Source organism: Streptomyces inhibens, assembly GCF_022221585.1.
Lineage (GTDB): Bacteria > Actinomycetota > Actinomycetes > Streptomycetales > Streptomycetaceae > Streptomyces > Streptomyces inhibens.
The window spans coordinates 7,864,106-7,920,145 of sequence record NZ_CP084681.1 but is presented as its reverse complement, the minus strand read 5'-3'; the positions used below and the strand labels follow the sequence as shown (position 1 = coordinate 7,920,145).

Annotated in this window: 55 protein-coding genes and 4 pseudogenes (2 of these 59 only partly in view); 19 read left to right on the top strand and 40 right to left on the bottom strand. The window is 70.3% G+C overall.

What is annotated here, in order from left to right; all coding sequences use genetic code 11:
* Positions 1-1,273: the 5' portion of an aminotransferase-like domain-containing protein gene (locus KI385_RS35520; protein ID WP_238576150.1), read on the bottom strand. It extends 56 nt beyond the left edge of the window; the window shows 1,273 of its 1,329 coding nt (coding positions 1-1,273); the start codon lies at positions 1,271-1,273; the stop codon falls past the left edge of the window.
* Between the two features lie 100 nt (positions 1,274-1,373).
* Between KI385_RS35520 and KI385_RS35515 the strand changes: the two genes are divergently transcribed.
* The gene (locus KI385_RS35515; protein ID WP_238576149.1) at positions 1,374-2,237 is read left to right on the top strand and encodes an alpha/beta fold hydrolase; all 864 of its coding nucleotides are present in this window, start codon (positions 1,374-1,376) and stop codon (positions 2,235-2,237) included.
* A gap of 5 nt (positions 2,238-2,242) precedes the next feature.
* Positions 2,243-3,043 carry an SDR family oxidoreductase gene (locus KI385_RS35510; protein ID WP_238576148.1) on the top strand — a complete coding sequence of 267 codons (801 nt, stop codon included), beginning with the start codon at positions 2,243-2,245 and terminating at the stop codon, positions 3,041-3,043.
* Positions 3,044-3,116: 73 nt separating this feature from the next.
* Here the strand turns inward: KI385_RS35510 and KI385_RS35505 are convergent, their stop codons facing one another.
* Positions 3,117-3,944, bottom strand: a complete 828-nt coding sequence (locus KI385_RS35505) for a class I SAM-dependent methyltransferase (protein WP_238576147.1) — start codon at positions 3,942-3,944, stop codon at positions 3,117-3,119.
* Between the two features lie 216 nt (positions 3,945-4,160).
* Here KI385_RS35505 and KI385_RS35500 point away from each other — a divergent pair, with 216 nt between their 5' ends.
* On the top strand, positions 4,161-5,765 hold the full coding sequence (locus KI385_RS35500; protein ID WP_238576146.1) for an alpha/beta fold hydrolase: 1,605 nt from the start codon (positions 4,161-4,163) through the stop codon (positions 5,763-5,765).
* A gap of 58 nt (positions 5,766-5,823) precedes the next feature.
* On the opposite strand, the gene KI385_RS35495 is transcribed toward KI385_RS35500, so the two are convergent.
* Complete coding sequence (locus tag KI385_RS35495; RefSeq protein ID WP_238576145.1) at positions 5,824-6,360, bottom strand: hypothetical protein; 537 nt, start codon at positions 6,358-6,360, stop codon at positions 5,824-5,826.
* A gap of 255 nt (positions 6,361-6,615) precedes the next feature.
* Between KI385_RS35495 and KI385_RS35490 the strand changes: the two genes are divergently transcribed.
* Together KI385_RS35490 and KI385_RS35485 are read left to right on the top strand one after the other, a co-directional pair.
* Positions 6,616-7,071 carry a pyridoxamine 5'-phosphate oxidase family protein gene (locus tag KI385_RS35490; RefSeq protein WP_238576144.1) on the top strand — a complete coding sequence of 152 codons (456 nt, stop codon included), beginning with the start codon at positions 6,616-6,618 and terminating at the stop codon, positions 7,069-7,071.
* Positions 7,068-7,520, top strand: coding sequence for a hypothetical protein (locus KI385_RS35485; protein WP_238576143.1), 453 nt, complete (start codon positions 7,068-7,070; stop codon positions 7,518-7,520). Before KI385_RS35490 ends, KI385_RS35485 begins: the two co-directional genes overlap by 4 nt.
* 30 nt (positions 7,521-7,550) lie before the next feature.
* Here KI385_RS35485 and KI385_RS35480 read toward each other — a convergent pair whose 3' ends face one another.
* The 5 genes from KI385_RS35480 to KI385_RS35460 all read right to left on the bottom strand — a co-directional run bounded on the left by KI385_RS35480 (position 7,551) and on the right by KI385_RS35460 (position 11,395).
* Positions 7,551-8,414, bottom strand: coding sequence for an amino acid ABC transporter permease (locus tag KI385_RS35480; RefSeq protein ID WP_238576142.1), 864 nt, complete (start codon positions 8,412-8,414; stop codon positions 7,551-7,553).
* A complete protein-coding gene (locus KI385_RS35475; RefSeq protein ID WP_238576141.1) occupies positions 8,411-9,055 on the bottom strand; it encodes an amino acid ABC transporter permease in 645 nt (214 codons plus the stop codon). The genes KI385_RS35480 and KI385_RS35475 overlap by 4 nt, the downstream gene beginning before the upstream one ends.
* Positions 9,056-9,074: 19 nt before the next feature.
* A complete protein-coding gene (locus KI385_RS35470; protein ID WP_238576140.1) occupies positions 9,075-10,004 on the bottom strand; it encodes a glutamate ABC transporter substrate-binding protein in 930 nt (309 codons plus the stop codon).
* 14 nt (positions 10,005-10,018) lie between these two features.
* Positions 10,019-10,762, bottom strand: a complete 744-nt coding sequence (locus KI385_RS35465) for an amino acid ABC transporter ATP-binding protein (protein WP_238576139.1) — start codon at positions 10,760-10,762, stop codon at positions 10,019-10,021.
* A 192-nt stretch (positions 10,763-10,954) separates the two neighbouring features.
* Positions 10,955-11,395 carry a DUF6278 family protein gene (locus KI385_RS35460; RefSeq protein ID WP_238576138.1) on the bottom strand — a complete coding sequence of 147 codons (441 nt, stop codon included), beginning with the start codon at positions 11,393-11,395 and terminating at the stop codon, positions 10,955-10,957.
* Positions 11,396-11,610: 215 nt separating this feature from the next.
* Between KI385_RS35460 and KI385_RS35455 the strand changes: the two genes are divergently transcribed.
* Positions 11,611-13,428: an SGNH/GDSL hydrolase family protein gene (locus KI385_RS35455; protein WP_238576137.1), complete on the top strand. Its 1,818-nt coding sequence runs from the start codon at positions 11,611-11,613 to the stop codon at positions 13,426-13,428.
* A gap of 73 nt (positions 13,429-13,501) precedes the next feature.
* On the opposite strand, the gene KI385_RS35450 is transcribed toward KI385_RS35455, so the two are convergent.
* The 8 genes and pseudogenes from KI385_RS35450 to KI385_RS35420 form a co-directional block, all read right to left on the bottom strand.
* A complete protein-coding gene (locus KI385_RS35450) occupies positions 13,502-14,281 on the bottom strand; it encodes an exodeoxyribonuclease III (RefSeq protein WP_238576136.1) in 780 nt (259 codons plus the stop codon).
* 38 nt (positions 14,282-14,319) lie between these two features.
* Entirely contained in the window at positions 14,320-14,961 is a 642-nt protein-coding gene (locus KI385_RS35445) for an MBL fold metallo-hydrolase (protein WP_238576135.1), read from the bottom strand.
* Positions 14,962-15,101: 140 nt separating this feature from the next.
* The gene (gene pcaDC / locus KI385_RS35440; protein WP_238576134.1) at positions 15,102-16,385 is read right to left on the bottom strand and encodes a bifunctional 3-oxoadipate enol-lactonase/4-carboxymuconolactone decarboxylase PcaDC; all 1,284 of its coding nucleotides are present in this window, start codon (positions 16,383-16,385) and stop codon (positions 15,102-15,104) included.
* A gap of 323 nt (positions 16,386-16,708) precedes the next feature.
* On the bottom strand, positions 16,709-17,182 hold the full coding sequence (locus KI385_RS35435; protein WP_238576133.1) for a transposase: 474 nt from the start codon (positions 17,180-17,182) through the stop codon (positions 16,709-16,711).
* A 4-nt stretch (positions 17,183-17,186) separates the two neighbouring features.
* Positions 17,187-17,321, bottom strand: a pseudogene (locus KI385_RS44285) (IS630 family transposase); the annotation flags it as partial.
* 464 nt (positions 17,322-17,785) lie between these two features.
* A complete protein-coding gene (locus KI385_RS35430) occupies positions 17,786-19,654 on the bottom strand; it encodes a virginiamycin B lyase family protein (protein ID WP_238576132.1) in 1,869 nt (622 codons plus the stop codon).
* A gap of 533 nt (positions 19,655-20,187) precedes the next feature.
* A pseudogene (locus tag KI385_RS35425) lies at positions 20,188-20,431 on the bottom strand (IS256 family transposase); the annotation flags it as partial.
* Between the two features lie 489 nt (positions 20,432-20,920).
* Positions 20,921-21,010, bottom strand: a pseudogene (locus KI385_RS35420) (3-oxoadipate enol-lactone hydrolase); the annotation flags it as partial.
* Positions 21,011-21,537: 527 nt separating this feature from the next.
* Here KI385_RS35420 and KI385_RS35415 point away from each other — a divergent pair.
* On the top strand, positions 21,538-22,596 hold the full coding sequence (locus KI385_RS35415) for a PP2C family protein-serine/threonine phosphatase (RefSeq protein ID WP_238576131.1): 1,059 nt from the start codon (positions 21,538-21,540) through the stop codon (positions 22,594-22,596).
* 64 nt (positions 22,597-22,660) lie between these two features.
* On the opposite strand, the pseudogene KI385_RS35410 reads toward KI385_RS35415, so the two are convergent.
* The 8 genes and pseudogenes from KI385_RS35410 to KI385_RS35375 all read right to left on the bottom strand — a co-directional run.
* Positions 22,661-22,750: pseudogene (locus KI385_RS35410) on the bottom strand (3-oxoadipate enol-lactone hydrolase); the annotation flags it as partial.
* Between the two features lie 113 nt (positions 22,751-22,863).
* Complete coding sequence (locus KI385_RS35405) at positions 22,864-23,436, bottom strand: hypothetical protein (RefSeq protein WP_238576130.1); 573 nt, start codon at positions 23,434-23,436, stop codon at positions 22,864-22,866.
* Entirely contained in the window at positions 23,433-24,554 is a 1,122-nt protein-coding gene (locus KI385_RS35400) for an ROK family glucokinase (protein WP_238576129.1), read from the bottom strand. Before KI385_RS35400 ends, KI385_RS35405 begins: the two co-directional genes overlap by 4 nt.
* Before the next feature lie 230 nt (positions 24,555-24,784).
* Complete coding sequence (locus KI385_RS35395; RefSeq protein ID WP_238576128.1) at positions 24,785-25,594, bottom strand: ATP-binding cassette domain-containing protein; 810 nt, start codon at positions 25,592-25,594, stop codon at positions 24,785-24,787.
* Positions 25,591-26,652 carry an ABC transporter permease gene (locus KI385_RS35390; RefSeq protein ID WP_238576127.1) on the bottom strand — a complete coding sequence of 354 codons (1,062 nt, stop codon included), beginning with the start codon at positions 26,650-26,652 and terminating at the stop codon, positions 25,591-25,593. The genes KI385_RS35395 and KI385_RS35390 overlap by 4 nt, the downstream gene beginning before the upstream one ends.
* Complete coding sequence (locus tag KI385_RS35385) at positions 26,649-27,662, bottom strand: sugar ABC transporter substrate-binding protein (protein ID WP_470600517.1); 1,014 nt, start codon at positions 27,660-27,662, stop codon at positions 26,649-26,651. Before KI385_RS35385 ends, KI385_RS35390 begins: the two co-directional genes overlap by 4 nt.
* A gap of 179 nt (positions 27,663-27,841) precedes the next feature.
* Positions 27,842-28,873 (bottom strand): sugar ABC transporter substrate-binding protein, encoded by a 1,032-nt coding sequence (locus KI385_RS35380; RefSeq protein WP_238576126.1) that lies wholly within the window; start codon positions 28,871-28,873, stop codon positions 27,842-27,844.
* Positions 28,874-29,080: 207 nt separating this feature from the next.
* Positions 29,081-29,800 (bottom strand): GntR family transcriptional regulator, encoded by a 720-nt coding sequence (locus KI385_RS35375; protein ID WP_281066993.1) that lies wholly within the window; start codon positions 29,798-29,800, stop codon positions 29,081-29,083.
* 492 nt (positions 29,801-30,292) lie between these two features.
* On the opposite strand from KI385_RS35375, the gene KI385_RS35365 reads away from it, so the two are divergent.
* Entirely contained in the window at positions 30,293-30,676 is a 384-nt protein-coding gene (locus KI385_RS35365; protein WP_238576125.1) for a VOC family protein, read from the top strand.
* Here KI385_RS35365 and KI385_RS35360 read toward each other — a convergent pair.
* The 4 genes from KI385_RS35360 to KI385_RS35345 all read right to left on the bottom strand — a co-directional run bounded on the left by KI385_RS35360 (position 30,668) and on the right by KI385_RS35345 (position 33,770).
* Positions 30,668-31,132 carry a PaaI family thioesterase gene (locus KI385_RS35360; RefSeq protein WP_238576124.1) on the bottom strand — a complete coding sequence of 155 codons (465 nt, stop codon included), beginning with the start codon at positions 31,130-31,132 and terminating at the stop codon, positions 30,668-30,670. The two genes, KI385_RS35365 and KI385_RS35360, sit on opposite strands and share 9 nt — an antisense overlap.
* Positions 31,133-31,223: 91 nt before the next feature.
* On the bottom strand, positions 31,224-32,069 hold the full coding sequence (locus KI385_RS35355; RefSeq protein WP_238576123.1) for a transporter substrate-binding domain-containing protein: 846 nt from the start codon (positions 32,067-32,069) through the stop codon (positions 31,224-31,226).
* Positions 32,070-32,261: 192 nt separating this feature from the next.
* The gene (locus tag KI385_RS35350; RefSeq protein ID WP_238576122.1) at positions 32,262-32,930 is read right to left on the bottom strand and encodes a bifunctional 4-hydroxy-2-oxoglutarate aldolase/2-dehydro-3-deoxy-phosphogluconate aldolase; all 669 of its coding nucleotides are present in this window, start codon (positions 32,928-32,930) and stop codon (positions 32,262-32,264) included.
* A gap of 390 nt (positions 32,931-33,320) precedes the next feature.
* Complete coding sequence (locus tag KI385_RS35345) at positions 33,321-33,770, bottom strand: ribonuclease (RefSeq protein WP_238576121.1); 450 nt, start codon at positions 33,768-33,770, stop codon at positions 33,321-33,323.
* Positions 33,771-33,937: 167 nt separating this feature from the next.
* Here KI385_RS35345 and KI385_RS35340 point away from each other — a divergent pair, with 167 nt between their 5' ends.
* The 5 genes from KI385_RS35340 (at position 33,938) to KI385_RS35320 (ending at position 38,988) form a co-directional block, all read left to right on the top strand.
* Positions 33,938-34,333 (top strand): VOC family protein, encoded by a 396-nt coding sequence (locus KI385_RS35340; RefSeq protein ID WP_128511687.1) that lies wholly within the window; start codon positions 33,938-33,940, stop codon positions 34,331-34,333.
* Positions 34,334-34,440: 107 nt separating this feature from the next.
* A complete protein-coding gene (locus tag KI385_RS35335; protein WP_238576120.1) occupies positions 34,441-35,067 on the top strand; it encodes a helix-turn-helix domain-containing protein in 627 nt (208 codons plus the stop codon).
* Positions 35,068-35,102: 35 nt separating this feature from the next.
* Positions 35,103-35,282, top strand: a complete 180-nt coding sequence (locus KI385_RS35330; protein ID WP_238576119.1) for a DUF6126 family protein — start codon at positions 35,103-35,105, stop codon at positions 35,280-35,282.
* A 140-nt stretch (positions 35,283-35,422) separates the two neighbouring features.
* Positions 35,423-38,113, top strand: coding sequence for a glycoside hydrolase family 84 protein (locus KI385_RS35325; RefSeq protein WP_238576118.1), 2,691 nt, complete (start codon positions 35,423-35,425; stop codon positions 38,111-38,113).
* 194 nt (positions 38,114-38,307) lie between these two features.
* The gene (locus KI385_RS35320) at positions 38,308-38,988 is read left to right on the top strand and encodes a thiaminase II/PqqC family protein (protein WP_238576117.1); all 681 of its coding nucleotides are present in this window, start codon (positions 38,308-38,310) and stop codon (positions 38,986-38,988) included.
* Positions 38,989-39,039: 51 nt separating this feature from the next.
* On the opposite strand, the gene alc is transcribed toward KI385_RS35320, so the two are convergent.
* The 4 genes from alc to KI385_RS35300 form a co-directional block, all read right to left on the bottom strand.
* Positions 39,040-40,170: an allantoicase gene (gene alc / locus KI385_RS35315; protein ID WP_238576116.1), complete on the bottom strand. Its 1,131-nt coding sequence runs from the start codon at positions 40,168-40,170 to the stop codon at positions 39,040-39,042.
* Positions 40,167-41,510, bottom strand: a complete 1,344-nt coding sequence (allB, locus tag KI385_RS35310; RefSeq protein ID WP_238576115.1) for an allantoinase AllB — start codon at positions 41,508-41,510, stop codon at positions 40,167-40,169. The genes alc and allB overlap by 4 nt, the downstream gene beginning before the upstream one ends.
* Before the next feature lie 157 nt (positions 41,511-41,667).
* Positions 41,668-43,215: an NCS1 family nucleobase:cation symporter-1 gene (locus KI385_RS35305; protein WP_238576114.1), complete on the bottom strand. Its 1,548-nt coding sequence runs from the start codon at positions 43,213-43,215 to the stop codon at positions 41,668-41,670.
* Between the two features lie 42 nt (positions 43,216-43,257).
* The gene (locus KI385_RS35300; RefSeq protein ID WP_238576113.1) at positions 43,258-44,046 is read right to left on the bottom strand and encodes an aspartate/glutamate racemase family protein; all 789 of its coding nucleotides are present in this window, start codon (positions 44,044-44,046) and stop codon (positions 43,258-43,260) included.
* 267 nt (positions 44,047-44,313) lie between these two features.
* On the opposite strand from KI385_RS35300, the gene KI385_RS35295 reads away from it, so the two are divergent.
* Positions 44,314-45,117 (top strand): IclR family transcriptional regulator, encoded by an 804-nt coding sequence (locus KI385_RS35295; RefSeq protein ID WP_238576112.1) that lies wholly within the window; start codon positions 44,314-44,316, stop codon positions 45,115-45,117.
* Positions 45,118-45,256: 139 nt separating this feature from the next.
* Here the strand turns inward: KI385_RS35295 and KI385_RS35290 are convergent, their stop codons facing one another.
* Entirely contained in the window at positions 45,257-45,547 is a 291-nt protein-coding gene (locus tag KI385_RS35290; RefSeq protein ID WP_238577987.1) for a DUF5955 family protein, read from the bottom strand.
* Positions 45,548-45,784: 237 nt separating this feature from the next.
* Positions 45,785-47,635 carry a serine/threonine protein kinase gene (locus tag KI385_RS35285; protein ID WP_238576111.1) on the bottom strand — a complete coding sequence of 617 codons (1,851 nt, stop codon included), beginning with the start codon at positions 47,633-47,635 and terminating at the stop codon, positions 45,785-45,787.
* 356 nt (positions 47,636-47,991) lie between these two features.
* Between KI385_RS35285 and KI385_RS35280 the strand changes: the two genes are divergently transcribed.
* The 3 genes from KI385_RS35280 to aceB all read left to right on the top strand — a co-directional run bounded on the left by KI385_RS35280 (position 47,992) and on the right by aceB (position 50,862).
* The gene (locus KI385_RS35280; RefSeq protein WP_238576110.1) at positions 47,992-48,216 is read left to right on the top strand and encodes a hypothetical protein; all 225 of its coding nucleotides are present in this window, start codon (positions 47,992-47,994) and stop codon (positions 48,214-48,216) included.
* Positions 48,217-48,324: 108 nt separating this feature from the next.
* Positions 48,325-48,903 carry a nucleotidyltransferase family protein gene (locus KI385_RS35275; protein WP_238577986.1) on the top strand — a complete coding sequence of 193 codons (579 nt, stop codon included), beginning with the start codon at positions 48,325-48,327 and terminating at the stop codon, positions 48,901-48,903.
* A gap of 318 nt (positions 48,904-49,221) precedes the next feature.
* Positions 49,222-50,862, top strand: coding sequence for a malate synthase A (gene aceB / locus KI385_RS35270; RefSeq protein WP_238576109.1), 1,641 nt, complete (start codon positions 49,222-49,224; stop codon positions 50,860-50,862).
* A 54-nt stretch (positions 50,863-50,916) separates the two neighbouring features.
* Here the strand turns inward: aceB and KI385_RS35265 are convergent, their stop codons facing one another.
* The 5 genes from KI385_RS35265 to KI385_RS35245 all read right to left on the bottom strand — a co-directional run bounded on the left by KI385_RS35265 (position 50,917) and on the right by KI385_RS35245 (position 53,957).
* On the bottom strand, positions 50,917-51,606 hold the full coding sequence (locus tag KI385_RS35265) for an LPXTG cell wall anchor domain-containing protein (protein WP_238576108.1): 690 nt from the start codon (positions 51,604-51,606) through the stop codon (positions 50,917-50,919).
* A 218-nt stretch (positions 51,607-51,824) separates the two neighbouring features.
* Positions 51,825-53,228 carry a M20/M25/M40 family metallo-hydrolase gene (locus KI385_RS35260; RefSeq protein ID WP_425357012.1) on the bottom strand — a complete coding sequence of 468 codons (1,404 nt, stop codon included), beginning with the start codon at positions 53,226-53,228 and terminating at the stop codon, positions 51,825-51,827.
* A 109-nt stretch (positions 53,229-53,337) separates the two neighbouring features.
* Positions 53,338-53,475 carry a hypothetical protein gene (locus KI385_RS35255; protein WP_238576107.1) on the bottom strand — a complete coding sequence of 46 codons (138 nt, stop codon included), beginning with the start codon at positions 53,473-53,475 and terminating at the stop codon, positions 53,338-53,340.
* Positions 53,476-53,502: 27 nt separating this feature from the next.
* Positions 53,503-53,694, bottom strand: a complete 192-nt coding sequence (locus KI385_RS35250) for a hypothetical protein (RefSeq protein ID WP_238576106.1) — start codon at positions 53,692-53,694, stop codon at positions 53,503-53,505.
* The gene (locus KI385_RS35245; protein ID WP_238576105.1) at positions 53,691-53,957 is read right to left on the bottom strand and encodes a hypothetical protein; all 267 of its coding nucleotides are present in this window, start codon (positions 53,955-53,957) and stop codon (positions 53,691-53,693) included. Before KI385_RS35245 ends, KI385_RS35250 begins: the two co-directional genes overlap by 4 nt.
* Before the next feature lie 78 nt (positions 53,958-54,035).
* On the opposite strand from KI385_RS35245, the gene KI385_RS35240 reads away from it, so the two are divergent.
* Complete coding sequence (locus KI385_RS35240; RefSeq protein WP_238576104.1) at positions 54,036-54,590, top strand: TetR/AcrR family transcriptional regulator; 555 nt, start codon at positions 54,036-54,038, stop codon at positions 54,588-54,590.
* Between the two features lie 193 nt (positions 54,591-54,783).
* Positions 54,784-55,656 (top strand): chitosanase, encoded by an 873-nt coding sequence (locus KI385_RS35235; protein ID WP_238576103.1) that lies wholly within the window; start codon positions 54,784-54,786, stop codon positions 55,654-55,656.
* Between the two features lie 92 nt (positions 55,657-55,748).
* Here the strand turns inward: KI385_RS35235 and KI385_RS35230 are convergent, their stop codons facing one another.
* Positions 55,749-56,040, bottom strand: partial view of a nucleobase:cation symporter-2 family protein gene (locus KI385_RS35230; RefSeq protein ID WP_238576102.1) — the 3' end only. The gene runs 1,181 nt beyond the window's last position; the window shows 292 of its 1,473 coding nt (coding positions 1,182-1,473); the start codon falls outside the window, past its right edge; the stop codon is at positions 55,749-55,751.

Genomic DNA, 56,040 nt, shown 5'->3' with positions numbered 1-56,040 from the left:
GCGCATCGGCCAGGGCGTCACGGGGCGGGGACGCGAGTGCCAGCCGTACCGCGTTGGGTGTGTGGCCCGGTCCGACGGCGAACGCTCCCGACGGAGTGACGGCGATCCCGCGGCGGGCGGCGGCGGCGACGAAGGTGTCGGCCCGCCAGGGGTCCGGCAGTTCCCACCAGCAGTGATACGCCTGCGGATCGGCCCGGACGCGGAAGCCGGCGAGCTTTTCGGCGACGATCCGCTGGCGGGCCGCGGCATCGTCGCGCTTCGTCGCTTCGATGGTCGCCGCGGTGCCGTCGGCCATCCAGCGGGTTGCCGCGTCCAGCGCGAAGTGGGGCGCCGTCCAGGTGCCCGATCGCAGGGCCGTCGCGAAGTCGTGTGCGGTGCCTTCGGGAACCGTGAGAAAGCCCAGGGACAAGCCCGGGGCGAGCCGCTTGGAGAGGCTGTCGACGACGACCGTGCGCTCCGGCGCGAGAGCCGCGAACGGCGGCAGGTCGTCGCGGAGGAATCCATAGATGGCGTCCTCGATGGCGGGGATGTCCAACTCCCTCAGCACCGCGGCGAGTTCGGAACGCCGCCGGTCGGGCATCGTGATGCCGAGCGGATTGTGCAGCGCCGGCTGGAGGTAGACGGCGCGCAGTGGTGCGGCCGCGCGCAGCGCCTCGGCCGTCAGACCGTGCTCGTCCATGGCCAGCGGGACGAGGGTGACGCCGAGGCGGGCCGCGATGCCCTTCACGACGGGGTAGGTGAGCGCTTCGACGCCGAGGCGTTCACCGGCGGGGACCAGCGCGGCGATCGCGGCGGCCACCGCCTGGCGGCCGTTGCCCGCGAAGAGCAGTTGCCCGGGGTCCGGCGCCCAGTCGGCACGGGCGAGGTGCGCGGCCGCGGCCTGCCGGGCAGCGGCGGTGCCGACGGCACCCACCGGACGCAGGGCGACTGCCAGGGCATCGGGGCGCAGCAGATGCTGAAGACTCTTGGCGAGGAGGGCAGGGTGCTCCGGCAGCACCGGGAAGTTCATCTCCAGGTCGATCCGGGCCTCACCCGGCTCGGCCAGCGCGGGCTCGGCCGAGGGCGCGGCGGTGCGGACGAAGGTGCCGCGGCCGACCTCTCCCACCGTCAGGCCCCGTCGGCTCAATTCTCGGTACACCCGGGCTGCCGTCGAACTTGCGATGCGCCGGTTACGGGCGAACCGGCGCAGCGGCAGCAGCCGGTCACCGGGGCGGAGCCGGCCGGCAGCGATATCGGCCGCGAGTTCATCGGCAATCACTCGATAGTCGTCCATCGATCACTCCCACATTGCACCGAGCACATTATTTACATTGTGCCGAGAGATTGCCCTCGATAGCATCGAGACGTCAAGTCGCGCAGAGGGGATGCCTTCCATGGGATCGGTGCTTTTCCAGGACATCACTGTCGGGTACGAGGACGAGGGCAGCGGCGATCCGCTGGTACTCGTGCACGGACACCCCTTCGATCGCTCGATGTGGCGCCCGCAGATCGCGCACTTCAGCCGCTCCGGCCGACGGGTGATCGCCCCGGATCTCCGTGGCTACGGACAGAGCACGGTCGTTGCGGGCAAGACTCCGCTGGAGACCTTCGTCCGTGACATCGTCCGCCTGCTCGACCATCTCGGGATCGAGCGTTTCGTCCTCGGTGGACTGTCCATGGGCGGCCAGATCGTCATGGAGTTCTACCGGCTCTTCCCGGACCGCATTCGCGCGCTTCTGCTCGCCGACACCTTCGCCGCGGCGGAGACCGAAGACGGCCGGACCGCGCGATACGAGATGGCGGAGCGTCTCCTCCGTGAGGGGATGGACGGCTATGCGCACGAGGTGCTGTCCAAGATGGTTTCGCCGCACAACATCGCCACACAGCCGGATGTCGCCGAACACGTCCTGGGAATGATGACGGGAACGGCCCCCGAGGGTGCGGCCGCCGCACTCCGCGGCCGCGCCGAGCGCCCGGATTACACGGAACTGCTGTCGCACATCTCGGTACCGGCACTGGTCGTCGTCGGCACGGAGGACGCGTACACACCGGTGAGCGACGCCCGTGACATCTACGAGCGCATTCCCCACGCCGAACTGGCCATCATCGAGCAGGCGGCCCATATGCCGAATCTGGAGCGAGCGAGCGAATTCAACGCCGCGTTGGAGAAGTTCCTCGATTCACTGCCGGAAGTGCCGGAATCGACAGCAACGACGGAAACAACAGAAACGGCGGCGTCGGCCGCCCGGGAAAGCTGAGCACCATGACCACTCCTCAGGACGCCACGACCACCACGACCACCACCCGCCGGAACACGGTGTTCATCACCGGCGCGAGCAGCGGATTCGGTACGGCGATCGCGCGGCGCTTCGCCGAGGACGGCGCACGCGTCATCGTCGCCGCCCGCCGCGCCGACAGACTCGCCGAGCTGGCCGCGGAACTGGGCCCGGCCGCCCTCGCGCTCGAACTCGACGTACGGGACCGGGAAGCGGTGGCACAGACCGTCCGCACCCTGCCCCCGGAGTTCGCCGCCATCGACGTACTGGTCAACAACGCCGGGCTGGCCCTGGGACTCGAACCGGCTCAGGCAGCCGCGCTCGACGACTGGGAGCAGATGCTCGACACCAATTGCAAGGGGCTTCTGCACTGCACCCGGGCCATTCTTCCGGGCATGGTCGCGCGCGGCCATGGCCATGTGATCAACCTGGGCTCCACCGCCGGCAGTTATCCGTACCCCGGCGGCAATGTCTATGGCGCCACCAAGGCCTTTGTCCATCAGTTCAGCCTCAATCTGCGCAGCGATCTGCACGGTACGGGCGTACGCGTGACCTGCATCGAGCCGGGAATGTGCGGCGGAACGGAATTCTCCACGGTGCGTTTCGAGGGCGACGCGAAGAAGGCCGAGGCCGTCTACGCGGGAATGCGGCCGCTGGGCGCCGACGATATCGCCGCCTCGGTGCACTGGGCGGCCTCGCAGCCGGCCCATGTCAACATCAACACGATGGAACTCATGCCGGTCGCGCAGAGCTTCGCCCCCTTCCAGGTGCATCGCTCACCCTCGTGACGGCCGCCGACCCTTCGCCTCACTCGCTCATGCCCGGTGCCGCGCCGATCCGACGTCAGAAAGGCATGGCGGATCACGCGGCCCCGGCCACCCGTCCGGACGCCAGCAGCGCCGCGTGCGGCAGCACCAACGAGCCGTCCCGGTCGGTGAACTCCTCGGCCAGCAGGGCGAATTGCCGTCTGATGCGCTCGGTCACGGCCGGTCCTTGGCTGATCACGATCCGGCCGATCGTCGCCACCCCGGCCGCCGGCCCGCGCCACCACTCCTGCGGTGTCGTGCGGTGGTTCCACGACAGCGGCAGACAGGCCGCGTCCGCCAGGCCCGCGCCCCTCAGCAGACCGAGCAGGCCGTCTTCGGTGCGCGGGAAGTCGTCCTCGGGGGCCAGTGCCGGCAGATCCGGCGGGCGGGTCACACCGGCCGCCTGCACGGCGCGGCCCAGCAGCGCCTGACCCGGCGCCGCGGGGGCTGCCCAGAGGGTCAGCGCGATACGGCCGCCCGGCCGGGTCACCCGGCGCAGCTCGTCGAGGGCCGCTCGTGGCCGCCCCACGTGATTGAGTACGAAGTTCCCCACGACGGCATCGAACTGCCCGTCGGAGAACGGGAGTTGCGGGAGCGCGGCGATGACGGCACAGGCGTCGGGGGCGGCGTGGGCGGCGCGGCGGACCATTCCGGGGTCGGCGTCGACGGCGGTCACCCGTGCGCCGCGGGCACCGGCCGCCACGGCGACCGAGCCCGTACCCGTTCCGACGTCCAGGACCCGGGCGCCCCCGCGCACCCCGGCGGCATCCAGGAGGCGCGGAATCGGGTGGGCACACAGCCTGCCGAAGCTCGCCTCGTACGCGTCGGCGCTGTTCGCCCACGCCCGGCGCTCACTCGCGTCGAACGGCGTCCCGGGCACCATTTCCCCTCCCTCGTTCGGCAACTTGGTACACACTCACCCCATCAGCACCATCCGTGCCGACTCCCCCTGGACCCAACGACGTTACCCACCCGTAACCTACCGACGGGTTACCTCAGGTAAGGGATGGACCTTACTCTCCAGTCAAATCGGGCCGCCGTACGCCCCTCCTGTCCTCGGACAGCGTGCGACGGCTCGCATCGAGATCTGGAGCAGAAGATGACGCCCTCCCGCACGACTCTGCGCGCCGCGATCGGCACCGTTTCGGCGGCGGTGCTCGCCACCACGGTTCTCACCGGCGCACCGGCCCACGCCGAGGCAGCGGCACCGGAATCCGCCCCCGCGACGGCAGCTTCGGCGGCCTCCTCCTCCGTCAGGTTCGTCGACATCGAGGGCGACGGCGGAGTCACCCTCAAGGCGAATGTCTTCACTCCGGCCGGTGCGGACGGAACCCGGCGGTACCCGGTCATCGTGCTGCCCACCAGCTGGGCGATGCCGCAGGTCGAGTACATGGCGCAGGCCAAGAAGCTGTCCGAAGCGGGCTATGTGGTCGTCGGATACAACTCGCGCGGGTTCTGGCAGTCCGGCGGGCAGATCGAGACGGCCGGTCCGCAGGACATCGCCGATGCCTCGAAGGTCATCGACTGGGCGCTGGCCAACACGCCGGCCGATCCGCAGAAGGTCGGCATGGGCGGGGTCTCGTACGGTGCCGGGATCAGCCTGCTGGCGTCCGCTTTCGACAAGCGGATCAAGGCAGTTGCGGCGCTCAGCGGCTGGGGCGACCTCATCGGCTCGATCTACAGCGGACGTACCCAGCATCTGCAGGCGGCGGCGATGCTCGGTGGCGCGGGTGAGCTGACCGGGCGGCCCAGCCCCGAACTCCGGACGGTCCTCAAGGACTTCCTCGCCTCGAACCTCGCCAAGGAAGACGACCTGATCGCGTGGGGGAAGAAGCGCTCCCCCGCCACCTATCTCGACAAGATCAACGCCAATGGCGCCGCGATCATGCTCGGCAACGCATGGGGCGATTCGCTGTTCCCGCCCAACCAGTACGCCGACTTCTACGAGAAGCTCAAGGGCCCCAAGCGGCTGGAATTCCGGCCCGGTGACCATGCGACGGCCGAGGCGCTGGGGCTGTTCGGGCTGCCCGACGACACCTGGACCAACACCAAGCGGTGGTTCGACCACTACCTCAAGGGCGCGGACAACGGCATCGACCGCGAGTCGCCGGTGCTGCTCAAGTCCCGTTCCACCGGCGCCTACGAGGGCTACAAGAGCTGGAAGGACGTACCGTCGGCGCACCGCAGGATCGAGCTGGGCGGCAGCAAGCAGATCAACACCAACTGGGACTCCGGCGCCAACGGCGGGCTGATCTTCCTCTCCAGCATGCTGGACCAGTTCTTCAGGCTGCCGCCGATGGCCTCGATACCGCTGCTGCCGCGCTCCCTGGCCGCCGTCTGGCAGTCCGAGCGCTACGAGACCGGGCAGCGGGTCCGCGGAACCACACATCTGCACACCACGATGACCAGCACCGCCGAGAGCGGCACCGCCATCGCCTACCTCTACGACGTGGGCCCGCTCGGCATCGGCAAGCTGGTCACCCACGCGCCGTTCACCTTCCACGGCAAGACCCCCGGTCAGCCCTTCGGCGTGGACCTGGACCTGTTCTCCACGGCCTACGACGTGCCGGCCGGGCACCGGCTCGCGGTGGTCGTGGACACCGTCGACCCGCTCTACATCGAGCACAACCCGGCCGGCGCCCGGCTGACGTTCTCCTCGCCGGACGGTGATCCGTCGTATGTGTCGGTGCCGGTGCGCGACTGAGGCGTCGTCACGCACCCGCGCGGGGCGGGGCGTCCGGCGACGCCCCGCCCGGTCCGGGTCAGCGCGACGTGGACGTCCGCGCCCGGTAGGAGCGCGCGGCGATGAACAGCCCGATTCCCCACACGAGGAACTGCGGGATCCCGTAGACCACGATCCATGAGCTGAAGATGCCCTCGCCGTCGAACGTGACGACCATCTGCACAGCGGCCCAGACGGTGTACAGGAGCAGGAACGCCGACACCGTGTAGGCCGTGGCCGTCAGGGTCCGCCGCGGGACGCGTCGCCCCCGGGCGAGCGGCACCCAGCCCGGGAACACCAGCCCCCACGGCCGGACCAGGCTCAGCGCCAGGACGCCGGCCATCAGGGCCAGCGCGCTGAGGACGAGGAGATAGGGCCCGCCGCCGACGGCGTACCACGTGCGGAACTTGTCCTCGTCGGCCCAGAGCGGAATGCCCAGTGCCCAGACCGCGTGCAGCGGGATGAATCCGAGGGTCGCGGAGAGCGCGGAGGCATAGGCGGCCCGGACGGCCCGGCGGGACGGCGGCGGGGTCTCGGCGACGGCCACAGGCCGGCAGGGAACGGTGACGGCTGACATGGCGGGGACCTCCTGGCAGGGACATCGGGCAACGTGCCCACCGGCAACGGTTCCACGCGACGGCTACCCCGCACATCGCGCCGTGAGCCGACGCTCACTCATCCCCCCGGGCGGGCCGGCATTGCCTTTCTCCGCCGGACGGGGGAAACGGCGTGGACCCGGCGGGGTACCGGACGGCCCGCGCCCGGTCGTACGACCTGCGACGTACAGCTCGTGGCCGAGGTGGCGGCGGCGCGCGATCGGTAACCTCCGGACATGACCAGCTATCCACCGGCACGCGATGCCGGGCAGCGGAAGCATGATGCGCTCAAGCGTCTGGAGACGGACGAAGATGCATGGGTGTCCTCGGCATCCGGAGAGGGCCCGCCCTGCCTCGTACCGCTGTCGTTCGTGTGGCATGACGAGCAGCTGGTGATGGCCACCAAGGGGACCAATCCCACGGCCCGCAACCTCAGGGCCCAGGCTGCGTGCTGGGTCGCGCTGGGGCCCACCCGGGATGTGGTGCTCATCGAGAGCACGGCGGAGGTCATCGCGTCGGACGCGCTGCCGGACGACGCGGGTGAGGCCTTCGTCAAGAAGCTCGGCTGGGATCCCCGGGGGCGCGGTGCCTGGGTCTTCCTCGCGTTCCGGCCGCGCCGGGTGCTGGTCTGGCGCGAGGAGAACGAGCTGGCGGACCGGGAGTTGATGCGGGACGGGAAGTGGCGGGTGTGAGGCGCCCGCACCTGCCGACGACCGAGTCGGCCGTCACCGCCCTCCGTGAGATCGCGGCGGAGCACCACCTGGAGATCACCGTCACGGACGACATCGGCGCGGATCGGACCTCCCGCCGCACCTCGGCCGGAGCGTTCACCGTCCTGGACGCGGACGGCTCACTGCCGCACGAGGCCTTTGTGGAGCTGGGCGGGGCGCCCGCGGTCACCGTCCAGGTGTTCCCCGAGGACGATGCCAGGATCACCGTGGACGGGGTGGAGTTCGCCGATGTCCCGCGGGATGCGGTGCCGGCGTTCCTGCGGTCGGTGTACGGCGGGCTCGCCCACGTCAAGGAGCGGTTCTTTCCGCCGGGTCAGTGGCTGGTCGTGCCGCTGCCCGGCGACGAGACCTACAAGGAACTGATCCTCCGCGGTGCCCTCAGCCCCTGGCTGGCACGCCGCATCCGCTGAACCGGAGCCGGGCGCCGCGGGGCCCGGCTCTCAGGCCTGCGGCTGGGGTCCCCCCGGCATCAGCGTGCCCGGTTCCGGGGCGGCCACCTCGATGCCCTCGATCTTGATGTTGCGCTTCTGGCGCCGGGAGACCCAGGTCGCCAGCCAGGACAGAAGCATGCACATCCCGATGTAGATCGGCGAGATGATCATGACGACAGGGATGAACGGCAGGTCGTAGTCGAGGTTGGAGGCGATCAGCTTGCCGGCGTGCAGAAACTCCTCGTAGGTGATGAGGTAACCGAGCGAGGTGTCCTTCAGGGTGACCACCAGCTGGCTGATGATCGCCGGGAGCATCGCACGGATCGCCTGCGGCGCCAGAACATGCGTCATGACCTGGGTCTTGCGCATACCCAGTGCGTAGGCGGCCTGCCGCTGACCGGGGTCGACGGAGTTGATGCCGCTGCGGAAGACCTCGGCGAGCACCGAGCCGTTGTAGAGCGTCAGCCCCGCCACCAGCGCGGGGAGCGGCGCCACCTGCAGCGCCACATAGATGAAGAAGATCATGACCAGCACGGGCATCGCGCGGAAGAACTCCACGATCAGCGTGCTCACCCATCGGACCGTCCGGTGTTCGGAGAGTCGGCCGATCGCGAGCGCCCCGCCGAACGCCAGCGACAGCACCGCGGCGAAGCCGAAGGCCCGCAGGGTGTTGCCCAGCCCGGTGAGCAGGAGCTCCTGGATTCCCGTGTAGGTGAAGGGAGTCCACTTCGCGGCGGTGAACTGGCCGGTGTCGAAGAGGAGGTAGATGATCCAGGCGACCAGGGCGAGGATCGCGACCGTCGAGCCGAGGCCGTAGAGCCGGTGCCGCTGCCTGGTCCGCGGTCCCGGGAGGTCGTACAGGGCGGTGGTCATCGGGGGACTCCGAAGCGCTTCTCCAGCACGTTGAAGATCGCGCTGATGGTCAGGGTCACGATCAGATAGCCGACGGCGATCCAGACGAAGGTCCAGATGATGCTGTAGCCCATCTCGTTGAGCGGCTTGTAGACGCCGAGCAGTTCGACGACGCTGAAGGCACCGGCGATCGCGGAGTTCTTGGCGAGCGCGATCAGCGTGGAGCCGATGGGCGGGATGACGGACCGGAAGGCCTGCGGGAGGACGATGTCGCCGAGGGTCTGCGGAAAGGTCATGCCCAGGCTGCGGGCCGCCTCGCCCTGTCCGACCGGCACGGTGTTGATGCCGGAGCGCACCGCCTCGCAGATGAAGGCGGAGGTGTAGCAGCCCAGCGCGAGGATCGCGAACAGCTTGAAGGGCAGTACGAGACCGAAGCGCGGCAGGCCCAGCACCACCGCGAAGAACAGCAGGGTCAGCGGCGTATTGCGCAGCACCGTCACCCACGCCGTGCCCAGGGCCCGCAGCGAGCCGACCGGCGCGACACGGAAGGCCGCCATGAGGAAGCCGAGGCCGAGCGCGAGCAGCGAGGCGTAGACGGTGAGTTCGACGGTGCCCAGCAGGCCCTCCCCGTAGAGGGAGAGGTTGTCGAGGAGAACGTTCATCGGTCAGTTCCTTGGCGACTCAGGTCGCCGGGTAGCGGTCGATCGGGGGCGGCTCGGGTGCGGGCACTCCGGACAGGCCGAGGGTCGCGTCGTACGCCTTCTTCCAGTTGCCGTTCTTCTCGTTCGCGGCGAGGGCGTCGTCGAGCGCGAGACGCAGCGCGGTGTCGGCGCGCGGGACGCCGATGCCGTACGGCTCCTCGGAGAACGGCTTGCCGACCACCTTCAGCTCGTCGGGCACCTTCGCGGCGTAGCCGAGCAGGATCGCGTCGTCGGTGGTGACCGCGTCGACCTGGTAGGTGAGCAGGTTGTCGACGCACACCGAGTAGGTGTCGTAGGCGACCAGCACGGCCTTGGGGTATTCGGCCTGGATGCGCTGGTACGGGGTCGAGCCGGCCGCCGAGCAGACGCGTTTGCCGGCCAGGTCCTGCGGCCCCTTGATGTCGTTCTCGTCGGTGCGCACCAGCAGCGACTGGCCGGCCATGTAATAGGGGCCGGCGAAGCCCACCAGCCTCTTGCGTTTGGCGTTGATGGTGTACGTGCCGACGTAGAGGTCGATCTGGCCGTTCTGCAGGGCGGTCTCGCGGTTGGCGGAGGCGATCGTCTTGAACTGGATGGTGCTGGGCGGGAAGCCGAGGGCGGCCGACAGCATCTTGGCGATCTCGATGTCGAAGCCGGTGTAGAGGCCGGAGGCCGGGTCCTTCTCACCGAGGTAGGGCTGGTCCTCCTTGACGCCGATGACGAGATGGCCGCGGCGCTTGGCCTGCGTCCAGGTCGGGGAGTCGGGCAGCCGGAAGTTCTTCGCGACCGGGTACTGGGGCAGTTCACTGCCCTTGGGGCCCTTGACGGGCGGGCTGCCGGCCCGGCCGCAGCCCGCGAGGGCCAGCGCGAGCGCGGCGAGCGCGAGGGCCACGAGGGCGCGGCGCAGGCGCGTGGAGTGACTGTGCGGCATCGCAGCGCCCCCGTTCAGTGCTTGAGGATCTTGGAGAGGAAGTCCTTCGCCCGTTCGCTGCGCGGTGCGGTGAAGAACTCCTCCGGGGTGCGGTCCTCGACGATCCGGCCGTCGGCCATGAACACCACGCGGTTGGCCGCCGAGCGGGCGAAGCCCATCTCGTGGGTGACCACGACCATCGTCATCCCGTCCCGGGCGAGCTGGCGCATGACTTCCAGCACCTCGTTGATCATCTCCGGGTCGAGGGCGGAGGTCGGCTCGTCGAAGAGCAGTGCCTTGGGGTCCATGGCGAGCGCACGGGCGATGGCGACGCGCTGCTGCTGGCCGCCGGAGAGCTGTGCCGGATATTTGTCGGCCTGGGAGGCGAGCCCGACCCGCTCCAGGAGCTCGTGGGCGCGCCGTGCGGCCTCGTCCTTCTTCTTCTTACGGACCTTGACCGGCGCCAGCATGATGTTGGCGAGCACGGTCTTGTGGGCGAAGAGGTTGAAGGACTGGAAGACCATGCCGACTTCGGCCCGCAACTGGGCCAGCGCCCGGCCCTCTTCGGGCAGTGGCTTGCCGTCCAGCTTGATGACGCCCGACTCGACGGTCTCCAGACGGTTGATGGCCCGGCACAGGGTGGACTTACCGCCCCCGGAGGGTCCGATGACCACGACCACCTCCCCGCGGCCGACGGTGAGGTCGATGTCCTGGAGGACATGCAGTTTTCCGTAGTGCTTGTTGACCCCGCGCAGTTCAATCAGCGCATCACCGGCCATATGCAGACCTGCCCACTCTCATCCGTACAGCGGAGAGCCCGCAACCTACCGGTGCGAAAGGGGCACTTCTCCACTGACACGCACGTATGCGCAGATAGGGGCAGATAAATCAGGGCGAAGGGTTACGGATGTTACGGATGAACGTCGCGCGGACCCGGTGGGCGGGGCCCGTTCGTTGACCTCACGCGGGAGTCAGCTCTCCGAGACCTCGGCGTAGACCTGGGAGAGTTCGGGCGCACCGGTATCGGCCCAGCCATGGCCCGCCGCGACCACATCGATCTCCCGCCCGGACTCCAACCGGACCACCGGCTGCCCGTCCGGCCATACGTGCCAGACGGCGCCGCGTACCGTACGCACCAGAACCGTGCCGAGGTACAGACCCGCGTCATTGCCCAGCCAGGGCAGCACTTCCGGATCGTCCCGCCAGACGGGCTGCAGCTGGTCCAGCGCCTCCAACGAGCGTACGGAGTCGTCCAGTTCCACCCCCGCGGTCGCGGCCTGGGCCCGTAGCAGCTCGCATTCGGACAGCAGCTCGACGACGCTCTCGGGATCGGCCCGCACCGACTCGGCGAGCGGCACGGACCGGTGCGCATGCTGCCGCTTGCGCCACTTGTCCAGGAAAGACATGTTCATGGTGTGCAGGGTCCCACCCGACCTGTGGTCGGGGCCACAGGCGCGCGGCGCGAGCGCGCGCCGTTCGTCCCCTTGACGCCCCCTGTCCGCCTGCCTACCTTCATGGCGCTCGGATCGGATCCGCTGGATCCGCAGGAGCCCCCTCGCCCCTCGCGGGAACGGCCGGATCGCAGCTCATACCTGCCCGTTGACGCCTCCCGGAGGGGTACCGACCGATGCGCGTACGACGATGGGGCGCCACCCTGACACTGCTGCTCACCGCGACGGCGCTGCCGGCCACGACCACCGGCACGGCGACGGCCGCACCGGCCGGCCCGGTGCAACACCCGCACCGGCCGTCGCCCTTGGCCGAACTCTTCGACAACACGGCGGTCAGTGACCACTCCGGACCCGGCACGGCCGACTTCGACGGCACCGGCCACTCGCTGTGCGCACAGGACCTGACGGCGGCCGGCTGGACGCCCGGGAGCGTCCTCACCATCGACGGAGCGCGGCTCGGATGGCCGGATACCGCGCCCGGGGCACCGGACAATGTGGTCGCGGACGGACAAGCAGTGGCGGTGCGCGGCCGGGGCGACGCGATGACATTTCTGGTCGCCGCGACCGGCGGCACGGCCTCCGGTTACGGCACCGTGCGCTACCGGGACGGATCGCGCGGCTCGTACGAACTCACCGCGCCCGACTGGCGGTCGGGGCCGCTGAGCGCCAAGGCGGTGGCACTGCCGCACATCAACGGCGCGGGCGGACAGCTGACGGAGACGGCACGGCTGTACGTGGTGACGGTACCGCTGCGGGCCGGCCGGAAAGTGGCTGCGGTGGTGCTGCCCAAGGCGTCCGGTACCGCGGGCGCGCTGCATGTGTTCGCGGTGGCGGTGCGGGACACCGGGCGCGGCCGGACCGGGAGTTGGGCGGCGAGCACCGGCGGCTACCGGGCGGTCGGGCCCTGGACGGACCGTACGCTGCGGCTGGTCGTGCACAGCGGCGCGGGCGGGCCGCGGGCGCGGATACGGATCGCCAACACCTTCGCGGCGGCGCCGGTGGAGATAGGGGCGGCCAGCGTCGCGGTGCGCGGCACGGGGGCGGCGGCGGACGGCGAGCCGGTCCCGCTGACCTTCGGGCGAGGTCGGACCGGCACCCATATACCGGCCGGCGCCGAGGCCTTCAGCGATCCGGCGCCCTTCACCGTCCCCGCCGGCACCGATCTGCTGGTGAGCATCCATCTGCCGGGGACCGTGACGGCGGCGCCGGTGCACCAGGAGGCGACCCAGCTGTCGTATCTGAGCGCGACGGGCAGCGGCGACCTTACGGGGGACGCCGGGGGCGGGGCCTACCCGGAGACGATGGCCATCTGGCCGTTCCTGACGGGTGTTGATGTCGACGGCGGCCCCGGCTCGATCGTGGCGCTGGGCGATTCGATCACCGACGGGGCGAAGTCGACACCCGGCGCCAACCACCGCTGGCCCGATGTACTGGCCCGCCGCTTCCAGGCGCAGAGCGCGCTGCCCCGCTATGGCGTGCTCAACCACGGCATCTCGGCGAACCACGTCGTCGCCGACCGCTATCAGGGCGACGGTGTCAGCACGGACACCGGCGGGGTCAGCGCCCAGCACCGGCTGGAGCGCGATGTGCTGGCGCAGCCGTCGGCGCGGACGGTGGTGGTCTTCGAGGGCATCAACGACGTGCGCTGGGGCGCCTCGGCCGAGGAGGTCATCGCCGGTCTGCGGGCCATCGCCCGGCGGGCGCACGAGCGGGGGCTGCGGGTCGTGGTGGCGACCGTCGGGCCCTGTGCGGGCTACCCCGACTGCACCCCGGCCGTCGACGCCCGCCGCCAGGCCGTCAACGCCTTCGTACGCGGCAACGACGGCGCCTTCGACGCCACCCTGGACTTCGACGCCGTCCTCCGCGACCCACAGCAACCTCAGCGGATGCTCCCCGCCTACGACAGCGGCGACCATCTCCACCCCGGCGACACCGGCCTGAACGCGCTCGGCGAGTCGGTGAACCTCGGCGCACTGGTGCCGGGGCAGGGGTGAGGCTCGGCGGAGCTGGGGTGAAGGGCTCCGAGGCGAAGGGGTCCGGGCCGTGGTGGCCTCTACGTCGAGGCCCCTACACGTCGAGGTCCACCACGACCGGTGCATGGTCCGAGGCGCCCTTGCCCTTGCGCTCCTCGCGGTCCACGTAGGCGTCCGAGACGGCCTTGGCGAACGGTTCGTTGCCGTAGACCAGATCGATACGCATTCCGCGGTTCTTGGGGAAGGCGAGCTGACGGTAGTCCCAGTAGGTGTACGGACGGTCGTACTTGAGGGGGCGCGGAACGATGTCCGTCAGGCCCGCCTCGCGCAGGGCGGTCAGGGCGGCGCGCTCGGCGGGCGTGACATGGGTCGCGCCCACGAAGACGGCCGGGTCCCAGACGTCCTCGTCCGTCGGTGCGACGTTGTAGTCACCGAGGACCGCGAACGGGCGGCCGCCCGCCGCGTCCTCGGCGACCGCCGTCTTCAGCGCCTCGAACCAGCCCAGCTTGTAGGTGTAGTGCGCATGCTCGACCTCGCGGCCATTGGGGACGTACACCGACCAGACGCGGGCCGGGCCGCAGGTCGCCGAGACGGCGCGCGGCTCCTGCACCCCTTCGTAGTCCGGGCCGCCGGGAAGGCCCATGACGACGTCCTCCAGCCCCACCTTGGACAGCAGAGCCACGCCGTTCCAGCGTCCGTTGGCGTTGACCGCGGCTTCATAGCCGAGCTCGCGCAGCTCGTCGAGCGGGAACTGCTCGGCCGTGCACTTGGTCTCCTGGATGCACAGCACGTCCGTGCCGGTGCGCTCCAGCCAGGCCAGCAGCCTCGGGAGGCGGGCGGTGATCGAATTGACGTTCCAGGTCGCGATGCGCATGTCTGTAAACCTACAGCGAGGCACTGACAGTCAGGGTCTCAGCCGACGGTGGTGCTGGTGCCCGGGGTGAGACGGCCGTGGTCGGTGCCGCCCAACTTGTCGATCATGGAGTCGTAGACCGGACGGGCGTGATCCTGGAGCAGGCTGTCGTGGATGTCGATGGCCCGCCGGGGCGCGACCGCCCGGACATAGTCGATGACCTCGGCCACCTTGTTCCAGGGGGCGTGCACGGGCAGCAGCAGGGTGTCGACCGTACGGCCCTCCGGGACCGTGAGCGCGTCCCCCGGATGGAACACCGCCCCGCCGTCGAGCAGATAGCCGACGTTGGTGATGCGCGGGATGTCGGGGTGGATGACGGCGTGCATCTGGCCGTGCACCTCCACGTCGAAGCCCGCCGCGGTGAAGGTGTCGCCCTCGCCGACCGTGTGCACCCGGCCGGGGAACGCGGCCGAGAGCTGCTCGGCGACGCTGGCCAGGGTCCAGATCTCGGCGCCCGGATTGGCCTCCATGCCCGCCCGCAGCCGGTCCTCGTTGAAGTGGTCCATGTGCTCGTGGGTGACCAGGATCGCGTCCGCACCGACGGCCGCGTCCTCCTCGCTGAAGACACCGGGGTCGATGACGAGCGTCTGCCCGTCCTTCTCCAGCCGGACACAGGCGTGGGTCTTCTTCGTGAGTTCCATACGTGCCATCTTGCCCCTGCTCTCCCCGCCGCTTCCTACCCGCACCCGCACCGGTAGGCCCTCCCCGCCCCCGTAGGGGTGGGCACCCGCGTCACTGCACCCGCCCACCCCGAAGGGCCGCCCCGCCCGTCCGGCGCGCCTCAGCCCTCCGGTGTCGTTTCCTCCCGTATCACCCGCTGGGCGACCGCGAAGGCGGAGTTGGCCGCCGGGACGCCGCAGTAGACGGCGGTGTGCAGCAGGACTTCCTTGATCTCCGTGGGGGTGAGGCCGTTGCGGAGGGCCGCGCGGGTGTGCAGGGCCAGCTCGTCGTGGTGGCCGCGGGCGACCAGTGCGGTGAGCGTGATGATGCTGCGGGTGCGGCGGTCCAGGCCCGGGCGGGTCCAGGTCTCGCCCCAGGCGTAGCGGGTGATGAAGTCGTGGAAGTCGCCGGTGAAGTCGTCGGCGGCGGCCTGGACCCGGTCTACGTGGGCGTCGCCGAGGACCTCGCGGCGGATCTTGATGCCCGCTTCGTACGTGCCGCCGCGGTCCTGCTCGGGCTGGGCGAGGCCGGACTCTATGGCGGCGGGCGGCGCCTGCGGGGGCGGCGGGGGCGCGATCTGCGGCTTGGGCGCGGCGGCGCCGATCGCGGCCTGGCCGCCGGGGCCCGGCTTGTCGTGCCAGGCGGTGGTGAAGTGCCGGATGAGGAGTTCGGTGACGGCCGCGGGCTGCTCGACGGGCGCGAGGTGGGAGGTGCCGGGCACCAGCGCCAGGCTCGCGTCGGGTACGCCGGCGACCAGGCTGCGGGCGTCGGTGGTCGGGGTGACCTGGTCCTCGGAGCCGACGACGACGAGCGTGGGTACGCCGACCCGGCCGAGGGAGGACCGTACGTCGTAGGAGGCCAGCGCCTCGCAGGCGGCGATGTAGCAGCCGGGGTCGGTGGTCCGCACCATCTGGACGGCCCACTCGACGATGGCGGGCTGGGCACCGGAGAAGCCCTGGGTGAACCAGTGCTCGGGGGCGGTGCGGGCGATCGGGTCGAGCCCGTTGGTGCGGATGACCACGCCGCGCTGGCGCCAGGCGTCGGCGGTGCCGTAGCGCGGCGACGAGGACACCAGGGCCAGGGACGTGACCCGGTGCGGGCGGGTGAGCGCCAGCTGGGTGCCGATGGCCCCGCCGATGTCGCAGCCTGCGTAGCCGAAGCGCTCCACGCCCAGGGCGTCGAGGGTGGCGACGAGCCGGTCGGCCAGCTCGGCGATGGAGGTCGCCGCGTGGGCGGGCGAGCCGCCGTGTCCCGGCAGGTCGAAACGGATGACACGCCAGTGGCGGGTCAGCTCGGGGATCTGCCTGTCCCACATGTGCCAGGTGGTCCCCAGCGCGGCGCCCAGTACGAGTACGGGGGCGTCGTCGGGGCCGTCGATCCGGTGCTGCAGGGTCTTCTCGCTCACCCGGCCACGCTACCGACTCCGTGACGCGGTCCTGACACCCGGGTCAGGAAGCGCCGGCACGAGTACGGCCGGGGCGTGGCCGTCGGCCGCGACCGAAGCGGGATACGCGCAGGTCAGAGCCTCACGGTCGAGACGGTGTAGACGACCGGGTGACTCGGCTGGCCGTAGCTCACCACGATCCGCTGAGTACGGATGCGGCGCCTTGCCCGTGATCAGGACCGGGGCGTCTTCTGGCCCATCAAAGCGGTGCTGCAGAGTGTGCGTCGGTATCTCACTCACGCCCCGCACGCTCTCACATCTCACAACTGCCCCTATGACGGGTGTCATGACTGTGTGGGCCTGACCAGGTGGAACACCTCGCGGGCGGCATAGCGGTTGAGGCATCGGACAATCTCGCGTCGGGTTTTGCCCTCCTTAGTGCGGCGTTCGTAGTAGTCCCGGGTGCGCGGGTCGAAGCGCAGGCGGGTCTGCACGATCCGGTGGAGGGCGGCGTTGGCCTGCCGGTCGCCGCCGCGGTTGAGGCGACGGTACTGTCGACTGCCCGAGGAGCGTTCTACGGGGCTGACCCCGCACAGCGCGGCGAAGGACGCCTCGCTGTGCAGACGTTCCGGGTTGCCCCCCACCGTGATCAGCAGAGTGACGGCCGTGTCCGGGCCGATGCCCACCACAGTGAGCAACTGCGGCGCGTGGCGTTCCACGAGCTGGGCCAGGCGGCGTTCCAGGTCCTGGATCTGGTCGGTGAGCTGCCCGATTCGGTGGGCCAGCAGGCACAGGGTGTTGCGGGTGGCCTGCAGCACCGCCTCTTCGTCGCCCTCCTCGGTCCAGCAGCATCCTCGCCCGGCGATAGCGCACCGAGCTGGTGCCCCGGCCCACGATCTGCTGCAGCCTCTGCCCTTCCTGATCGGTGAGTCTGCGCACCCGCACAGGCTCGGCCACCACATCCCTCAGGAGGCGAAACGGATGTCACCGCCCATCCAACCGCCAACCCGGCGAACCATGTGGTCACAGCACTATCCGGGCGGGAGCAATCGTCGATACCTGTGGATCAGCAGGGTCGGGAGAGTTCCTACGCATGGCCTCCCGCTCCTCAAGGCTGTGCTGTCAGAGTGGCCGTTTGGCAGCCGAGGTGTGCCGTCGTTGCCGTCATCACCGTCGCTGTGGCACCCTCCGAGCGCAGCTCGCGAGCGCGGAGTCGGGTTGTTCTGCCGCCCTTCCTGCGCCGTGGTCTGCTGGATCACCGTGCCGATGCTGGAGCCGCCCTCACGGCCGGAGCCCCGCCTCTGGAATCCACACGTGTCGCCAAACCCCTCGACTGGTCGGCCAGCTCGTCCAGTTGGGCCACGGTGTGTTCCTCCCGTCGCAGCAGACCAGGTGACGTGGGGTTTTCGGAGCCAGTGAGATCAGCCCGGGAGGGGGATGAACAGCAGGATGCCGTGGGCGGTGGCGGCGGTGTAGCAGGCAGTGCCGGGGAAGGTGGCGGTGTAGAAGGGGGTGGCGATGGCGAAGACGGGGACGATGGCGTTGTGGATGGTGGCGGTGCCGTTGGCGTCGGTGACGGCGGTGCCGAGGTTGACCGGGCCGAAGAGCGTGGTGGCGGTGAAGGTCACCGGCTGACCGGCCACCAGCATCCCCGAGGTGGTCGTCAGAGTGGCGCTGAGGGTGGGGATGTAGAACTCGGGCAGCGGGGTCAGCCGGAGCCGGATCGTGCCTGGCTGCGCGGTCAGCGTTGTGGGGGTGGGGTTCACGGTGACGGGGGTGCTGGTGGTGGAGCCGGTGAAGCAGCTGTCACCGCTGTAGGCGGCGGTGAGGGTGCCGGTGGTCAGGGCCGTGGTGGTGAAGCAGGCCTGCCCCGATGCGTTGACGGGGACCATCTGGGTCTGGCTGTTGGGGAGGGTGAAGGTGACCGTGCCGGTCGGCACTGAGGTGGTGGCTGGTGCCGGGGTGATGGTGGCGCACACGGTCACGCTCTGCCCGCAGGTGGAGGGGTTCGGCGTCACCGACAGCGTCGTCGTTGTGGAGTTGGGGCTCACGGTGACGGGGGTGGGGTTGCCGTTCACGGTCGCGGTGAACGTACCGGCGGTGTAGGTGTGGGTGGTCTGCCCGCTCCCGGTGGCGTCCAGGGGGACGGTGACCGTGGGGCTGCTGTCCCCGAAGTTCACCACCGCTGTCCCGTTCGGAGTCCCCCCGGAAATGTTGAACGTCACCGGTTGCCCGCACACCGGCGACGCCGGCGAGGTCGTCACCGTCAACGGCGAAATCTCCGTCACGTTGGCCGAATTGGCGTTGGTGACGTAGACATTGCTGTTCGGCGCCGCCGCCACCGAGAACGGGAACGCGCCGACGGGGACGGTTGCCAGGACGGTGTTCGTGGTGCTGCTGATCACCGTCACGTTGTTGGAATTGCTGTTGCCGACGTAGACGTTGCCGGTCGGCGCCACCGCCACCCCGAACGGGCCCAGGCCTGTGGGGACGGTGGCCAGGACCGTGTTCGTGGCGCTGTCGATCACCGTCACGTTGTTCGAAACGGTGTTGGTGACGTAGACGTTGCCGTTGGGTGCCACCGCCACCACTCCCGGGACCGTGCCGGCGGGGACGGTTGCCAGGACCGTGTTCGTGGCGCTTCCGATCACCGTCACGTTGTTCGAGGTCTGGTTGGCGATGTAGACGTTGCCGTTCGGCGCCACCGCCGCCGCGCCCGGGAACCCACCGGTGGGGAGGGTGGTCAGGACGGTGTTTGTGGCGCTGCTGATCACCGTCACGGTGTTCGCGTTCCGGTTGGCGACGTAGACGTTGCCGTTCGCCGCCACCGCCACCGCGTCCGGGACCGCGCCGACGGGGACGGTGGCCAGGACCGTGTTCGTGGCGCTGCTGATCACCGTCACGTTGTTCGAAGTGCTGTTGCCGACGTAGACGTTGCCGTTCGGTGCCACCGCCACCGCGAACGGGCCCCCGCCGACGGGGACGGTGGCCAGGACCGTGTTCGTGGCACTGCTGATCACCGTCACGTTGTTCGAGCTCTGGTTGGTGACGTAGACGTTGCCGTTCGGCGCCACCGCAATCATGGCCGGGCCTGAGCCGGCGGGGAGGGTGGCCAGGACCGTGTTCGTGGCACTGTCGATCACCGTCACGTTGTTCGAATTGGCGTTGCCGACGTAGACGTTGCCGTTCGGCGCCACGGCAACCGCCAGCGGGCTAGTGCCCGCCGGGATCGTCACCGTGGAGAACGCCGCACTGAACGGCGCGGCCACAAGCCCCCGTACAGCGGCCACCCCAGATCCACCGGCCGGTACAACCGGCCGAACCCCGGCCACCGCCGGAGCTCCCCACCAACCCGTAGTCAGATCCATGACAAACCTCTCTCAGCTGAGAGGGCCGCCCGAGAACTCCCATCCGGGGCCCGCGTCGCACGGCGCCGGCATACGCGCGCCGGACCACCGCTTGCACACCGGGACAGAGAGAGACCCGCCGACACGTACCACGCATCCGCGCACCACAGGGGTTGCCTCTCTCCCCGGAGAGATGGGCAACCCACCGGAAAACGGTCACCACCATTAACCCGAAATGGCCAATAAAACACCACCGTATTGACCCGACTATCACCCGGACAGACCAACACACAGCCCCACCCGGGCACGTCGTTGGAGAGGACGAACTGGCGCGCAATGTGGCCCGGAACGTGGAGCTGAGCAGGGGGACGAGGCGAGAGATGGAGCCGCCGACCGTGAAGGAGGACGAACCTGACAGGCGGCCGACTCGACGGCCACGTCACGGTCGAAGCCTTCTCGCCGCAGCACGCCGCCACCTAGCCGGGTCGCTCGACCGGTCTGCCGTTGACGCACACCGCTCCGGCGCGGACGAGGACGACGAGGTGGGGCGCGCCGACCGCCCGCCCACCACCGCTGTTGGGCGGGCTCGACGAGCTTGAAGGCCATGGCCAGGGCGGCGGTGTCACGGGTCCGCAGCCGGGCGGTGGTGAAGGTCGACTCGATCGGATTCGTGGTCCGCAAGGTGATCCAGTGCTCGGCCGGGAAGTCGAAGACCGCCACCCAGCGGGAAGGTGCGCCTCCTTCCGGCAGGAGTGATCCACAGGCGTCGACCTTCGCTCCGCTGGTACCAAGCGCCGCGTCCCGGGGGCCGACAAGTCCCTGACCGCGGCTCCCGCCGAGGCGGGAGCCATGGAGCGGGCCGCCGGCGCCCGGCTCCGCCCACTCCGCGTAACCGGCCAAGCGTCCCGCCGATCGAATGCCCACGCGACATCCGGCCCGTCGGCCTGGAACGCTCGGCACAGATGACGGCTGTCTTGCCGGGTGCTGGGATCCAAATGAGGTCGGCCGGTGTCGGGAAAAGTCGGCCCACCGGGCCCGTCCCCGAACGCAGGAACCCCCGCTGACAAGCCGACGGGGGTTCCTCACCTCTCACGCGGTATCACACACGTCTCACCAACAGCATTGACGCTCCTCGACCACAAGGCCCTGACCTGCGCCTACGCCCCTGACCTGGACCACCTGGACCACGCAAGACGCGATCTACAACCTGTGCCAGGTGGTCCCCAGCGCGGCGCCCAGTACGAGTACGGGGGCGTCGTCGGGGCCGTCGATCCGGTGCTGCAGGGTCTTCTCGCTCACCCGGCCACGCTACCGACTCCGTGACGCGGTCCTGACACCCGGGTCAGGAAGAGCCGGCACGAGGACCGCCGGGGCGTGGCCGTCGGCCGCGCCCGAAGCGATGCCGGGGGCCCGTGGGTACCGGCCTGACCAGGTTGAAGACCTCCCGGGCGGCACAGCGTTCGAGGCAGCGAATGATCTCGCTTCGGGTCCTGCCCTCTCGCCTTCACCGTTCCAAGGCCATGCGGGTCACGCGGTCCCGACGGGACGCGCGGGTCGCATCCGGAACCGCGACAGTCGGGAGAGTCCGGTGAGCCCGTCACCGGCACGGCCGTCCGGGCCGCGCGCGGGTCGTCGAGGAGCCCGGCTCTGCTCGGCCTCGGCACCATCGCCCAGCAGGGTGCACCGTCCGGGCGCAGGCGGCCGACTCCGACTGACCAGAGCGCCATGTCCCGTTATACGTAGATATCCTGCGAAGTGTGATCAAACCTGGTTGGCTGCGCCTCCGTCGTCGCCACGGCCGGGGGCCACTTACTCTGCTGTCTCCGGTGATCCTGACCGTTGTCATCGCCGCCCTGGCGTACGTCACTCCCCCAGAACTGGCCTTCAGCCGGCTCCTGCCCGCAGCGCCGGCCCTCGCCGCCGCCATGTGGCCAGTGCTCCCCACCGTCCTGCTGGGGACGGTCTGCCTTCTTCTCATGATCGGCCTCGGCATCGTGTTCCCCGACCTGGGCACGTGGTGGACGGCGGCGGGGGTCGTCGCTGTCACCGTGGCGGCCGCGTACGGAAGTCATGTCCGGCTCCGGCGGGAGCAGACCCTGTTCCAGGTCCGGCTCGTCGCCGACACGGCGCAGCAGGTGGTCCTGAGCCCGATGCCGCGCCGCTTCGGGGGCATCGAGATCGAGGCGCTGTATCTCGCGGCCGCGGCGGAGGCCAGTATCGGCGGCGACTTCTACGAGGTGGTCGACACCGAGTACGGGGTCCGACTGCTCATCGGCGATGTGCGGGGCAAGGGTCTGCCGGCGGTGGGCACGGCCGCGGCGATGGTCAACTCCTTCCGGGAGGCAGCCTACGACGAGGCCGACCTGGTCAATATCGCCCGTCGCCTGGAGGCCAGCAGTACCCGTTACAACGCCGCCTTTCCCCCCGAGGGCATGATGGAGCGCTTCGCCACCGCTCTTCTCGTCGAGATCCCACACGGGGGCGGCAGTATCGGAATCCTCAACTGCGGACATCCCCCGCCGCTGCTCCTGAACCAGGGGGAAGTCCGCGCCCTGGAGCCCACCGCCCCCTCGCCGCTTCTCAACCTCGCGGAGCTGATCGGTGATCACTACAACATCGACACCTTCGACTTCGCCCCTGGCGACCTGCTGCTCCTCTACACCGACGGCGTCGCCGAGGCTCGCGACCGCGACGGCGAGTTCTTCCCGCTGGCGGCCTGGTTGCACCGGCAGACCCCGGGGCGGCCCGGCGAACTGCTCAACGCTCTTCACCATGACCTCCTCCACCACAGCAGAGGACGCCTCGACGACGACATCGCCGCCCTCGCCGTGCGCTTGTGCGCCTCTCCGGAGCCGCTTGACGGTCAGAGGAATCAGCCCGCTTAGCCTGGATCCACCGGTCATCATTCAGAGGGACCGCACAGCGATACCGTGACGGCCGTTACGACCTGTGCCAGGTGGTCCCCAGCGCGGCGCCCAGTACGAGTACGGGGGCGTCGTCGGGGCCGTCGATCCGGTGCTGCAGGGTCTTCTCGCTCACCCGGCCGCACTACCGACTCCGTGACGCGGTCCTGACACCCGGGTCAGGAAGAGGCCGGACGGAGTCGGCCGGACGGTGCCGGACACCAGGTCGAAGCCGCGCACGGCACCGGCTCAGAATTTGACGGTCGACACGGTGTAGACCACCGGGTGACCCGGCTCGTCGAAGCTGACCATGATCTGCTGAGCGGGGTGCGGCGCCTGGCTCGGGACCTTCGCACCCGCCCATGGCCAGTCGACGGTGAAGTCCCAGCCGACCTTCGCCGCCTGTTCGGGCGCGATGGTGATCCGGTCCTTCTTGAGGGCAGCGGTGCTGGTGCCGACGGCCTTGAGGTAGTGCTCAAGGCCCCAGTCGTTGGTCCTGAACTGGACGAACAGCGAGCTGGTCTGCCAGGAGTTGGTCTCGTAGTAGTAGACCGGGGTGGAGCCGATCGGAACCGGAACGTTGTAGATCCGCTGCTGGACCTTGGAGGGGAAGGCGTTGGTCAGGCCGGTGGCGGCGGCCTCCTGCTCCTTGCCCTCGCCGCTGTCGCGGCTCTGCTCGGCGGAGATGACGATATAGCCGGCCGGGATCGCGATCAGCAGGAAGACGATCAGCGCCATCAGCACGGGGCGGCGGCGCTTGACGCGGGGTGGCGGGGTGGGGTGGTGGTCGTCGTGCATCGTGGGGGTTTCGGTTTCGGTCATCGGCGGCCGGTCCGTTCATAGCGCTCGTAGCGCTCGACGCGGCGGCGGTTGGCACGGCGGAAGCGGCGGGCCACCAGGCGGGCGAGGTCGGCGGCGCCGACCATACCGGCCTCGGGGCCGAGCTGGGCCTTGGCGATGGTGGCCTCGGGTCGGTAGCCGCGGCCGGTGAGATGGCGCCGGAAGGCGTCCCTGGCCGGGCCGATCAGCAGGTCGTCGGCGGCGCTGACGCCCCCGCCGATCACGAAGCAGGACGGGTCGAGGGCGGCGGCGAGGTTGGCGATGCCGACGCCGAGCCACTGGCCGATGTCCTGGAGGAGTTCGACGCACATCGCGTCGCCCTCCCGGGCAAGCTCGGTGATCAGCGGTCCGGTGATGTCGCCGATCCGGCCGCCCACCCGCTCGATGATGTTGTACGCGACCGGGGAGTCGGCCGCGGCCAGTTCACGGGCCTCGCGTACGAGGGCGTTGCCGGAGCTGTACTGCTCCCAGCAGCCGCGGTTGCCGCACGGGCAGCGGTGGCCGCCGGGGACGACCTGCATATGGCCGAATTCGCCCGCCACTCCGTATTTGCCGCGCTTGACCGCGCCGTCCTCCAGGATCGCGCCGCCGATACCGGTACCGAGTGTGATCATGACGAGATGGTCCTCGCCGCGTCCGGCGCCGAACCGCCACTCCGCCCAGGCGGCGGTGTTGGCGTCGTTGTCGACCATGACGGGGACGGCCAGGCGGCCCGCGAGGCGGTCGCGCAGCGGTTCGTTGCGCCAGTTCAGATGGGGGGCGAAGAGGACCTTGGAGCGGTCCGCGTCGACCCAGCCGGCCGCGCCGATGCCCACCGCGTGGACGTCGTGCCGGTCGGAGAGGTCGAGCACCAGCTCGGTGATGGTGTCCTCGACGACCTTGGGGCTCTTGGACTTGTCCGGTGTCTCGGTGCGGACCTTCTCCAAGATGGTGCCGTCGGCGTCGACCACGCCCGCCATGACCTTGGTGCCGCCGATGTCGATGCCGACGGTGGGCACGCGGGGGGCGGTCAGATGCGAGCGCCGCTCGCGGGTGCCGACCGTGCGCAGCACGGTGGCTCTGGCGGATCCTCGGTGCACCTGGTCGCGGTACATGCTCATCGACCCACCTCTTCGCCGTTACTCCCCCACTGCCTGAGGGGTGTGGGTGGTACCCCCATGCGGCGGCTGCTTGCTCGCAAGAGTCGTCTCGTCCCTGCGGGGTCTCGGGAGGCCGGGGCCTCGATGTGCTGGTCCGCTGCGATTGTGCATCACCCGCGCCGTCCGGCGCACCGCGGCGTGGGATGTCGCGCCCCGCGCGGCCCGGGAGCCGGCGCGGGGCGCGGGGTGGATCATTCGGGCCGGTGACCTCCGGGGAATTCCGGGGTCGCGGTGCGGGCCAGCTCATGGCTGAGCTGTTCCAGCTCGCTGCCGCCCGCCATCTGGCGGGTCAGCTCCTCCAGGGCGATCTCGGACTTGGCGTGGCTGCCGGCCATCGTGCCGCGCTTGAGGAGGATGAAGCGGTCGCCGACGAGATAGGCGTGGTGCGGATTGTGGGTGATCAATACCACGCCGAGCCCGGCGTCCCGCGCGGCCGCGACGTACTTGAGGACGACGCCGGACTGCTTGACGCCGAGCGCCGCCGTCGGCTCGTCCAGGACGAGGACCTTGGCGCCGAAGTAGACGGCGCGGGCGATAGCCACGCACTGCCGTTCGCCGCCCGAGAGGGTGCCGATGGGCTGGTCGACATCGCGCAGGTCGATGCCCATCCGCAGCAGCTCGCTGCGGGTGGTCTCGCGCATCGTCCGGACGTCGAGCCGCTTGAAGGGGCCGACGCCGGTGGTGGGCTCGGAGCCGAGGAAGAAGTTCCGCCACACCGGCATGAGGGGGACGACGGCGAGGTCCTGGTAGACGGTGGCGATTCCGCGGTCCAGGGCTTCGCGCGGTGAGGAGAGCGCGGTCTCCTCACCCTCGATGGTGAAGGTGCCGGCGTCGTGCTGGTGCAGGCCCGCGATGATCTTGATGAGGGTGGATTTACCGGCGCCGTTGTCGCCGAGCACACAGGAGATCTCTCCCGCGTGCACCTCCAGGGACACGCCCTCCAGTGCCCGGACGTTGCCGTAGTACTTGCTGACGTCGGTCAGCTCGACCAGCGCTGTCATGCCTTTGCCTCCGCCCGCTTACGGACCCATGCGTTCAGGAGTGTGGCGAGCAGCAGCATCGCGCCGAGGAAGAACTTGTACCAGTCCGGATTCCACTGCGCGTAGACGATGCCCTTGCTGGCCATGCCGAAGATGAAGGCGCCGACGGCGGCGCCGATCGCCGAGCCGAAGCCGCCGGTCATCAGGCAGCCGCCGACCGCCGCGGCGATGATGTAGAGGAATTCGTTGCCCACGCCGTCGCCGGACTGGATGGCGTCGTACGAGAACAGCAGATGCTGGCCGGAGACCCAGGCGGCGAAGGCGACGCCCATGTAGAGGCCGATCTTGGTCTTGGTGACCGGGACACCGACCGCCCGCGCGGCATCGGCGTTGCCGCCCACCGCGAAGATCCAGTTGCCGACGCGGGTGCGCAGCAGGATCCAGGTGGCGAGGGCGACCAGCACGATCCACCACAGGATGGTGATCTGGATGTCGACGCTGCCGAGGGTCAGATGCGAGGCGAAGAGCGTACGGGCCGAGTCGAAGCCCTCCATGTCGGCGATGGACTTCGTCGAGACGGTGCCGCTGATCAGCTTGGTGAAGCCGAGGTTGAGGCCGGTCAGCATGAAGAAGGTGCCGAGGGTGATGATGAAGCTGGGCAGTTTGGTACGGGTCAGCAGTACCCCGTTGAACGCCCCGATGGCGAGGGTGACCAGCAGGGACACCCCGACGCCCACCCAGGTGTTGGCGGTCATCTGGTAGCTGAACATCGAGGAGATCAACGCCGAGCTGACGACCATGACACCGGCCGACAGATCGAATTCACCGCCGATCATCAGCAGCGCCACCGGGACGGCCATGATGCCGATGGTCGATGACGCATAGAGCACGGTGGAGAGGCTGGAGGCCTGCAGAAACGGCTCGGCGATGATCGAGAAGAAGATGAAGACCGCGGCGGCGCCGACGACCGAGCCCAGTTCGGGGCGGCTCATCAGCCTGCGGGTCAGGGAGCGGTGCAGCAGCCGCTCATCGCCCCCGCTCTTGGCGGGCTGCACGAGAGGTGCGTCGGTGTGGCTCATCGGGTGCCCCGCTTCGTGTAGTCCTGCAGCGCGGCGGCGTCCTTCTTGGTGATCACCTGGGGTCCGGTGAGCACCGGCTTGCCGCCGCCGAGCACGTCGGAGTTGTACTTGTAGAGCCACAGCAGGTCGACCGCCTCGTAGCCCTGGAGGTAGGGCTGCTGGTCGACCGCGAAGCCGAGGGTGCCGTTCTCGAGGCCGGTCGCGACCTGGGCGTTGAGGTCGAAGGTGTCGATCTCGGCCTTGCTGCCGGACTGCTCCCTGGCCTTGACGGCGGTGGCGGCGAACGGGGCGCCGAGCGTGACGACGGCGTCGATGCCCCGGTCCGCCTGGAGCTTGGACTCGATGGAGGACTGCACATCGGGCATGTTGGTGCCCTCGACGTAGAGCTTCTGCAGATCGCCCTTGAAGGTCTTCTCGGCACCGTCGCAGCGCTGCTCATGACCGACGTTGCCCTGCTCGTGCAGGACGCACAGGGCCTTTTTCCTGCCGCGCTTGTTGAGCTCCTCGCCCACGGCCTCGCCTGCCACCGTCTCGTCCTGGCCGATGTGGCTGAGTGCCCCGAAGGCCTTGGACTCCTCGGCGCCGGAGTTCACCGTGATCACCGGTATGCCGGCCTTCTCGGCCTTGGCGACGACGTCCTTCATCGCGTTGGGCTTGGCGAGCGAGACGATCAGCCCGTCGACCTTCTGGTCGATGTAGGACTGCACCAGCTGGCTCTGCCGCTGGGCCTCCTTGTCGTGCCCGTAGACGAATTTGATGTTGTCCTTGGCGGCGGCCTGCTGGGCGCCGTTCTGCACGATGTCCCAGAAGGTGTCGCCGTCGCCCGAGTGGGTGACCATGGCGAACGTCCACCGGGGGGTGTTCACCGCGGCCTTGCCGCCGGCGGCCTTGGCGGCACGCTCGTCCTCGGCGCGCTTTCCTCCGGTGCTGCTGCACCCCGCCAGGGAGGCGCCGAGTACCGCTGCCAGCACGGCGCTGACGACGCGTCCCCTCCTCCGAACCGTTGCCACGAGGACTCGCCCTTCCCGCTGATGTTGCCGTCTCGGCTGCGTTGGTTGTATTCGCTGTGTGGTGTGCCCGGTCCGTGGGTGTGCGGTGTCGTACACCGGCAGCCGGCCGGGCCCAACCGAACAAGTATCCGTTACCGGTGATCTGTCCCGGTTCATGGGGTCCCGTCTTCCCTGTGGTCTCACCGGGTACCTCGCCCGGTGTACTCGGTCAGCTTTGGTACGTCCTGCTGGGTGACCAGCGCGGGCCCGGTCAGCACCGGCTTGCCGCCGCCGAGCACATCGGCGTTGGCCTTGTGGAGCCAGAGCAGATCCACCGCCTCGTAGCCCTGGAGGTAGGGCTGCTGGTCGACGGCGAAGGTGACGTCCTTGGCCTTGAGGAGCCCCACGACGGCGGAGTTCAGGTCGAAGGTCGCGATCTGCGCCGAGCTGCCTGCCTCCTCCTTGGCCTTGACGGAGATCGCCGCCATCGGCGCACCGAGCGTGACGATCGCGTCGATGGACTTGTCGGACTGGAGCTTGGCCTCGACCGAGGACTGCGAGGACGGCGCGTTGGTGCCGTCGACGTTGAGGTTCTCGACCGTCCCGTGGAAGGCCTTGCGCACACCGGCGCAGCGGTCCTCCAGCGACACATTGCCCTGCTCGTGGATGACGCAGAGGGCTTTCTTCGCGTGCCGGGCGTTCAGCTCGTCGCCGACCGCGCGGCCGGCCACCGACTCGTCCTGGCCGATGTGCGTCAGTGCCCCGTACGCCTGGGAGAACTCGCCACCGGAGTTGATCGTGATGACGGGAATGCCCTGTGCCACGGCTTTGCGGACGGCCGCCTTGACGGCCTGCGGCTTGGCGAGGGTGACGATCAGCCCGTCCACCTTCTGATCGATGTACGACTGGATCAGCTCGGCCTGCTGGGCGCCCTCTTTGTCATGTGCGTAGAGGAACTTCACATTGTCCTTGGCGGCGGCCTGCTCGGCGCCGTTCTGCACGATGTCCCAGAAGGTGTCACCGTCACCGGAGTGGCTGACCATCCCGATGGTCATGCGCGGGGTGGCGGCACCTTTGCCCGATCCGCCGGACTTGCCCTCGGCGTCCTGGCCGCCGGCGGCGCTGCATCCGCCGGCCAGTGCGACCAGTGCGGCACTCGCCAGTAAAGCGGCGGCAGTGCGCAGAGTGACGCTGCGGGCAGTGAAGGGGCTAGCCGTACGCACGCCGTTCATCGTGGGACCGCCTTTGTCTCCCGGCCGCCGGAATGCGGCTGGAGGATTTTGTAACGGCGCGCGCCGAGCCACGTCAATGGTTTGTCAGAACATTCTGACGAATGGACGTCTCGGGGTACGCCACACCGGGGCATTAACGGCAATACGGGCACGTCTGGCCGCCCTCAAGCGCGGTACGGCCCCTCGGGTGGGCCCCTCCGGCCGCACTCAGGGCCGGACGAGCAGCTGGAATTCGAAGGCGTAACGGGACGCCCGGTAGACGTGCGAGCCGAACTCGACCGCGCGCCCGGTGTCGTCGAACGTGGTGCGCTGCATCGTGAGCAGCGGGGCACCCTCGGGCTCGTCGAGCCGCTCACCCTCCTCCGCGGTCGCCGCACGGGCGCCGACGGCCTGCCGGGCGCTGTGCAGGGTGATCCCGGCCGACCGCATCAGGCGGTACAGACCGGTCTCCTCCAGCTCAGCGGTCTCCAGCTTGAGCAGCCCGGCGGGGAGGTGGTTACGCAGATGCGCAACGGGCTCACCGTGCGTCAGTCGCAGTCGTTCGACCAGCGCGACCTCCGCGCCCTCGGCGATCCCCAGCGCCGCGGCGACCTCGGGATCGGCCTCCGTGGTGGTGTTGAGCAGCACCCGGGTGGCCGGCTTCTGCCCGGCCGCCTCCAGGTCGTCGTAGAGGCTGCTCAGCTCCAACGGGCGCTTGACCTGGCTGTGCACGACCTGGGTGCCGATGCCACGGCGGCGCACCAGCAGACCCTTGTCGACCAGCGACTGGATCGCCTGCCGCACCGTGGGCCGGGACAGGCCCAGCCGCCCGGCCAGCTCGATCTCATTGCCGAGCAGACTGCCGGGAGCCAGCTTGCCGGTCTCGATCGCGGCCTCCAGCTGCTGGGAGAGCTGGAAATACAACGGGACCGGACTGCTCCGGTCCACGCTGAACTGGACGGGGCTCTCTGCGCCCAGGGCTTGTTCTGTATCGCGTTTCCCCACGCTCGCGAGCGTATCCGTCCGCGCAGATGACGGGAAGTCCGGAGGTCACATTGTCCGGACAAGGGCGGTTGAGAGGTGGCTTCCCGGGGGAGCGGCTCCTCGGGCCGTACAGCCGGGCCGGGGCCACCAGGGGAGCGGGCGGCCGCCGCGGAAGAAGCCGCCCGTAGGGCCGCCATCGGGCCGGGTCGCCGCGTACACGACACCGGCCGCACCCTCCGCGACCGGGCGGCCGCCCGGCCGCCCGGGGCACCCGATCCGCATCCCTACAGCGACGCCGATGCCCCGATTCCCTGCATGTCCAAGGCCTTTTCTGATAACCAGGCCATGGACGCCCATCCGCGCGATCCGCGCCACTTCGTCGCCACGACCGAGGAGTTGAACTCCACCCGGGCCGCCGAGCGGCCGGCGCCATGACCCCGACCCGAGGAGCCACTCATGTCCGTACGCCGCGTCGTCCCCGACATCCACTCCGACGCCCTGGAGGAGAACCGCACGTTCTACGGCCTGCTGGGGTTCGAGGAAGTCATGAACCACGGCTGGGTCATGACGCTCTCCTCCCCCGCCAACCCCACCGCGCAGCTCACCTTCATGACCCACGACAAGACCGCCCCGGTCGCCCCCGACATGAGCATCGAGGTCGACGATGTCGACGCGGCCTACGCCGCCGTGCTGGCCTCGGGCGCACAGATCGTCCGGCCGCTCCAGGAAGAGGAGTGGGGCGTCCGCCGGTTCTTCGTCAAGGACCCGAACGGCAAGGTCGTCAATGTCCTCGGGCACGCGACGCCGGGGCGTGACGTCACGGCCGCCGACTCACTCTGACGGCCCGCCGCCGGCCGGCGACGGCCCGTTGAGCGGCATCACCGTCCCCTGCGCGACCGCGCACACGCTCTCCGCACCCTGCGCGTCGATGACCGTCAGATCGCAGCGGCATACGGCCTGCCGGCGGCCGGCCTGGACGACCTCGGCGCGGGCCCGCAGCGTACGGCCGAGCGCCGGGCGCAGATAGTGGATGGAGAAGCCACCGGTGACGACGGCGGGGCCGAGCGCCGTGGCCGCGGCAAAGGTGAGGGTGTTGTCGGCGGCGTACGACAGCACTCCACCGTGCACAAACCCGTGCTGCTGCAGGAGTTCCTCGCGGATATCGATCTCCAGCGTCGCCCCGCCGCCCCCGAAATCGGTGATCCGCGCCTGCACCAGCCTGCTGAACGGCTGTGCGTCCAGGGCCTTTTGCGCCGCGGCGAGATCGAGCACCGCCCCCTGCTCGGAACCAGCCATCACACAGCCCGCCTCTCGCCCGCACTCCGAATTCCCTGTCCAGATATTAGAGCTGTCTCTCTAAAACCGCATCCTTCCCCTCACGGGCCGACTACTTCATCCAGTCGTCCTCGTACTTGCGGTACGTCCCGTCGTGCGTGGCCAGGTGTACCCACTGGTCCACGTACGCCTTGAACTCGTTGTCGCCGCGGGGCAGGGCGTAGGCCTTCTCGGAGAAGGTGAACGGGTCGTCCGGGTGGACCGAGCACAGTTCGGGGTGGATCTTGGCCTGATAGCGGGTCTCGCTGGCGTCCGTCATCATCACATCCGCGCGGCCCGCGATGATCTCGTCGAAGATCGTGGTGTTGTCGGGGTGGACGGTGAGGGTGGCGCGCTTGATGTGGGCGCGGGCGAACTGCTCATTGGTGCCACCGGGGTTGACGATGACCTTGGTGCCCGGCTGGTCGATCTGCTCCAGCGTCCGGTACTTGTCCTTGTCCGCGCAGCGCACGACGGGGGTCTTGCCGTCGGTGCGGGTGGGCTCGCTGAAGTAGACGGCGCGGGCGCGCGGGAGGGTGATCGAGACCCCGCCCATGGCGATGTCACAGCGGCCGGCCGACAGGTCGCCGACGAGCTTGGCCCAGGTCGTGGCGACGTAACGAGGCTTGGCGTCCAGGCTCTTGGCGAGGTCCTCGGCCATCTGGATGTCCACGCCGCGGTAGGTGCCGGTTGCGGGATCGAGGTGGCTGAAGGGGCGGTAGTCGCCGGTGGTGCAGACCCGCAGCACACCGCGGCGGGGGACGGTGTCGAGGGCCGACGGTTTGCCGGGGGCCGAGGCCTGCTTGCCGGCCATGGAAGCGGCCGCTCGTACGGGGGCGGGGGTGTCCGAGGCCGCCGGGGCGGCGGCGGTGACGGCGAGCAGACAGGTGATGGCGGACAGCGTGGCGGCGCGCTTCATGGGGGCTCCTCTGGCTCCGGATCGGGTGGTCACGCGGCCGGCAGCGGTGAGCCGGGCACACAGCACACGGCCGCGGCATGATCACGTGATCGAAGCGCTCAGAGTGGCAGAGCCCATGGCTCCGGGTGAACCCCTTGACCGGTTGGTGGACTGCCGGAGGGTCGGGAGGCAGCACCGGGCGGAGGCGGGCGCTCAGTCCTCGTAGAGGTCCGCGGTGCCGCGCATCGCCGGGCGGTCGGGGGTGGCTTCGGCGAGGCGGGCGAGAAGGTCGGCGGCGCGCTTGGCGACGGTGTCGCGGTCGCCTTCGGAAAGCGCCGAGCCCATGCCGACGGCCACGGCGCCCGCGGCGATCCACTCCGGTGCCCCGTCGACCGTGACCCCGCCCGTCGGCAGCACCGGCACCTGCGGCAGCGCGGCACGCACCTCCTTCAGCCAGGACGGGCTGTGCCCCGAGGCGGGGAACAACTTGACCGCGTCCGCGCCGAGTTCGAGCGCCCGGACCATCTCGGTCGGCGTCGACACCCCGGGGAAGACCGGGACTCCATAGCGATGGCCGGTGCGGATGACCTCGGCGTCGAGGCTCGGCGAGACCAGGTAGCGGGCGCCCGCGTCGACCGCCATCCGGGCCGACACCGCGTCAAGGACCGTGCCCGCGCCGATGACCGCGTCGTCGCCCAGCTCACGGGTGAGAGTGGTGACCGCTTCCAGTGCGAAGGGGGTGGTCAGGGATATCTCCAGGCTGGTGATGCCGGCCGACAGCAGGGTGTCGGCGGTGGCGCTCGCCTCGTCGTACGTCGCGCTGCGGACGATGGCGAAAACACGCTGCGCCAGTGCGGCCCGGGTGATCTCCCAGCGATACACGGCAGTTCGCCGTCCTTCCTTGTCTCCTGCGCTTCGTGCCGTCTCGCCATGGTCGACGGCGGATACGGCACTTTCCGGGGCGCGCCGCGGCAGCTGACCGCACATGGTCTCTTGTCCGCCGATGCCCGCCCGCTCCTCGTTTCCACCGAAACGCTACCGGGAACCACTGACAATCCTCCCTCGGGGGGTGCGCCCCGCGCGCCCCCTCTGCCAAGAATCCGAGAAGAGCGAGGTGGGAGGGGGCGCACAACACGGCGGCGGCCGGGGTGCGTGTGCACCCCGGCCGCCGCGGGTTCATTTTCCCGGGCCTGTGGGCCCGTTGAGCCGGCGTCCTGCCGGCTTCCTCGGCCCGCCGGGACGGCGGGTCCGCTCAGAGTTCGCCTGCCGGTCTCAGCAGCTGCGGTCGACGAGATCGAACGACTTGTAGTGGTCGGCGGTGTAGTAGTCCTCGGCCTGCTGCTCGCCGGTCACGATGCGACGCGCACCGCGGTCGGGCGAGCCCGGAGTGATGACGGTGAACTCGTGGTAGTAGCCGGTGCTCTGGGAGGGGAGGATGCCTTCGCGGTTGTCGAAGACCGTCCCGTCCTTCGGATACGGGTAGGGCCCGCCCTTCGCGATCAGGTCCAGGGTGTCGTGGGCCTGGGAGGGCAGCTTGGAGTAGCAGACTTTGCCGACGTCCTTGACGTGCACGGACGTGGCGTGTGCCGTCGCGGCGTACGAGGTGGCCGCAGGGGCCGTGGCGACGGCGGGTGTGGCGGTGACCGCGGTCCCGCCGATGAGAAGGGCCGATACGAGGGCGCCGGCGGCGCCGATCCTGGTGATCCGTGGGGGGATTCTCATGCCCTCCAGAATGACGCGCGTAGACATGGCCCTGTCAATCCCAAGGGGTGGAAGTTTCCCGGGAGTTCACAAGGTCACCCCATTTGTTCAGCCGTCCCACCGATGTCCGCGAGGGGGCATGATGAGCAGGTAGATGATCACTGAATCCCCCTCACCGGAGGTTGCCCATGCAGGTCAAGGACTTCGATCACCTGGTGCTCAATGTCCAGGACATCGAGCGCGCGCTGGAGTTCTACTGCGGACCCCTCGGACTGGAGCCGGTCCGGGTGGACGAGTGGCGGGCCGGTGCGGCCCCGTTCCCGTCGGTGCGGGTCAGTCCGACCACGATCATCGATCTGATCAGCCGGCCGCGCGACGGGGCCGGCGAGTCCCGTGTGGACCACTTCTGCCTCGTCGTGGAGCCGCTGGACTGGCAGGAGGTCGTCGACTCGGGCGCCTTCACCGTGTTGGAGGGGCCGGTCGGCCGTTACGGCGCGCGTGGCGAGGCGCAGTCGATCTACGTACAGGATCCGGACGGGAACACCGTCGAGCTGCGCTGGTACCCGGAGGACGCCGGGCGGTGAGGCCCGCCGCCGATGGACAACGGCCCGCTCTCCGCACCACCGGGCGGGCCTTTTGCCTGAGAGGCAAAACTTTTGCCTGAGAGGCGAGGGCTCGCTATACCAGGCATATGACCGAGCTCCCCGACGAGCCCTCCGGCGCACCGCCGGAGGAGCTTTCCACCGTCGCGCCGCGCCTGCGTGACCTGCGGCGACGTAGTGGCCTCACGCTGGAGTCCGCGGCCCGACGGGTGGGGCTGTCGCCCGCCCATCTGTCGCGGCTGGAGACCAACCAGCGCCAGCCGTCGCTGCCGATGCTGCTGGCCCTCGCCCGTACGTACGGAACCACGGTATCCGACCTGCTCGGCGAGACGGAGCCGGAGCGGGACCCGATCGTGCGGGCCGACCGTACGGAGCCGTCCGAGGCCGGCGGCTGGACCTACTGGCCCGTGGGCGGCGCCGGGCGGGCGATGCAGGCGCTGCGGGTGCATGTGCCGCGGCGGGCGCAGGGCGATCTGGTGCGGGTGCATCCGGGCGAGGAGTGGCTGTACGTCCTGGAGGGGCGGCTGCGGCTGACGCTCGGTGCGGCGGTGCATCTGCTGGACCCGGGGGACGCGGCGCACTTCGACTCGCTCACCCCGCACCGAATCGCCGCCGCCTCACCGGGCGGGACCGACCTGTTGTTCGTGCACACGCTGCTGCAGAGCGGCGCCGCCGAGCTGTGCCTGGGCGACGACGCCGTACGCCGCGGGCTGTGAGCCCGGGCGCCGCATCGAGGGAAGGACCGTACGACGTGCCCGATCAGACCACTCCTTTGTCACCCGAGTCGCTCCCGGAGACGACGCCCGCGCGGAAGTACGTCGAGAACAAGCCACCCCGTGGGCTGTATGTGCGGGTGTTCATCTACGTCGTCGCAACGCATGTGCTGCTGGCCTTCATGAGCCTGCTGGTGATCATCGCCAAGACGCGGTGACGCCGCGCGGCGGGTGCAACGTCCATCCATCGGGTCCGAAAGTCCATTGCCCCGGCGCGGCGAGCGGGTGAAGCCTGCTGCCGCGCAGCGCACGCACCGCACGCGTCGCTGAACCTCGCTGCACCGAGGAGGACCCAAGGATGCACCGTAAGCGCACCGCGTCGGCCACCGCGCTGGCCCTGGCTCTCGCCGTGATCCCCCTGACGGGCATGGCGGGGCCGCCCGGCGCCACCGGGCCCGCGGCCCGTGATGCCACCCGGGACAGCCCCGGAACCGTTGGTTCCGGCTCCGCCGTCTCCCCCACCCCGCAATCCGTCCGCGGTCGCTCCGACCGGGTCACCGTCACCCCGTCCGTGACCGTCGTCGCCGCCCCGAAGGCCGACGCCGCGGCCCTGGCGCTCGTCGAGAAGTCGCTCAAGGACGCCGGCGCGGACCGGGTCGTACGGGCCGGGCGGGCGCCGGGCGGCAAGCAGCTGACGGTGTACGTGGACGGGGCGGGCGCGGCGCGGGCGCTGCGGGAATTGGGCGCCCGGGGCACCGACGGGCTGCCGGCCGAGGGCTACGCGCTGGCCGTCGGCGAGGGCCGGATCGCGCTGTCCGGCAAGGACGCCACCGGCACCTACTACGCCGCGCAGTCGCTGCGCCAGCTGCTGCCGCACCGCGAGCGGCCCGGGGCCCAGGTGCGCGGCACCGTCGTACGGGACTGGCCGGCCACCCCGCTGCGCGGTGTCATCGAGGGCTTCTACGGCACCCCTTGGTCGCACCGGGCCCGCCTGGACCAGCTCGACTTCTACGGCGCGCACAAGATGAACCTCTACGTCTACTCGCCGAAGGACGATGCCTACTTGCGGGAGAAGTGGCGCGACCCCTATCCCGCCGAGCAGCTCACGCAGATCAAGGAGCTGGTGGACCGGGCGCGGGCGCGGCATGTGGAGTTCACCTATGCGCTCTCGCCCGGACTGTCCGTCTGCTACAGCTCGGACGCCGACCTCAAGGCGCTGACCGGCAAGTTCCAGACCCTGTGGGACATCGGCGTACGGACGTTCGCGGTGCCGCTGGACGACATCAGCTATACGGACTGGAACTGCGCGGCCGACAAGGACAGGTTCGGGACCGGCGGCGGGGCGGCGGGTACGGCGCAGGCGCATCTCCTCAATCGCGTCAACCAGGAGTTCATCGCCAAGCATCCGGGCGCCGAGCCGCTGCAGATGGTGCCGACCGAGTACTACGACGTGAAGCCGTCGCCGTACAAGAAGGCGCTGGCCACCCAGCTGGACGGGAACGTACTGGTGGAGTGGACGGGCGTGGGCGTGATCGCGCCGACGATGACCGTCGCCCAGGCCCGGCAGGCGCGGGAGGTCTTCGGGCACCAGATCCTGACCTGGGACAACTACCCGGTCAACGACTATGTGACCAGCCGGCTGCTGCTCGGGCCGTTCAACGGCCGCGAGAAGGGACTGCCGGAGCAGCTGGCGGGCATCACCGCCAACCCGATGATCCAGCCCGCCGCGTCCAAGATCGCGCTGCACACGGTGGCCGACTATGCGTGGAACGACCGGGCCTATGACGCCCGTGCCTCCTGGGGCGCCGCGATCGAGGAGCTGGCCGGAGGTGACGCCCGTACGGCGCGGGCGCTGCGGGCCTTCGCGGACGCCAACTACTCCTCCTCGCTCAACCCGCAGCAGGCACCCGAAATCGCCGCCGCCATCGAGGAGTTCGGCAAGAACGAGGACGCGCGACGGCTCGACGCGACACTGCGCGGCCTCCAGGACTCACCGGCGGTGCTGCGCGACCGCCTGGCCGACCGGGGATTCCTCGACGACGGCGAGCCGTGGCTGGACGCGACCCACGCCTGGGGTGTCGCGGCGCGTACCGCGCTCCGGCTGATCGAGGCGACCAAGGCGGGCGACGATGCGAAGGCCTGGCAACTACGGCAGCGCATCCCGGAGTTGGTACGGAACGCCAAGTCCTTCGTCTATGTCGACATGACGGGGAAGAAGATCCCGGTGCTGGTGGCCGACGGTGTGCTGGACACCTTCATCGAGGATGCGGTGGCCGCGCATGACAGGGCGCTGGGCATCACCGGCCGCCCCAAGGGGTCGACGGATCTCTCCGTCCATCAGGACAACGCGGTCTCCCGGATGACCGATGGCGATGACGCCACGTACTTCTGGAGCGGCGCGGCACCCAAGGCCGGTTCGTACGTCGAGCTGGATCTGCACGCCGAGCGCCCGCTGGGCACCGTCACCCTGGCCATGGCCAAGAGCGGCAGCCCGGACGACTATCTGCGGCACGGCGTCCTGGAGTACTCCTCGGACCACAAGAACTGGCGGCGGCTGGCCACCTTCGACGGAAAGGCCGAGGTGAGCATCGATCCGCCGGCCGGCACCAAGGCCCGGTACCTCCGCGCCCGGGCCACCCAGGCGCAGGACAACTGGCTCGTGGTACGGGAGTTCACGGTCGCCGGTTCCGATCGGATGACGGTGGCCGGCGGCCCGCCCGCCGCGGAGGGCAGCGCGCTGCGGTCCGCGGTGGACGGCGACCCCGCGACCGCCTACCGGGCGGCGCGCGCGGCGCAGCCCGGCGAGGCGCTGGAGTGCACACCGGACACCCCCCGTACGGCACGCTCCGTGACCGTACTGCGACCCCAGGGCGCACCGGCCGGGGCGGCGAAGGTCGAGGTCCGTACGGGCGGCGCCTGGCACACGCTCGGCGCACTGTCCGGCGCCTATACGCGCCTGGCGGCGGGCGACGGCGCGATCGAGAGCGTACGACTGACATGGCGGGCCGGGTCGGCGGCACCCGAGGTCAATGAGGTGATCCTGCACTGAGAGAAACGGAGCCGCGCCGAGGGGCGCTCCGGGGGCCGGTGCCGCTGGCAGGCCTCGCCTGCAACTTCATGAGCCCGGGCAGGTTTGGACACGCTCCCGGCGCGCCGCGTCATCGTGCCCTCGGTCTCCGTGGCGCGTCCTAATCTGAGGCCCCGGCCGCAGTCCTGGCGCCCCACCCGGAGGAGACCGACCCCATGGCCCGACCCGCCCCCGACGCCCCTCGTCCGACCGCGGCCGCCGTGCTCGACGAGGCGGTCCGTGCGCTCGCCCCGGACCGTGACGCCAACCCGCTGGTCGCGCGGATCGAGGCGGGCGAGGCGCCGCGCTCGGTGTTCGCCACCTTCGCCCTCGAACAGCACCAGGTGATCACCGCCGACCGCCTCAGCTTCCAGCATCTGGCGCGGCGGGCGGACGGTGACCCGCCTGTGGCCGACTTCTTCGATCTGCTCGCCCAGGGTGAGGCGCTGGCGCTGACGCAGTTGGCCGGGCTGACCGAGGCCTGTGAGCTGACCGCGCGGGACATCACCGGCTACCGGCCGCGGCCCGGCTGCCAGGCCTACCCCTCCTACGCGGCGCGGCTCGCCCTCGGCGCCGAGCCGACCGATGTGGTGATCGCGCTGACCGCCAACTTCGCGGCCTGGGCCGGCTATTGCGCGACCGTCGAGGCCGCGATGCGCGACCACTACGGGTTTCCCGACGCGGCCTGTGAGTTCTTCGCGTTCTTCGCCGAACCGGCGCCGGCCGTCGAGGAGCATGCGCGCGCGGCGGTGCAGCACGGCCTCGAAACCGGCCAGGCGCAGCCGGCCGCGGCGCACCGCTACGGCCGCCTCCTCCAGGCGTACGAACTCATGTTCTGGAACTCCGTCGCCGACTGATCCGGTCCGGCGGCGTCGGCGGTTCGCCGGAGCCACCGGGACCGGTCTGCATCAGCCGCCCAACTCCTCGTAGCGAGCTGCCAGTTGGCGGGCACCCTGCTCGGTGAGTGAGCCGTGCAGCCGCAGCCGGGCGATGCCGCCGTCCGGGAAGATGTCGATCCGGACGTGGGTGACGGCGGGGGCGTCGTCCAGCAGGAAGCGGTGGACGGTGTCGGGCTGCAGGCGGGTACGGGGCAGGAGTTCGGTCCAGTCGCCGCTTTCGCCGTCGCGTCCGAACAGGGCGGCCCAGCCTGCCGAGTTGCCCTTGAGATAGCCGGTGTCGATCTCCACCGCGCGGATCACGGACTGCTCGGTGAGGCGGTAGCGGACCCAGTCGTTGCCGGTGCCGCGGCGGCGCCGGGTCTCCCAGCCGTCGTCCATCTTGCGGGAGCGGCCCGGCTGGATGGTGTGGGTGGGCGAGGAGTAGAAGCGGTCCGACGCATCCTCGACCTGGCCGCCGTTCTCCAGTGCGGCGACGTCGAAGGTGCCCAGCGCGGCGAGCCAGTGGGGTGCCGGGACGACCTCGCCGTGGACGCGGAGGCGGGCCACGCCTCCGTCGGGGTGCTGGTTGAGACGCAGATGGGTGAGGCGGCGCCCGGCCGTGACCACGAAGCCGTTGGCGGCGTGTCCGCCGATGACGGTGCGCGGGACGAGGGGCGTCCACAGGACGTCGTCGGCGAGGAGTTCGGCGCGCGAGGGGGAGCCCTCGACGCAGGCGCCCTCGACGCTGACGGACTGCGGGTAGTTGCCGCGGAAGTGCGCGGTGTCGACGATGATGCCGTGGATCACGCCGGGTGCGCCGAGGCGGATCAGCGCCCAGTCATGGTCCTCGTCCGTCGGGAACGGGTGCTCGCCGTCGGTGCCGCGCCGGCGGCGGGTCTCCCAGCCGTCCATGATCTTGCCCTTGTGGCCGAAGGCCTCGGGGTCGAAGTGGGCGGGCTCGGGCTTGAGAAGGTTCTCCCGCTCGGCGAAGAACTCGTCGTTGGCGGCGAGTACGCCCGCGCCGAGCCGGCGGTCCGCGAGGTCGGGGAGGTGGGTGAAGGGGAAGCCGGCCGGGCCGGGGGTGCGGTAGTCGGCGTACGGGTCGCCGCCCGCGTAGGGGCCGGCGTCGCCGGTGTAGCGGGGTATGTCGGCGGTGGTCATGCGGGGTGCGACCTTTCGAGCAGCTCGCCGGTGGGCTCGGCGAGGGTGGCGCCGTCGTTGATCTGCCGGCCGCGCAGCCAGGTGGACCGGACGACGCCGTACAGGGTCTTCCCGGCGTACGCGGTGATCTTGTTGCGGTGCTGGAGGGCCTGCGGGTCGACGGTGAAGGTCTCCTCGGGCGCGAGGACCGTGAAGTCGGCGTCCCGGCCGGGCTCGATGGCGCCCTTCTGGTCGAGGCCGACCAGCGCCGCCGGGGCGGTGGCCATCCAGCGCACGACATCGTCGAGGGAGTGGCCGCGCTCACGGGCCGCGGTCCAGATGGCGGGCAGGCCGAGCTGGAGGGAGGAGATGCCGCCCCAGGCCGCGCCGAAGTCGGCGGTCTTGAGGTCGGCGGTGGAGGGCGAGTGGTCGGAGACGATGCAGTCGATGGTGCCGTCGGCCAGCCCCTCCCACAGCGCGTCCTGGTTGGCGGCCTCGCGGATCGGCGGGCAGCACTTGAACTCCGTCGCGCCGTCCGGGATGTCCTCGGCGACCAGGGTCAGGAAGTGTGGACAGGACTCGACGGTGATCTTGACGCCCTCGCGCTTGGCGGCGGCGATCAGCGGCAGCGCGTCGCTGGAGGACAGATGCAGGACGTGCACTCGCGCGCCCAGCCGCTTGGCGAGGGCGATCAGCCCGGCGATGGCGTCGTTCTCGGAGATACGGGGGCGTGAGGCGAGGAAGTCGGCGTACTTGGGGCCGTGCGGCTCGGGTGCCGCCTCCAGGTGGCCCGGGTCCTCGGCGTGCACGATCAGCAGACCGTCGAAGCCGGCGATCTCGCCCAGGGCGGCGGCCAGTTGCTCCTGGTCGACCTCGGGGAACTCGTCCACGCCGGAGGGCGACAGAAAGCACTTGAAGCCGAAGACCCCGGCGTCGTGGAGCGGGCGCAGGTCCTTGACGTTGCCGGGGATGGCGCCGCCCCAGAAGCCGACGTCGATATGGGCCTTGCTGCGGGCGACCTCGCGCTTGGTGTCGAGGTGGGCCGCGGTGGTGGTGGGCGGGAGGCTGTTGAGCGGCATGTCCACGAGGGTGGTGATACCGCCCGCCGCGGCCGCGCGGGTGGCCGTCCAAAAGCCCTCCCACTCGGTGCGGCCGGGGTCGTTGACATGGACGTGGGTGTCGACGAGGCCGGGCAGCAGGACGTCGTCACCGAAGTCCCGGGCCCGCGCCCCGGCCGGGGCCTCGGCGTCGTGCGGGAGCACCGCGGCGATCCTGCCGTCCTTGACGGTGACGGTCGCGGCGCGCGTGCCCTGCGGGGTGACGACGCGCGTGGAGCGCAGCACCAGCTCTATTTCGGACACCCAGTCCCCTCCTCGTATCGTGTCTTCATCGTTGCCCGACGGCGCACGGGACGCACGGCCGCCCAGGGCCGGACGTCCACGGCGCGAATTCCCCATCGGAACGCTATGCGGAATTCAACAGTCTGTTGAATGAGTCTTCACTCCGGACCCCGGCCCGTCAAGACCCCTTGGCCGGCACCGGCGCGGCGATCACCCCGGGCCCCTCGGGCGTCCCGGGCTCCTCCCACACAACGACCCTGACCTGCGACGGGATGATGCCCTCGGGGATCGGACCGGCGCCCGCCGCGGCCCGGTCACGGCCGGAGACCAGGACGTAGAGCGCGCCGGAGAACGCCATTCCGAAGATCCAGGAGAACGGCGCCACCGCGTCGAAGGCCGGGACCAGGGCGAGCGCTGCGGAGACCGCGGCGGCCGGCAGGAAGGCGATCACGGCCTTGGGGTTGAAGCCCTTGCGGTAGAAGTACGCGCCCTCGGCGTCGGCCGAGAACAGCGCATCGACATCGATCCGGCCACGGCGCACCAGGTAGTAGTCGACGAGAAGGATCGCCACCAGGGGGCCGAGGAAGGCACCCAGCGCCCCCAGGAAGTACTGGATCACCAGCGCCGAGGAGTACAGCTTCCAGGGCATGACGACGATGGCCAGGACCGCGGTGATCATGCCGCCGCGCTTGAAGTCCAGATACTTGGGCGCGAGGTTGGCGAAGTCGTAGGCGGGCGAGACGAAGTTGGCGACGACATTGATGCCGATGGTGGCGACGATGAAGGCCAGCGCGCCGATGACGGTGACCACCGGGTCGTCGATCTTCTGGATCACCTTCACCGGGTCGTAGATCGCCTCACCGAAGACCGAGATGGTGCCCGCGGTGACCAGTACGGCGACCACCGCGAAGGCGGTGAAGTTCACCGGCAGCCCGATCAGATTGCCGCGCCGGTAGGAGCGGTGGTCGGGCGTGAAGCGGGCGAAGTCGGCGTAGTTGAGGACCAGGGTCAGGAAGGTGGCGACGGTCAGACTGACCGCGATCAGGCTCTGCTCGACCTGCGCGGGACCGCTGAGGCCGGTGATGCTGCGGGTCAGCGAGATATCGCCGCCGGCCTTGACGACCAGATACACCGCGAGCGCGAGCACGACGAGCCAGACCACCGGGCCGGTCGCGAAGTCCTGGACCTTGCGGATGAACTCCATCCCGCGGGTCAGCAGGACGGCCTGTAGCCCCCACATCACCATGAACGCGATCCAGCCCAGGGTGGACAGGCCCAGCACCGAGTTGTGGTTGTAGGCGTCCAGCCCGGGTGCGAGCTGCAGCGTCAGCAGGACCACCGCGGTCGAGGCCAGCCAGGTCTGGATGCCGTACCAGGCCACGGCCATGATCGCGCGCAGCAGCGCGGGGATGTTGGCGCCGTACACGCCCCAGCTGGCACGGGCGAGCACCGGATAGGGGACGCCGGTGCGGTGGCCGGCGTGGCCCATCCGGTTCATCAGGACGTAGACGATCGAGATGCCGGTCAGCAGCGAGAGAAACACCTCCCAGGCCGGCAGGCCGAGCACGAACAGGCTGGCGGCGAAGGCGTAGTTGCTGATCGCGTGGGTGTCGGACATCCACAGCGCAAAGATGCTGTACGTGCCCCATTTGCGCTCGGGGGCCGGTGCGAGGTCCTCGTTGAAGAGCCGCGGGTCCGGCTGCGGGGGCTTCGGGGGTGTGGTCACGTGTCCTCCCAGGCAGGTTGGGTGGAGCTTAGGGATCAGTTGTCAGATGCCTGATGTCTGTGCGGAAAATTCGGTGTTACATGCGGAGCCCTGAGCGCGCTCCAGGGGCAGATGTGTGCTCAGCGGCCAGCAGCCGATGGTCTTCGGGCGGGGCGGCGCGAAGCTGCGTCCCGTACTGGTGGTCAGCCCGAGGCCGACGACCGCCTCGGCGAACTTCACCGCCGCGGCGACCCCGTCCACCACGGGCAGTCCGAGCGCCGCGGCGACCTTCTCCTGGAGCCCGGCCATCCCGCCACAGCCCAGGCAGATCACCTCGGCACCGGCCCGGACCACCTCACGAGCGGTCTCGATGACCACCTCAACGGTGCGCTCCTCGTCCCGCTCCAGCTCCAGGACGCCGAGCCCGGTGCCACGGACGGCGGCGCAGCGCTGCAGCAGCCCGGCGGTCAGCAGCCGGTCCCGGATCTGCGGTACGGCCCGGTCGAGGGTGGTGACGATGCCGTAAGCGTGGCCGAGCATCATCGCCATCTGGGCGGCGCTCTCGGTGATGTCGAGTACGGGTACGTCGAGCAGCTCCTGGGCGCCCTCCCGGCCCGGCTCGCCGAAACCGGCCATGACCAGCGCGTCGAAGGGCGTATCGAGGGTGGCGAGGCGGTCCAGGACGGCCGCGGCGCTGAGACAGCCCTCGAAGTGGCCCTCGATGGACTCCGGTCCCCACCGGGGTTCGGTGGCGATGATCTCGGTGCCCGGGGCGGCGGCTGCGGTGGCGGTGGCGCGGATCGAAGCGGTCATGGAAGCCGTGGTGTTCGGGTTCATGACGAGAATGCGCATGACACTCCAGCGATTTGGAGGATTCCACAGAATGGACAGTAGGTTTCGCGTAGCAGAACGTAGCTATGGCCACTGGCACCGTCAAGAGATCGCGACCAGGACCCTCCCGGCGGCTCGCACCATGGGACAAAGAGGGCCTGACCGGCGGGAACGAGTGTGCGAGAGACCGTGTGTCAACGTAAGGGGACCGGTAGGCTGCTCCGGTCGGGCCCGGCGCCCGCAAGTCCCAGCCGAGACCGATCCGACCCGCCCCGAAAGGAACGCGCCGTGCCGCCGTCCAGCGCCAGCACCTCCGCCGCCGAAGCCAAGCCCGCAGGCGCCAGCGGCGGCGTCCAGTCCCTCGAGCGCGCCTTCGACCTGCTCGAGCGGATGGCCGACGCCGGTGGCGAGGTCGGCCTGAGCGAGCTCTCCGCCAGCAGCGGGCTGCCGCTGCCCACCATCCACCGTCTGATGCGTACGCTCGTGGCCTGCGGCTACGTCCGCCAGCAGCCCAACCGCCGCTACGCACTCGGCCCCCGCCTGATCCGGCTCGGCGAGAGCGCCTCACGACTGCTGGGCACCTGGGCCCGGCCGTTCCTGGCCCGCCTGGTCGAGGAGACCGGTGAGACCGCCAACATGGCGCTGCTCGACGGCGACGAGATCGTCTATGTCGCCCAGGTGCCGTCCCGGCACGCGGTGCGGATGTTCACCGAGGTCGGCCGCCGGGTGCTGCCGCACTCCACCGGTGTGGGCAAGGCCCTGCTGGCCAACCACCCGCCGGAGGAGGTCCGCGCGCTGCTCGGCCGTACGGGCATGCCCGCCGCGACCGAGAAGACGATCACCAACCCGGACCACTTCCTGGAGGCGCTCGCCGACGTCCGCCGGCTGGGCTACGCGGTCGACGACAACGAGCAGGAGATCGGTGTCCGCTGCCTCGCGGTGCCGGTGCCCAACTCCCCCACCTCGGCGGCGATCTCCATCTCCGGCCCGACCGGCCGCGTGACGGAGGCCTCGACCGACAAGATCGTGCCGGTGCTGCAGGACGTCGCGGCGCAGCTGTCGGTGGCGCTCGCCAACCAGACGCCGGCATAGCGGCAGCGCGGAGGCGCAGCGCGCAGTACGCCAGTGGGTCGGGGGCCGCGTACGCCTCCGGTCCGCGCGCCAGGTCCAAGCTCCGGACGCCGGGTCACGCGACCGGCCCGCGCGCCGGATGTCCGCGCCGCACCCCCGGTCACCAGCCGCGCGGCAGCTCGCCGAAGCGGTCGATGCCCTCGCGTACCTCCGTCAGCGCGGGCGACAGCGCGCTCACCGAGCCGACCGCGCCGGCGATCAGCAGCAACGAGCGGCGCAGCCGGGGCACTTCCGGCATCCCATGGCTCACCATCGCGTCCAATGCGGCCAGCTCGTCGTCGGCGACCGCCCGGTCCGGTAACTCCCCCGGAAGCACGGCCAGTTGACGGCGCAGCCGGGCCACCGCCCCGCGCAGCTCCTGGACACGTGGATCACGCTCGACCCCGGTCACTCGTCCGTCCCTCTGCAGCTGTTCCACAACGACGGCGTCCTCCAAGGCCGTGCCGTTCCACAATGCGGGACAGTTAACGCCACTCTGCGCTGATCGCGCCATACGGAGAGCGAAAAAATCGGATCACCGGGGGGATCCGGCCGCCGTCCCCGCGGGAAGCGGCAGGGGCCCGTCCGGAAGGACGGGCCCCGAGCCTCAGGAGTCCTGCTGGTCAGGAGTCCCGATCAGGAGTCCTGATCAGGAGTCCTGCTTGGGCTGCACCGCGTTGCGCCACACCCGCACATCGACGGTCATGTAGCTGCTGGGGCCCGACTTCGGCGAGTAGCCCTTCAAGGTGATCAGCGCGACATGGCCGTAGTTGGTGGTCAGGCACATCTGCGCGCCCTTGGTGAGCTGCTTGGTCAGGATGGTCTCGGTGAACCGGGTGTCACTGCGGCAGGTGTCGAGCGAGCCCTCCTGGCCGGCGTCGAGCAGCACCAGCTTGCCGGTCTCGGTGTCGACCTGGTCGTCCGAGTAGCTGTTGTCCGTGTACTGGAAGTCGGCGTTCGTGTCGTTGTCCGAGTTGGTCGGCTTGACCGGCTCGTCGGACAGCGACAGGTGGTACTCGTCGGGCAGGTTGATGTTCTTGTAGTCGACCGGAGTCGGGTCCTGCGCCGGGGTGGCGGGGGCGTTGCTCTCGTCACCACCGGGGCTCGCCGTCGGGTCCTCGGTGGGCGACGGCGAAGCGCCGCTGTTCTTGGCCTTCTTGTTGTCGGCGGCCTGGTTGCTCTTCTTCTGACCGTCGCCCTTCATGACGGCGTAGACGAGACCGCCGCCGGCGCCCGCGAAGGCCAGCAGGCCGACCAGCACCAGGGCGGTGACCAGGCCCTTGCGCTTCTTCTTCGGCGGCTGCGGGGCCGGCGCCGCGGCCATCGGGCCGGTGGCCGTCAGTCCGGTGGCGCCCGGGCCGCCGGCCACCGGCGCGGTCGGCGCGGTCGGCGCATACGCCGCGGGCCCGAAGCCGGGCGGCGGGGTCTGCGGGTGGTTCAGCGCGGTCGGCACCGGCGCGACGGGCGGCGCGGGCTGGGTGGGCGGCTGCGCCGGCTGGACCGGCGGCTGAGCGGGCAGACCCTGCGGCTGGGCCGGAGCGCCCGCGGTGGGCGCCTCCAGCGGGGGCGGGGGCGTCTGCGCGGGTGCCGGTGCGGCCGCACGCGTGGTGATGTCGGCGGCGACGGCGGTGGGCAGCCACTCCTCGGGGCGGCGCAGCTGCGTCTGGCCGGAGGCCGCGCCGCACAGCTCGATCACCTCGGCGACGGACGGCCGGGCCGACGCGTCCTTGGCCAGGCAGCGGGTGACCAACTCCCGCAGCTCCTCGGGGAGTCCGGTCAGATCCGGCTCTTCGTGGACGATGCGGTAGAGCACGCCGTGCGAGGTGCCCTCGCCGAACGCCGGGGTGCCGATGGCCGCGTACGCCGCGACCTGGCCGAGCGCGAAGATGTCCGTGGCGGGGGTGATGGTGCTGCCCGCGGCCTGCTCGGGCGCCATGAAGGTGGGGGTGCCGACGGTGACGCCGCTGCTCGTCAGGGAGGTGGCGTCGGCGGCGCGGGCGATACCGAAGTCGATGACGCGCGGGCCGTCGGCGGCCAGCAGCACATTGGACGGCTTCAGATCGCGGTGCACGATGCCCGCGCCATGGATGACCTGCAGCGCCTCGGCGATTCCGGCGACCATCAGCAGCACCGTGGGGACCGGCAGCCGCCCATGTGCGGCGACCGCCGCGGCGAGCGAGGGGCCGGGGACATACGCGGTGGCGAGCCAGGGGCTGGGGCCTTCGGCGTCGCTGTCGATGACCGGCGCGGTGAACAGCCCCTGCACACGCTGCGCGGACTGCACCTCCTGCTTGAAGCGGCGCCGGAACTCGGTGTCCTCGCTGAACTCGGGCCGGATCACCTTGATGGCCACCGGCCGTCCGCCGGGCGTGTAGGAGAGATAGACCTTGCCCATACCGCCGGAGCCGAGCTTCGCCGTGAGGCGGTAGCCCGCAATCACCCGCGGGTCGTCACCTTCCAGCGGCTGGAAGATCCCGGACGGGTCCACACTGTTCACCACTACGTCCCCCGACTCAGAAAATGGCCCGCCGATTTGGCACGGCGGCCACGATGTCCGCAACGGGGCAGAACCTTATCCGGCCACGCGCCACACCGTGACATCGCCGGTCGGCGAACGTGACACCATGTCCGAAGAGCCGGTTTCGCGACCGGTTTTGGCGCCCTGACACCCCGTAGGCGTCGCGGATGCCCCCGATGCGGGCACTGCCCCGATGCGGCCTGATTATGCGTCAGCACGTGCGTTCCCCCTGGCACCCGTTGGCATGGGCGTTCGTGATCCGATGCGTACGGGGCGGCGCGATGGAGCATTCTCCTTTTCAAGGAAATATCCGGCATATCACTGGATCGGAGAATGCCATGGAGTCCAACTCCGGCCCCGGCACCGGCCCGCACCGTCGCGGCGTCAGCGTCGTGCAGCTCATCTGTCACGCGTACGGACTGTCCGATGCGTCCGAGATCACCCTGGAGCACATACACCGCTACGTGGCCGAACGCCGGCGCGTGGAGGAGCGAACGCATCATCTGCGTGACCGGTTCCGGCCGAGCATTCCCCGTCCACGCGCGTCCGGTGACGCAGCCTGACCCGAGGAGCCACGACACCAAGGTGCCATGAGGTAAGCAGTCCCCATGGCACCGACACCACCCACCACACCGACAGCACCGAGAACAACCGGACGGCCCGAGGGGACGGTGGCCGGCCTGCTGCTCGCCGCGGGCGGCGGGCGGCGCCTGGGGGGACGACCCAAGGCACTGCTCGACCACCGGGGACGGCCCCTGGTCGAGCACGCCGCACGGGTCCTGAGGGACGGCGGCTGCCGACCCGTGCACATCGTGCTGGGCGCGGCCGCCGATTCCGTACGCGAACGGGCCGACCTGTCGGCGTACCGCACCTCGCAAAACCCGGACTGGGCACAGGGCATGGGCTCCTCGCTGCGCGTGGGTCTCTCCGCGCTGGCCGGCTCGGGGGCGGACGCGGTCGTGGTGTCCCTGGTGGACCAGCCGGGTATCGGTGCCGCGGCGGTGGCGCGGGTGGTGGCCGCGTACGAGGGTCGCGGATCGCTCGTCTCCGCGGCGTACGACGGCCGGCGCGGCCACCCGGTCCTCTTCGGCGCCGACCGCTGGGCGGACATCGCGGCGGCCGCGGAGGGCGACCGCGGCGCACGCGACTACCTCCAGCGGCACACGGACGCCCTCACCCTCGTCGAGTGCGCGGACATCGCCGAGCCGTACGACATCGACACGCCGGAGGACCTGCACCGCCTGGAATGACGCACGGGCGCCCGGCGCCGGCCGACCGACCGACCGCCTGGCGAACTCCCCCGCCGGCGGCCCGCCCCGCTGCCGGCCGGAGTCATCGAGAGTGACGGGCGTGGCACCGAGAGCCATTCGATCAGCACTTGTGTCGACCCGGAGAATCTCGACATCAACAAACCATTGAAGTTCCGCGATAAGGAAACTAGTCTCCACTGGTCAGAAGCGCCCTGAACCCAGACGGCGCCCGCGACCGTATCTCGGAGCCCGCGGCACCCCGTGCCGCCCGGTGGCCCGGCGGCCGCCAGGCACCGCCGCTGAATGGAGTGACAGCTCATGTCCGCACCAGCGCCGTCCCCGCTGGCCATCGTCGAAGTCGACCCCGCCCACACCCCCGAACGACAGGGCGAGGTCCTCACCGACGCCGCGCTCGCCTTCGTCGCCGAGCTTCACCGCCGCTTCACCCCGCGCCGCGACGAACTGCTCACCCGCCGCGCCGAGCGCCGTGCCGAGATCGCCCGGACCAGCACCCTGGACTTCCTCCCGGAGACCGCGCGGATCCGCGCGGACGACAGCTGGAAGGTGGCCGAGGCGCCCGCCGCGCTCAACGACCGCCGGGTCGAGATCACCGGCCCCACCGACCGCAAGATGACCATCAACGCGCTCAACTCCGGCGCCAAGGTCTGGCTCGCCGACTTCGAGGACGCCTCCGCCCCCACCTGGGAGAACGTCGTCACGGGCCAGCTCAACCTGATCGACGCCTACGAGCGCCGGATCGACTTCACCGACGCCGGGTCCGGCAAGTCCTACGCCCTCAAGCCCGCCGAGGAGCTCGCGACCGTCGTGATGCGCCCGCGCGGCTGGCATCTGGAGGAGCGGCACCTGCAGTTCGAGGGCCGCCCGGTCCCCGGCGCCCTGGTCGACTTCGGCCTCTACTTCTTCCACAACGCGAAGCGCCTGCTCTCCCTCGGCAAGGGCCCGTACTTCTACCTCCCGAAGACCGAGTCGCACCTCGAAGCGCGCCTGTGGAACGACATCTTCGTCTTCGCCCAGGACTACGTCGGCATCCCTCAGGGCACCGTCCGCGCCACGATCCTGATCGAGACCATCACCGCGGCCTACGAGATGGAGGAGATCCTCTACGAGCTGCGCGACCATGCCTCGGGCCTGAACGCCGGCCGCTGGGACTACCTCTTCTCCATCGTCAAGAACTTCCGTGACGGCGGCGCCAAGTTCGTCCTCCCCGACCGCAACGCGGTGACGATGACGGCCCCCTTCATGCGCGCGTACACCGAGCTCCTCGTCCGTACGTGCCACAAGCGCGGCGCACACGCCATCGGCGGCATGGCGGCCTTCATCCCCAACCGCCGTGACCCCGAGGCCAACGAGAAGGCCCTCGCCAAGGTCAAGAACGACAAGGACCGCGAGGCCGGCGACGGCTTCGACGGCTCCTGGGTCGCCCACCCCGACCTGGTCCCGGTCGCCCGCACCTCCTTCGACGCGGTCCTCGGCGACAAGCCCCACCAGAAGGACCGCCTCCGCGAGGACGTCTCGGTCTCGGCCGCCGACCTCATCGCCATCGACACCCTCGACGCCAAGCCCACCTACCAGGGCCTGATCGACGCCGTCCAGGTCGGCACCCGCTACATCGAGGCCTGGCTGCGCGGCCTGGGCGCCGTCGCCATCTTCGGCCTCATGGAGGACGCCGCCACCGCCGAGATCTCCCGCTCCCAGATCTGGCAGTGGGTCGACGCCGGCGTCGTCTTCGAAAACGGGGAACACCAAGGCGAAAGAGCCACCGCGGACCTGGTGCGCAAGATCGCCGCGGAACAACTCGCCGCCATCCGCACCGAGGTCGGCGAGGACGCCTTCACCTCCGGCAAGTGGCAGCAGGCCCACGACCTGCTGCTGAAGGTCGCGCTGGACGCGGACTACGCGGAGTTCCTGACGCTGCCCGCGTACGAGCTGCTGGGCTGAGGCCACGCACGACTGTGCCCCCGTGCCCGTACGGAGCACGGGGGCACAGGTGTGTCAGTGCTGCTGCTGTGCCTTGCGGCGGCGGAACACCAGGTAGCCGCCGGCCGCGACGAGCGCGGCGGCCGCCGTGGACAGCAGGCCGACGGGCGCGCCGTTGCCGGTCTCGGCGAGGTCGCCGGCGCCTTGCGCGGACGGTGACGACGAGGGGGAGGATGCCGAAGCCGGGGACGTCGGGGCGGTGCCCGCGGGGGCGGACGACGTGGGCGCCGCGGTCGGCTGCGCCGGGCCGGACGGGGTGGCGGACGCCGACGGCTTGCCGCCGCCCGGCTGGGCGTTGTCCTCGCAGTCGGTCCAGAAGACCTTGTGCTTGGCGCGGCCGTGTTCGCCGTCGAAGTTCCAGAACAGCTTGTAGTGGCCGTCGGGCAGGGACAGGTCCTGCGAACGGCCATGCCCCTCGCCGTCGAGCGTCAGCGAACCGGACTTCACGGTATCGCCCTTGACGTCGGCGGTCGGGGCCCAGGCCTCGATGTGCCAGTCGACCTCCTGGCCGCCGTCGAAACCGAAGGCATCGAGATAGAAGGTGCACACGTGGGGCTCGTTCTTACGGAGCTCCTCACCGGTCGTGGCGTCGTGGATCTTCACGGTGCCGTTGTCGCCGGGGGCGGCGGCGTAAGCGGAAGGGGTGAGCAGCAGGGCCACGGCCACGGTGGCCGTGACCGTACCTGCGGAAACAAGCGGGCGCATGGGCAGTCCAACGGTGAAAGAGGAGGGTCGCCGTGGGGGGCGGCTCAGCTTCCTGCGACCTCACGAGTCCGTCAAGAGACCTCAAAACCCTTATGCCATATAGCGCATCGCTTGCCCCATTGGTCCCGCATAACGATTGGGAACAGGGTCTCCTCCGGACCATCCGGTGCCGGCTCGCCCATGTGCCCGTGGTGCGGAAGCCGCGGGCCGAGGGGCCGTCATGGGGTGGCTCCGGCGCGGTATGTGGCCGCGTACTCGGCCAGGAAGGCCGTCTCGGCGATCAGTGCGCCGCGTAGTTCGGACAGCAGCACCCGTTCGTCGGGGCCGTGCAGGTTGCAGAGGTTGTCCTCGGCGCCGAAGAGCAGGATCTCGGCGTCCGGCACGGCCTTGGCCAGGCCGTTGACCAGGGGGATGGAGCCGCCGGTCGCGGCGTGGACGGGGTCGGCGCCCCAGCCGCGGCGCAGTGCGGTGCGGGCGGCGCGGTAGGCGGGGCCGTCGGTGGCGGCTTCGTAGCCGGGGCCCGCGTCGCCGGGGGTGACGGTGAGCGGAATGCCGAACGGGCGGAGGCGCTGGAGGTGGCGGACGAGGGCGCCCTGCGCCTCCCTGGGGTCCTGTTGGGGGTGTACGCGGAGGTTGAGTTTGGCGCGGGCGTGCGGGACGACGGCGGAGGCGGCCCGGTCGACGGGCGGTGCGTCCAGGCCGATGACGGTGAGCGCGGGGCCGCTCCACAGTCGTTCGCCGAGGCCGCCGGTGCCGATCAGCGGCGTGCCGTGGGGGATGCCGGCCAGTTCACGGAACTCGTCGTCGGTGAGGGCGGTGCCGCTCCAGGGTTCGCGGCGCAGGCCCTCCACGGCGACATCGCCGTGGACGTCGTGCAGGGTCGCGAGGGCCTTGAGGAGGACGAGCAGGGCGTCAGGGGCGGCGCCGCCGTACTCCCCGCTGTGGACGGCGGCGTTGAGAGTGCGGACCTCGACGAAGACCACGGCGGAGCCGCGCAGCGCGGTGGTGAGGGTGGGGGTGCCGGGACGGATGTTGCCGGTGTCGGCGATGATCATCGCGTCGCAGGCGAACAGATCGGGGTCGGTGGGCGGGTAGTCGTCGAAGGCGCTGCCGCACTCCTCCTGACCCTCGAAGATGATCCTGATGCCGACCGGCGGGCGACCGCCGTAGGCACGGAGCGCGCCGATGTGGACCATGAGGTTGGACTTGTCGTCGGCGATGCCACGGGCGCGGATGCCGCCCTCGATGTCGGTGGGTTCGAAGGGCGGGGACGTCCAGAGCCGCTCGTCGCCCGGCGGCTGGACGTCGTAGTGGCCGTAGAGCAGGACGGTGGGGGCGTCCGGGGTGGGCGGAGGGACGGCGCCGGTGATGACGGGGGCGGTGCCGGGGAGGTTCAGCTCCCCGATGTCGGCCACGCCGGCGTCCCTGAGGAGGGCGACGATGAGGTCGCGGGCCTGGAGGACCGGTTCGGGCGAGAAGCCGGGGAAGGCGATCGAGGGGATGGCGGCGAGCCGCTTGAGGTCGGCGCACACCCCGTCCATGAGTGCGTCGACGGTGTTCTCCAGAGCGGCGGCGGACGCGCCGGTTCGATGCCGGTCCGGGTCGTTGGCTTCCTGGCTCACCGCGGGACCCCTCTCCGTGGCGCCGTCGGTGCGCACACATTGACTCACTTTCAGAACCAATGCAGCATATCGGGCAAAGCGTTACAGATGACGGCGCACGCGGCGACGCTCAGGCCGGCGGACCGCCCACCGCGATCGCGGTCCGCATCGCGGCGTTCCGCAGCCCGGTCAGCCGCCGGGCATGCGCCATACGGTTCACGTAGCCGGGCAGCGGCGGATCGAGGTGGTAGAGGTCCAGGTGCAGCACCTCGGGATCGGTCAGCCGGTCAGCCGGTCAGCCGGTCAGCCGGTCCACGATGTCGCGTACTCCGGTGTGCCAGTGGCCGAACCACGCCCGCAGCGTGGCGACTTCACGGCCCGGGTCACGCCGCCCCTCCGGCGTGACGGCGCAGGCGAACCAGTTGGTGCGGCCGCCGGGGGTCGGCGTGACGCCGAAGCGCAGGCCCTCGCCCCAGGCCTCGGTCACGCTCCCGGTCTCGCCGTCGACCGTGCCGCGCCAGGAGGAGGCGCCGACGTACCGGGCGCGACAACGGGGCCGAACAGTGCCGTACGGGCGGCGCTGTTGAGGCCGTCGGCCGCGACCACCACGTCGTACGAGCCGTCCAGCGAGCGGATGTCCGCGATGCGTTCGCCGAAGGCGACCGCCCCCTCCCCTGCCGCTCCGCACAGGAGGGCGAGCCCGCCGATGCCGCCGCCGACGACGGCCGCCGTGCGCTGTTTCGGGGCCATGACCGCACGCTACTATGTTCATAGTGGATCGACACTACAAACATAGTAAGAGCGGACGCGGCAAGAAGGGCACCCGGAGTGGCACGGCGGCGGGAGCAGGTACTGGACGCGGGGATTCAGGTACTGGGGAGCGAGGGGGCGCGGCGGCTGACCTATCAGGCCGTGGACGCCGCGGCGGGGGTCCCGTCCGGCACCACGTCCAACTACTTCCGCAATCGGGCGGCCCTGATCGACGGCATCGTCGACCATCTCCAGATGCTGGAGCGCCGCGACTGGGAGAACTTCGCCGCGGAGGCCGCGCCGGCCGATGCCGGTGAACTCGCCGACGCGGTCACCCGGTTCCTGGTGTACGCGACCGGCCCGGAGCGGGCCCGGACCGCCGCCCGGTTCGCCCTCTATCTGGAGTCCATGTCCCGGCCCGAACTCCGCCCGACCCTCACCCGGGGCCGCGAGGCCGTCGTCGGCTGGGGAGCGACATGGCTGCGGCGCTTCGGCTCGCCGGCACCGCGCCGGCACTGCGAGATCCTCTTCGACTACATGGACGGCGTCACCTTCCATCAACTCGCCTTCCCCACCGAGGACTTCGACCCGGGTCCGGGTATCCGCGAGCTGCTGCGCGGGGTGCTGGACTGAGTCCCCGCAGGTCGAGGGGGTACGACACGACACAAAGACGCGCCCGCACGCCCGGCCGCACCCCAACGACCCGCCGGGACAGGCCGGTTCAGGGGCGCCTGACGGGTATACGTCACTTCCCAAGTCTGGTAGGAAAGCTTCCTAACGATTGGGGAACCCCCCACGGCTCGCTCCGAACTGGAGGACTGACTCCATGCGCACCCGGTCGATAGCCAGTGCCCTGCCGAAGACCGCGACCCGCGTCGCCCTGGGCCTCGCCCTGCTCGCCGTGCCGACCACCGCCGTCGCCACCACGGCCGGCACGGCAGGCCCCGCCCCGGCCACCGCTCACTCCGCGCCGCACGCCGCACCGGCCGCGACCGGTCTCGACGACCCGGCGAAGAAGGAGATCGCCATGAAGCTGGTCTGCAGCGCGGAGAACTCCTCGCTGGACTGGAAGGCCAAGTACGGGTACATCGAGGACATCGACGACGACCGCGGCTACACCGGCGGCATCATCGGCTTCACCTCCGGTACGCACGACATGCTCGAACTCGTCGAGCTCTACACCAAGCGCAAGCCCGGCAATGTCCTGGCCAAGTACCTCCCCGCGCTGCGCAAGGTGGACGGCAGCCCCTCGCACGAGGGCCTGGACCCCAACTACACCAAGGACTGGAAGAAGGCCGGCCAGGACCCCGCGTTCCAGAAGGCCCAGAACGACGAGCGGGACCGGGTCTACTTCAACCCGGCGGTCAAGCAGGGCAAGGCCGACGGCATCGGTGTGCTGGGCCAGTTCGCGTACTACGACGCGATCGTGATGCACGGTGACGGCGATGACAAGACCAGCTTCTCCAGCATCCGCAAGCGGGCGCTGGCCAAGGCGAAGCCGCCGGCCCAGGGCGGCGACGAGAAGGCCTACCTCAACGCCTTCCTCGACGCCCGGGTCTGGGCGATGAAGCAGGAGGAGGCACACGAGGACACCAGCCGGGTGGACACCGCCCAGCGGGTGTTCCTGAAGAACGGGAACCTCGATCTGCACACGCCGCTGAGCTGGAAGGTGTACGGCGAGAGCTACCACATCGGCTGAGGAAGCAGCAGGCTCCGGCCGCCGAAAGACCCAACGGCCCGTACAGGAACGGCAGTTGCCGCTCCCCTACGGGCCGTTGCCACGTCCTGGCGTCAGTGCGCGGGCGCCGCCGCGGGCTCGCCGGCGTCATCGACGGTGCCCCGGTCGGGCTGCTGCGGGATCGCCGCATCGCCATGGCCGTCGGCGTCCGGTGCACGGTCCGCCCCCTCGCCTGCACTCTCATCGGCGTTCTTCCTGCCGAAGTGGTTGAAGGCGAGGTTGAGGACGATGGCGACCAGACAGCCGGTGCTGATGCCGGAGTCGAGGACGACCAGCAGGTCCTTGGGGAGGTTGTGGTAGAAGTCCGGCGCGGCGATCGGGATCAGACCGATGCCGACGGCGGCC

Bases quoted from the DNA above. Each gene is read 5' to 3' on its own strand.
- KI385_RS35510 (WP_238576148.1), top strand. From the start codon at position 2,243: ATGACCACTCCTCAGGACGCCACGACCACCACGACCACCACCCGCCGG.
- KI385_RS35445 (WP_238576135.1), bottom strand. From the start codon at position 14,961: ATGGAACTCACGAAGAAGACCCACGCCTGTGTCCGGCTGGAGAAGGAC.
- KI385_RS35470 (WP_238576140.1), bottom strand. From the start codon at position 10,004: ATGCCGCACAGTCACTCCACGCGCCTGCGCCGCGCCCTCGTGGCCCTC.
- KI385_RS35365 (WP_238576125.1), top strand. From the start codon at position 30,293: ATGTCCGTACGCCGCGTCGTCCCCGACATCCACTCCGACGCCCTGGAG.
- KI385_RS35455 (WP_238576137.1), top strand. From the start codon at position 11,611: ATGCGCGTACGACGATGGGGCGCCACCCTGACACTGCTGCTCACCGCG.
- KI385_RS35390 (WP_238576127.1), bottom strand. From the start codon at position 26,652: ATGAGCCACACCGACGCACCTCTCGTGCAGCCCGCCAAGAGCGGGGGC.
- KI385_RS35335 (WP_238576120.1), top strand. From the start codon at position 34,441: ATGACCGAGCTCCCCGACGAGCCCTCCGGCGCACCGCCGGAGGAGCTT.
- KI385_RS35380 (WP_238576126.1), bottom strand. From the start codon at position 28,873: ATGAACGGCGTGCGTACGGCTAGCCCCTTCACTGCCCGCAGCGTCACT.
- alc (WP_238576116.1), bottom strand. From the start codon at position 40,170: ATGACCACCGCCGACATACCCCGCTACACCGGCGACGCCGGCCCCTAC.
- KI385_RS35515 (WP_238576149.1), top strand. From the start codon at position 1,374: ATGGGATCGGTGCTTTTCCAGGACATCACTGTCGGGTACGAGGACGAG.
- KI385_RS35495 (WP_238576145.1), bottom strand. From the start codon at position 6,360: ATGTCAGCCGTCACCGTTCCCTGCCGGCCTGTGGCCGTCGCCGAGACC.
- KI385_RS35265 (WP_238576108.1), bottom strand. From the start codon at position 51,606: ATGCGCCCGCTTGTTTCCGCAGGTACGGTCACGGCCACCGTGGCCGTG.
- KI385_RS35235 (WP_238576103.1), top strand. From the start codon at position 54,784: ATGCGCACCCGGTCGATAGCCAGTGCCCTGCCGAAGACCGCGACCCGC.
- KI385_RS35300 (WP_238576113.1), bottom strand. From the start codon at position 44,046: ATGCGCATTCTCGTCATGAACCCGAACACCACGGCTTCCATGACCGCT.
- KI385_RS35355 (WP_238576123.1), bottom strand. From the start codon at position 32,069: ATGAAGCGCGCCGCCACGCTGTCCGCCATCACCTGTCTGCTCGCCGTC.
- KI385_RS35340 (WP_128511687.1), top strand. From the start codon at position 33,938: ATGCAGGTCAAGGACTTCGATCACCTGGTGCTCAATGTCCAGGACATC.
- KI385_RS35280 (WP_238576110.1), top strand. From the start codon at position 47,992: ATGGAGTCCAACTCCGGCCCCGGCACCGGCCCGCACCGTCGCGGCGTC.
- KI385_RS35400 (WP_238576129.1), bottom strand. From the start codon at position 24,554: ATGAGCATGTACCGCGACCAGGTGCACCGAGGATCCGCCAGAGCCACC.
- aceB (WP_238576109.1), top strand. From the start codon at position 49,222: ATGTCCGCACCAGCGCCGTCCCCGCTGGCCATCGTCGAAGTCGACCCC.
- KI385_RS35325 (WP_238576118.1), top strand. From the start codon at position 35,423: ATGCACCGTAAGCGCACCGCGTCGGCCACCGCGCTGGCCCTGGCTCTC.
- KI385_RS35500 (WP_238576146.1), top strand. From the start codon at position 4,161: ATGACGCCCTCCCGCACGACTCTGCGCGCCGCGATCGGCACCGTTTCG.
- KI385_RS35460 (WP_238576138.1), bottom strand. From the start codon at position 11,395: ATGAACATGTCTTTCCTGGACAAGTGGCGCAAGCGGCAGCATGCGCAC.
- KI385_RS35490 (WP_238576144.1), top strand. From the start codon at position 6,616: ATGACCAGCTATCCACCGGCACGCGATGCCGGGCAGCGGAAGCATGAT.
- KI385_RS35480 (WP_238576142.1), bottom strand. From the start codon at position 8,414: ATGACCACCGCCCTGTACGACCTCCCGGGACCGCGGACCAGGCAGCGG.
- KI385_RS35505 (WP_238576147.1), bottom strand. From the start codon at position 3,944: ATGGTGCCCGGGACGCCGTTCGACGCGAGTGAGCGCCGGGCGTGGGCG.
- KI385_RS35465 (WP_238576139.1), bottom strand. From the start codon at position 10,762: ATGGCCGGTGATGCGCTGATTGAACTGCGCGGGGTCAACAAGCACTAC.
- KI385_RS35450 (WP_238576136.1), bottom strand. From the start codon at position 14,281: ATGCGCATCGCGACCTGGAACGTCAATTCGATCACCGCCCGCCTCCCG.
- KI385_RS35360 (WP_238576124.1), bottom strand. From the start codon at position 31,132: ATGGCTGGTTCCGAGCAGGGGGCGGTGCTCGATCTCGCCGCGGCGCAA.
- KI385_RS35320 (WP_238576117.1), top strand. From the start codon at position 38,308: ATGGCCCGACCCGCCCCCGACGCCCCTCGTCCGACCGCGGCCGCCGTG.
- KI385_RS35475 (WP_238576141.1), bottom strand. From the start codon at position 9,055: ATGAACGTTCTCCTCGACAACCTCTCCCTCTACGGGGAGGGCCTGCTG.
- KI385_RS35245 (WP_238576105.1), bottom strand. From the start codon at position 53,957: ATGGCCCCGAAACAGCGCACGGCGGCCGTCGTCGGCGGCGGCATCGGC.
- KI385_RS35395 (WP_238576128.1), bottom strand. From the start codon at position 25,594: ATGACAGCGCTGGTCGAGCTGACCGACGTCAGCAAGTACTACGGCAAC.
- KI385_RS35345 (WP_238576121.1), bottom strand. From the start codon at position 33,770: ATGAGAATCCCCCCACGGATCACCAGGATCGGCGCCGCCGGCGCCCTC.
- KI385_RS35405 (WP_238576130.1), bottom strand. From the start codon at position 23,436: ATGACCGAAACCGAAACCCCCACGATGCACGACGACCACCACCCCACC.